This window comes from Pirellulales bacterium (assembly GCA_035533075.1).
Lineage (GTDB): Bacteria > Planctomycetota > Planctomycetia > Pirellulales > JAICIG01 > DASSFG01.
Genome location: DATLUO010000201.1, coordinates 1 through 52,026, shown reverse-complemented (window position 1 = coordinate 52,026; position 52,026 = coordinate 1). Strand labels below are relative to the sequence as shown.

General features: G+C 63.4%; 51 protein-coding genes and 1 pseudogene. 28 read left to right on the top strand and 24 right to left on the bottom strand.

The features are described from left to right. Positions 1-245 precede the first annotated feature (245 nt). From VNH11_26030 to VNH11_25990, 9 genes are all read left to right on the top strand, one after another. Positions 246-1,241, top strand: a complete 996-nt coding sequence (locus VNH11_26030) for a hypothetical protein (protein HVA49853.1) — start codon at positions 246-248, stop codon at positions 1,239-1,241. Further along, complete coding sequence (locus VNH11_26025; GenBank protein HVA49852.1) at positions 1,238-2,470, top strand: mannosyltransferase family protein; 1,233 nt, start codon at positions 1,238-1,240, stop codon at positions 2,468-2,470. Before VNH11_26030 ends, VNH11_26025 begins: the two co-directional genes overlap by 4 nt. 223 nt (positions 2,471-2,693) lie before the next feature. After that, a complete protein-coding gene (locus tag VNH11_26020) occupies positions 2,694-3,434 on the top strand; it encodes a class I SAM-dependent methyltransferase (GenBank protein ID HVA49851.1) in 741 nt (246 codons plus the stop codon). Beyond that, positions 3,431-4,372, top strand: a complete 942-nt coding sequence (locus VNH11_26015; protein HVA49850.1) for a DUF1559 domain-containing protein — start codon at positions 3,431-3,433, stop codon at positions 4,370-4,372. The genes VNH11_26020 and VNH11_26015 overlap by 4 nt, the downstream gene beginning before the upstream one ends. Positions 4,373-4,443: 71 nt before the next feature. After that, the gene (locus VNH11_26010; protein ID HVA49849.1) at positions 4,444-5,142 is read left to right on the top strand and encodes a hypothetical protein; all 699 of its coding nucleotides are present in this window, start codon (positions 4,444-4,446) and stop codon (positions 5,140-5,142) included. Between the two features lie 102 nt (positions 5,143-5,244). After that, positions 5,245-5,487, top strand: coding sequence for a hypothetical protein (locus VNH11_26005; protein ID HVA49848.1), 243 nt, complete (start codon positions 5,245-5,247; stop codon positions 5,485-5,487). 32 nt (positions 5,488-5,519) lie between these two features. Next, positions 5,520-5,810, top strand: coding sequence for a hypothetical protein (locus tag VNH11_26000; protein ID HVA49847.1), 291 nt, complete (start codon positions 5,520-5,522; stop codon positions 5,808-5,810). Continuing rightward, positions 5,807-6,166, top strand: coding sequence for a putative toxin-antitoxin system toxin component, PIN family (locus VNH11_25995; GenBank protein HVA49846.1), 360 nt, complete (start codon positions 5,807-5,809; stop codon positions 6,164-6,166). Before VNH11_26000 ends, VNH11_25995 begins: the two co-directional genes overlap by 4 nt. Before the next feature lie 25 nt (positions 6,167-6,191). Next, positions 6,192-6,542: a hypothetical protein gene (locus VNH11_25990; GenBank protein ID HVA49845.1), complete on the top strand. Its 351-nt coding sequence runs from the start codon at positions 6,192-6,194 to the stop codon at positions 6,540-6,542. 11 nt (positions 6,543-6,553) lie between these two features. Here VNH11_25990 and VNH11_25985 read toward each other — a convergent pair whose 3' ends face one another. Further along, on the bottom strand, positions 6,554-7,864 hold the full coding sequence (locus VNH11_25985; GenBank protein HVA49844.1) for a glycoside hydrolase family 71/99-like protein: 1,311 nt from the start codon (positions 7,862-7,864) through the stop codon (positions 6,554-6,556). Next, positions 7,854-8,384: a CocE/NonD family hydrolase gene (locus VNH11_25980; protein ID HVA49843.1), complete on the bottom strand. Its 531-nt coding sequence runs from the start codon at positions 8,382-8,384 to the stop codon at positions 7,854-7,856. The genes VNH11_25985 and VNH11_25980 overlap by 11 nt, the downstream gene beginning before the upstream one ends. A 232-nt stretch (positions 8,385-8,616) precedes the next feature. On the opposite strand from VNH11_25980, the gene VNH11_25975 reads away from it, so the two are divergent. Both VNH11_25975 and VNH11_25970 read left to right on the top strand, forming a co-directional pair. Next, the gene (locus tag VNH11_25975) at positions 8,617-10,083 is read left to right on the top strand and encodes a hypothetical protein (GenBank protein ID HVA49842.1); all 1,467 of its coding nucleotides are present in this window, start codon (positions 8,617-8,619) and stop codon (positions 10,081-10,083) included. Between the two features lie 39 nt (positions 10,084-10,122). Further along, complete coding sequence (locus tag VNH11_25970; GenBank protein HVA49841.1) at positions 10,123-11,319, top strand: M20 family metallopeptidase; 1,197 nt, start codon at positions 10,123-10,125, stop codon at positions 11,317-11,319. 340 nt (positions 11,320-11,659) lie between these two features. Here the strand turns inward: VNH11_25970 and VNH11_25965 are convergent, their stop codons facing one another. From VNH11_25965 to VNH11_25940, 6 genes are read right to left on the bottom strand one after another with little or no spacing between them, the layout of a single operon-like run. Then, entirely contained in the window at positions 11,660-12,379 is a 720-nt protein-coding gene (locus tag VNH11_25965; GenBank protein ID HVA49840.1) for a response regulator transcription factor, read from the bottom strand. A 21-nt stretch (positions 12,380-12,400) separates the two neighbouring features. After that, entirely contained in the window at positions 12,401-13,333 is a 933-nt protein-coding gene (locus VNH11_25960; protein ID HVA49839.1) for a HAMP domain-containing sensor histidine kinase, read from the bottom strand. A 58-nt stretch (positions 13,334-13,391) separates the two neighbouring features. Further along, positions 13,392-13,592: a hypothetical protein gene (locus VNH11_25955; GenBank protein ID HVA49838.1), complete on the bottom strand. Its 201-nt coding sequence runs from the start codon at positions 13,590-13,592 to the stop codon at positions 13,392-13,394. Between the two features lie 40 nt (positions 13,593-13,632). Next, on the bottom strand, positions 13,633-14,766 hold the full coding sequence (locus VNH11_25950; protein ID HVA49837.1) for a DUF1559 domain-containing protein: 1,134 nt from the start codon (positions 14,764-14,766) through the stop codon (positions 13,633-13,635). Between the two features lie 56 nt (positions 14,767-14,822). Further along, entirely contained in the window at positions 14,823-15,245 is a 423-nt protein-coding gene (locus tag VNH11_25945; GenBank protein HVA49836.1) for a hypothetical protein, read from the bottom strand. Between the two features lie 30 nt (positions 15,246-15,275). Further along, the gene (locus VNH11_25940; GenBank protein HVA49835.1) at positions 15,276-18,116 is read right to left on the bottom strand and encodes an FG-GAP-like repeat-containing protein; all 2,841 of its coding nucleotides are present in this window, start codon (positions 18,114-18,116) and stop codon (positions 15,276-15,278) included. 103 nt (positions 18,117-18,219) lie between these two features. On the opposite strand from VNH11_25940, the gene VNH11_25935 reads away from it, so the two are divergent. From VNH11_25935 to VNH11_25925, 3 genes are all read left to right on the top strand, one after another. Further along, a complete protein-coding gene (locus VNH11_25935) occupies positions 18,220-19,614 on the top strand; it encodes a hypothetical protein (GenBank protein ID HVA49834.1) in 1,395 nt (464 codons plus the stop codon). A gap of 8 nt (positions 19,615-19,622) precedes the next feature. Further along, the gene (locus VNH11_25930; protein HVA49833.1) at positions 19,623-19,805 is read left to right on the top strand and encodes a hypothetical protein; all 183 of its coding nucleotides are present in this window, start codon (positions 19,623-19,625) and stop codon (positions 19,803-19,805) included. A 711-nt stretch (positions 19,806-20,516) separates the two neighbouring features. Then, positions 20,517-20,834, top strand: a complete 318-nt coding sequence (locus VNH11_25925) for a hypothetical protein (GenBank protein ID HVA49832.1) — start codon at positions 20,517-20,519, stop codon at positions 20,832-20,834. A gap of 358 nt (positions 20,835-21,192) precedes the next feature. Here VNH11_25925 and fliG read toward each other — a convergent pair whose 3' ends face one another. After that, positions 21,193-22,191 carry a flagellar motor switch protein FliG gene (gene fliG / locus VNH11_25920; GenBank protein HVA49831.1) on the bottom strand — a complete coding sequence of 333 codons (999 nt, stop codon included), beginning with the start codon at positions 22,189-22,191 and terminating at the stop codon, positions 21,193-21,195. Positions 22,192-22,211: 20 nt separating this feature from the next. On the opposite strand from fliG, the gene VNH11_25915 reads away from it, so the two are divergent. From VNH11_25915 to VNH11_25900, 4 genes and pseudogenes are all read left to right on the top strand, one after another. Further along, entirely contained in the window at positions 22,212-22,508 is a 297-nt protein-coding gene (locus VNH11_25915) for a hypothetical protein (protein HVA49830.1), read from the top strand. Next, positions 22,505-23,248, top strand: a pseudogene (locus VNH11_25910) (nucleotidyltransferase domain-containing protein). The gene VNH11_25915 and the pseudogene VNH11_25910 overlap by 4 nt, the downstream one beginning before the upstream one ends. Before the next feature lie 364 nt (positions 23,249-23,612). Continuing rightward, positions 23,613-24,044: a dual specificity protein phosphatase gene (locus VNH11_25905; protein HVA49829.1), complete on the top strand. Its 432-nt coding sequence runs from the start codon at positions 23,613-23,615 to the stop codon at positions 24,042-24,044. Between the two features lie 77 nt (positions 24,045-24,121). Then, positions 24,122-24,862, top strand: a complete 741-nt coding sequence (locus tag VNH11_25900; GenBank protein ID HVA49828.1) for an RNA ligase family protein — start codon at positions 24,122-24,124, stop codon at positions 24,860-24,862. Between the two features lie 30 nt (positions 24,863-24,892). On the opposite strand, the gene VNH11_25895 is transcribed toward VNH11_25900, so the two are convergent. Then, on the bottom strand, positions 24,893-25,792 hold the full coding sequence (locus tag VNH11_25895) for a hypothetical protein (protein HVA49827.1): 900 nt from the start codon (positions 25,790-25,792) through the stop codon (positions 24,893-24,895). Positions 25,793-25,820: 28 nt separating this feature from the next. Continuing rightward, the gene (locus VNH11_25890) at positions 25,821-26,477 is read right to left on the bottom strand and encodes a Uma2 family endonuclease (GenBank protein HVA49826.1); all 657 of its coding nucleotides are present in this window, start codon (positions 26,475-26,477) and stop codon (positions 25,821-25,823) included. A gap of 193 nt (positions 26,478-26,670) precedes the next feature. Here VNH11_25890 and VNH11_25885 point away from each other — a divergent pair, with 193 nt between their 5' ends. Both VNH11_25885 and VNH11_25880 read left to right on the top strand, forming a co-directional pair. Then, positions 26,671-27,261, top strand: coding sequence for a DNA-3-methyladenine glycosylase I (locus tag VNH11_25885; protein ID HVA49825.1), 591 nt, complete (start codon positions 26,671-26,673; stop codon positions 27,259-27,261). Next, positions 27,221-29,212, top strand: coding sequence for an Nramp family divalent metal transporter (locus tag VNH11_25880; protein HVA49824.1), 1,992 nt, complete (start codon positions 27,221-27,223; stop codon positions 29,210-29,212). Before VNH11_25885 ends, VNH11_25880 begins: the two co-directional genes overlap by 41 nt. A gap of 310 nt (positions 29,213-29,522) precedes the next feature. On the opposite strand, the gene VNH11_25875 is transcribed toward VNH11_25880, so the two are convergent. Beyond that, positions 29,523-29,729, bottom strand: a complete 207-nt coding sequence (locus VNH11_25875) for a hypothetical protein (protein ID HVA49823.1) — start codon at positions 29,727-29,729, stop codon at positions 29,523-29,525. 91 nt (positions 29,730-29,820) lie between these two features. Between VNH11_25875 and VNH11_25870 the strand changes: the two genes are divergently transcribed. From VNH11_25870 to VNH11_25860, 3 genes are all read left to right on the top strand, one after another. Then, on the top strand, positions 29,821-30,600 hold the full coding sequence (locus tag VNH11_25870; GenBank protein HVA49822.1) for a DUF480 domain-containing protein: 780 nt from the start codon (positions 29,821-29,823) through the stop codon (positions 30,598-30,600). Positions 30,601-30,657: 57 nt separating this feature from the next. Continuing rightward, the gene (gene uvrB, locus VNH11_25865; protein HVA49821.1) at positions 30,658-32,715 is read left to right on the top strand and encodes an excinuclease ABC subunit UvrB; all 2,058 of its coding nucleotides are present in this window, start codon (positions 30,658-30,660) and stop codon (positions 32,713-32,715) included. Positions 32,716-32,776: 61 nt separating this feature from the next. Beyond that, positions 32,777-33,895: a DUF6398 domain-containing protein gene (locus tag VNH11_25860; protein HVA49820.1), complete on the top strand. Its 1,119-nt coding sequence runs from the start codon at positions 32,777-32,779 to the stop codon at positions 33,893-33,895. A 27-nt stretch (positions 33,896-33,922) separates the two neighbouring features. Here VNH11_25860 and VNH11_25855 read toward each other — a convergent pair whose 3' ends face one another. Continuing rightward, positions 33,923-34,852, bottom strand: a complete 930-nt coding sequence (locus tag VNH11_25855; GenBank protein ID HVA49819.1) for a fatty acid desaturase — start codon at positions 34,850-34,852, stop codon at positions 33,923-33,925. A 215-nt stretch (positions 34,853-35,067) separates the two neighbouring features. Between VNH11_25855 and VNH11_25850 the strand changes: the two genes are divergently transcribed. Further along, on the top strand, positions 35,068-37,731 hold the full coding sequence (locus tag VNH11_25850) for an amidohydrolase family protein (protein ID HVA49818.1): 2,664 nt from the start codon (positions 35,068-35,070) through the stop codon (positions 37,729-37,731). Here VNH11_25850 and VNH11_25845 read toward each other — a convergent pair. Beyond that, on the bottom strand, positions 37,689-40,538 hold the full coding sequence (locus VNH11_25845; GenBank protein HVA49817.1) for a tetratricopeptide repeat protein: 2,850 nt from the start codon (positions 40,536-40,538) through the stop codon (positions 37,689-37,691). The genes VNH11_25850 and VNH11_25845 overlap by 43 nt on opposite strands. Before the next feature lie 141 nt (positions 40,539-40,679). Between VNH11_25845 and VNH11_25840 the strand changes: the two genes are divergently transcribed. The 4 genes from VNH11_25840 to VNH11_25825 are packed head-to-tail and all read left to right on the top strand — an operon-like array spanning position 40,680 to position 44,333. Continuing rightward, positions 40,680-40,865, top strand: a complete 186-nt coding sequence (locus tag VNH11_25840) for a hypothetical protein (protein HVA49816.1) — start codon at positions 40,680-40,682, stop codon at positions 40,863-40,865. After that, the gene (locus VNH11_25835; protein HVA49815.1) at positions 40,850-41,152 is read left to right on the top strand and encodes a type II toxin-antitoxin system RelE/ParE family toxin; all 303 of its coding nucleotides are present in this window, start codon (positions 40,850-40,852) and stop codon (positions 41,150-41,152) included. Before VNH11_25840 ends, VNH11_25835 begins: the two co-directional genes overlap by 16 nt. 15 nt (positions 41,153-41,167) lie before the next feature. Further along, positions 41,168-42,157: a DUF58 domain-containing protein gene (locus VNH11_25830; protein HVA49814.1), complete on the top strand. Its 990-nt coding sequence runs from the start codon at positions 41,168-41,170 to the stop codon at positions 42,155-42,157. A gap of 13 nt (positions 42,158-42,170) precedes the next feature. Continuing rightward, on the top strand, positions 42,171-44,333 hold the full coding sequence (locus VNH11_25825) for a BatA domain-containing protein (protein ID HVA49813.1): 2,163 nt from the start codon (positions 42,171-42,173) through the stop codon (positions 44,331-44,333). Between the two features lie 41 nt (positions 44,334-44,374). Here the strand turns inward: VNH11_25825 and VNH11_25820 are convergent, their stop codons facing one another. The 10 genes from VNH11_25820 to VNH11_25775 form a co-directional block, all read right to left on the bottom strand. Continuing rightward, entirely contained in the window at positions 44,375-44,932 is a 558-nt protein-coding gene (locus VNH11_25820) for a hypothetical protein (protein HVA49812.1), read from the bottom strand. A gap of 3 nt (positions 44,933-44,935) precedes the next feature. Then, entirely contained in the window at positions 44,936-45,286 is a 351-nt protein-coding gene (locus VNH11_25815; GenBank protein HVA49811.1) for a PadR family transcriptional regulator, read from the bottom strand. Positions 45,287-45,358: 72 nt separating this feature from the next. After that, entirely contained in the window at positions 45,359-48,649 is a 3,291-nt protein-coding gene (locus tag VNH11_25810) for a HEAT repeat domain-containing protein (GenBank protein ID HVA49810.1), read from the bottom strand. Further along, positions 48,646-49,038: a BlaI/MecI/CopY family transcriptional regulator gene (locus VNH11_25805; protein ID HVA49809.1), complete on the bottom strand. Its 393-nt coding sequence runs from the start codon at positions 49,036-49,038 to the stop codon at positions 48,646-48,648. Before VNH11_25805 ends, VNH11_25810 begins: the two co-directional genes overlap by 4 nt. 271 nt (positions 49,039-49,309) lie before the next feature. Beyond that, positions 49,310-49,462: a hypothetical protein gene (locus VNH11_25800; protein ID HVA49808.1), complete on the bottom strand. Its 153-nt coding sequence runs from the start codon at positions 49,460-49,462 to the stop codon at positions 49,310-49,312. Then, entirely contained in the window at positions 49,437-49,661 is a 225-nt protein-coding gene (locus VNH11_25795) for a hypothetical protein (GenBank protein ID HVA49807.1), read from the bottom strand. The genes VNH11_25800 and VNH11_25795 overlap by 26 nt, the downstream gene beginning before the upstream one ends. A gap of 89 nt (positions 49,662-49,750) precedes the next feature. Continuing rightward, positions 49,751-51,124 carry a sulfatase-like hydrolase/transferase gene (locus VNH11_25790; protein ID HVA49806.1) on the bottom strand — a complete coding sequence of 458 codons (1,374 nt, stop codon included), beginning with the start codon at positions 51,122-51,124 and terminating at the stop codon, positions 49,751-49,753. 3 nt (positions 51,125-51,127) lie between these two features. Beyond that, positions 51,128-51,382 (bottom strand): hypothetical protein, encoded by a 255-nt coding sequence (locus VNH11_25785; GenBank protein HVA49805.1) that lies wholly within the window; start codon positions 51,380-51,382, stop codon positions 51,128-51,130. 132 nt (positions 51,383-51,514) lie between these two features. Further along, on the bottom strand, positions 51,515-51,670 hold the full coding sequence (locus VNH11_25780) for a hypothetical protein (GenBank protein HVA49804.1): 156 nt from the start codon (positions 51,668-51,670) through the stop codon (positions 51,515-51,517). A 106-nt stretch (positions 51,671-51,776) separates the two neighbouring features. Further along, positions 51,777-52,026: hypothetical protein (locus VNH11_25775; GenBank protein HVA49803.1), on the bottom strand; the 250-nt coding region annotated here is incomplete at its 5' end.

The window sequence follows — 52,026 nt, the reverse complement described above, 5'->3', positions numbered from 1 at the left end:
CGCAAGTGCTGGTCACGGAACTGACGCCCGTGCAGCGGCAGATCCTCGAGCTGCTCGGCCTCTCGCCCGATTCCTACGGCCAATGATGCCCGCCCTCGGAAACTCGCGGAAATTGCCGGAATGACCTGCGGAAGATAGGGTGGAGCGCCGCGCTCTACGCCGGTTCGATAGATAATATTGCGGAGGTCCGCTGCCGGTACGCGGAAGGGCTGGGGCGAGTTACGTCGCTCGCGTGTGCAGGTGAGTTGGTCGGCTACACGTCGGATGATCAAGAAGGCACGGAACGCAAGTCGCGGCATTTGTTCGCCGCCTGCGGTCAGTGCCGACGCGCCGACTACCAACACCTTCGCAATGGACTTTCCTGGGACGACGACGTTGACTGGACCTGCGTATACATTCGGCCGGCGAAAGTCGTTGTGTACTGGCCGGTGAACGCTTACGCGAAGACGTCCGCGCGGATGGCGGATCCCTCGCTTAACCGGAAACTCGACGACGCTTACTTCAACGTCTACATGCGCTGCATAGGGTGGTGGCCGCCGCTCGGGGGGCCGCTAATCGCAGGTCCAGGGGCATTGGAAAAAGAACCCCTGGTTCCCATCGCCGCGTTCTTGGAGATGCCCGATCTGAAGATCGTCGACGATCACGCCGTGGTCCGCGGGCGCCGCTGCTGCCACATAATGCGCGAAACAACGTCGCACGCGGATGAAGTATGGCTCGACGTGGAGCGTTCATACACGCTCATTGAGCGGCGGCTCAAGTTTGTCGAACCGCCGTTGGAGGTGCGATTTGCGAACCAGGAGTTCGTCGAGGTGCTGAACGGCGCGTGGCTCCCGCGCCGCGTCAGGCAGCAGGTTTGGCGGCGGAATAATGGGGCAGGCGAAAGGAAAATCTTGTCGGACGCCACATTCACCGTGAGCGAAATCAAGGCGAACTCTGGAAAGATCGACGAACTGTTCGTTTTTGAGCCGCCGCCGGGCGCCATCGTTGCCGACTGGGATGCACGGACGCTGTCCTTTATGCCGGGCAGCGCGGAATGCCAGCTAAACCGCCTCGCACATACGGCGCGGCGGCGTTTGGTTGTCTCCCGAAGCGGTAGGTCAACCGGCGTGGCAGCTTGGGCTGTGGTGGGTATTGCCACGATTTGCGGCCTCGCCTGTGTCGGGATTGCCGCGAGCAGGCTGCCCCTCCAGTTGCGCGCGTTCGCGCAGTGGTCGCATCGGCTGCGAACGGGGAAATCATGAAACGGACGCTCATGCTTGGTCTGATTGCGTACGCTGTGACTAGCGCGCCGGTGTTCCTGGCCGCGCGGTTGTCCGGAGAACTCGCCGATTGCCAGCGCCCGCGCGGGTGCCTGGAAGCCTTGACCAGATACGATGGGATGCGCTACGCAGAGATCGCCCGTTGTGGCTACTCGTACCGACCGGGCGCGCTGTCGACAGTTGCCTTTTTTCCCGGATATCCCCTCGCGGCCCGCGCGGTCGCCACGGTAACAGGGCTTTCAACCTGCTGGTCATTGGTTGCGGTCTCGAATGCAGCGCTCGCCGGGGCGTTCGTCGTCATGTCGGCGTACGCGCGGGCGCGGTTCGAATGCCAGGCAGCCGCTGGCTCGGCAGGCGAGGGTTTCGTCGACCGCAGCGAGGTGCGCCGTCGATGTGAGAGGGGGACCGTTTACACTTTGCTGACGTTTGGACTGCTTCCGACCACGTTTTTCTGCCGCATGGCCTACTCGGAATCGACGTTCTTACTGACCGCCTTAGCGGCGCTTTATGCCATCGAGGCCGAGTGGCCCATATTCATTCGGTCAGCGCTCGTCGGTGCCGCTACAGGGACGAGAGCGGTCGGTCTGGTTCTTGTCTTGCCGCTGCTTCTGTCGATTATGCGCACGTCGCCAGATGCGCGATCGCTTTTCTCTCGGCTCGCCTATTCCGCACCGCTGGCGCTCTGGGGAATCGCAGGATTCATGGTTTACCAGCATGCCTCATTTGGCGACGCGCTAGCGTTCGCGAAAGCGCAGAGCGAGTGTCGCGTTCTCGCTCCGACCAGCCCAGGCGAGAAGGTTGCAAGCCTTCTAGCCGCCGCACCGCTTTGGGGAGTGTTCGATCCCACCTCACCGGGCTTCTGGCGCCGCTTCGGCGCGACATCGCCCCTGCTCAGCCTCCAGTTCGCCAATCCGATCTTTTTCGTACTAACGTCGGCCCTGGTCATCTTCGGCGCACGCAGGGGGTGGTTGTCTGCGTACGAAACGCTGACATCGGCGGGCCTACTCGCAATGCCTTATTGTTGCCGCGGTTTCGAGGGGTGCATGGTCGGGCAAGCACGGTTCGCCGTTGCGGTGTTTCCCGCGTACCTCATCATGGGACGACTTGTCGCGCGCCTTCCCGCAATGGCCGCCGCCGCTCTTGCGCTCGCGGGAGCCGCCTTGCTCGGCTTGTATACCCTTCTGTTCTCTCTAAACCGGCCCTTTTACTGACATAGCGCTGGTGTACGCGCATAGACGTTTGTTACAGTTCTTTCGCCAAATCGTTTGAGGATCAATGTTACTCTGTAAGAAACGGTATGACCCGGTACGTGCGTTACGATCTGTGGAGACCGCGCATGACGCAGCCGTCCCGCCCGACGAAACTCGCCTCAGCGTCGTTGGGCCATATGAGATATTCAGCAATTACCTATCGCGGTCTCCTCTTGCGCTCGCTTTGTTCCGCGCGGCCGAGTGCCGCCATCTCGCCTGCCTTCCGCTGCTGCGTCCTGTGCTCGATTTAGGTGTTGGCGACGGCATGTTTGCAAGAGCTGCCTTGCGCATACCGCTCGACATTGGTGTGGATTTGCGACTGCACCAACTGCGTGCCGCGGCGCGCAACGGCGCGCACCGCGCGTTGGCGCAGGGAGACGCGTCGCGGTTGCCGTTTCGTGATGCGTCGATGGGAACCGTTCTAGCCGTTTCCGTATGCGAGCACTTGGCCGAGCCGCGCCGGTCACTTCGCGAGGTATGCCGTGTTCTCCGGCCGGGTGGAATGTTTGTCGCGACGATCGTGTTGCCTTGCCTGGGAAAGTCGATGTTGTATCCGTCGCTCTGCCGGAATTGCGGCGCCGAGTTTATCGGTCGGACCTACGTGCGCCTGCTGGATTACCTCTTTGAACACCACGCGATGCACAGCCGCGCGCACTGGGAAGAAATGACGGAAAGCGCTGGCCTAAGTATCACTGACAGCAAGACCGTGATTTCGCCGGTATTGTCGCGCTGGTTCGATTTCTGGCTGCTGACGGCATGGCCCTACAAGCTGTTCGGCCCCGGGCGACGCAGGCTCCTCGGCTGGCCAAGTTGGTCCACCGCCGCGCTCTGGCGCTGGTTGTCGGCGGTGGAAAGCCGCGACGCCGACGATGGGGGCGTACTCTATTTAATCGCACACAAACCTGATTTGAGGAGGACGGAATGAGGCGATCCGGCATCCGAAGCGCTGTCGCCCTGATGGAGGTGCTTGTGGCCATTTCCATTGTCGGGCTGCTTGTGGCGCTGTGTCTTCCCGCCATAAGTGCGTCGCGCGAGTCGGCGCGCCGCGCTCAGTGTCAGAACAGTATACGGCAGCTTGGCGTCGCGGTGAGCGTGTTTCACTCCGCCAATGCCCGCTTTCCTCGCGGCGTGTTTGGTGGCCCCTACGGCATCGGCAAGAATTCTATCGCGTGGAGTTGGACCGCGCAGATCCTGCCTTTGCTGGAGCGTCGCGACCTGTACGAGGGAGGACACATCCAGCAAGAAACTTTGGCGCAAAGCGTCGCGACGGCCCAGCAAATATCGTTGCTGCTCTGTCCGTCAAGCGGCGCCATTCGCGCAGGGCCGCGCACCGACGCTGGCAACCTTTTCGGCCTCGCTGTCGGACAGTCGACGTACAAGGCAGTTAGCGGGGCGAACTGGGGGACCGACTCGACATGGCCGCCCGGCTCCGCCGCGCCAACGCCGATCCCTACGGAGTGGCCCCACATCGGAACGAACGGCTCGTACGACGGGTTAAGCGAGGGCGACGGGGCGATGTATCGCAGCGACTACAAGGTGCATCGCGGCATTGACGACATTTCCGACGGCACAAGCAACACACTGCTTATCGGGGAGGACGTTCCGTCCGCGAACAGCTCCGTTTCCTGGCCGTATGCAAACAATGCCTACGGAACATGCGCCATTCCACCCAACCTCATGCGCTACGACCCGGCCGATTGGCCAAACACATGGTCGTTCAGAAGTCGCCATCCGGGAGGGCTGAATTTCGCGATTGCCGATGGATCGGCTCGCTGGCTGAGCGATTCCATCGAACTCCCCGTGTACCGCGCCTTGGCGACAATCCGCGGCCACGAAATCCTTGGGGACGACCAATGGCGCTGATGCCCGCGTGTCGCAGATGAACCAGCGTTAGACACTATCTCCCGGTAAACTTAGATTATGAGGAGCCACTAATGCAAACGTCTTCGCAGTGTAAGCCCAGCGCATGGCGTCGCCATGCGATCAAATGGGCACTTGTATTCGCCTCATTCGCCGTCTTTCCCGAAACACAAAAGCTATCCGCTGAGGAGCCGTCGAAGAGCAGGGCGACGCGCGTCGGCGGCGCTGCGCCGCGATTTAATGGAGGCGAGATCCGCATTAAGTTCACTGCCGCAAGTGTTAAGCTGTCCGACTGGGCGCAGGTGCATGAGGCGTTGAAGCTCACCGCGCCGCGCGAACGCAACCGGAAGAACCGCGACGTCATACGGGAGCTGCTCAGTGGGAAGCTGCTGATGGCGGCGCAAACAACAACACTTGGCCTCCCGACCACGGGTAATGCCTATTTGAGTGAAACGCATGACGCTGGCTGGCTAGCTGGCGACGCAGAGACCCAAGGCGGGAGAGAGGTCGACATTAGGCTAATACCGGGCGACGACGCGGCCATAAGGGTCGCATTTACTTATCGCCGCACTAACGGCTCTCGGGAGGCGCAGCGCGCATACGAGGTTAGCGCGATCGCCGACCTTCGTCCGGACGATATCTATGTCATTCCCGCACCGCCAAATCCTAATGCGCCCGACCGGGAATTGATCCTTATTGGTGTAAAGCTCCTGCCGCCGACGACACCGGCGGCAGTCAAGGGAAGCGTCCCCGCTCCGAGACGGAAACGATGAAACGGTCCCCAAGGCTCGCTGACAGCGTGCTGCGCTACACCGCCCGGCTGGTCGCCGCAAGGCGGCAGGGCATAGGGGCACGCCCCGGCAGCCCCGGCCGCCATTCACAAGTATCTCGCCTACGGCGCCAGTCCACGGGCATCGCAGTATCTGGTGCTGGGCGCGAAGGGACGTGCGATCTTGTCGGGCAAGTATCACGTCGACTTCGCCGACATTCAGGCCATGGCCGCGCCGGTGTTGCGACATCGCCTGGTGCTCAACTTCCACGCTCGCGCCGACAATCTCGACGCGGATGCGCTGGTCGAGCGGTTATTGAAGGCGGTTCCGGTAGAGGAAAAGGTATGACGCCTTGTTGGTGATGGGAGTATGATTTCGACATGGACCAACCGTTTTCAAGGCTCGTAAGCGTGAGTGCGATGGATGGCGAAGATCGCCGCTCTGCGGAGCGGATGCTCGGGCATCCGCTTGATAATGATCGGCAGCTCTACATCGTGGCCTTGAAGCCGCGGCCGTCGGACGACGAGGCTTGTCGCCAGGCACGGGCGGACTTGAGCGAAACGTTCGCGGCGACTGAAGAGTACGCCGATAAGCACGGCCTCAGCGACGCCGGAATCGAACAAGCCGTCGCCGAGGTGATGGACCACGTTCGCTACGGCGGACCGCAATGAACGTCGTTGTCGACACCAACATCCTCGTCCGCGCGGCGCCAGGACGGACTGGACCAGCTCGGGAGCTCTTGCAATTGCTGGCCGAACCGCCGCACGTGCTCGTCAGCTCCCCGCCATTGCTTGACGAACTCAGCCGAGCGCTCGGCTATCCGCGGCTACGCGCCATTCACGGCCTTGACGATGCAGGCATCATGCGCTATGCGACCGACATCGAAACGCTCGCGATGCTCGTGCCTCTGACGACACCCACTGTCACCGCAGTTCAGAGCGACCCAGACGACAACGCGGTGGTTGCGGCGGCAATTGCCGGCCAAGCGGAAGTCATCTGCACGCGCGTCGGCGCGAATTGTGCCTGATGGCGGCGCGAACACCTCGGAAGAGATGCGCCTGCTTCCCACGCCGGTCCTCGAATACAGCGATCCGGAAAGCAAAGAATATCTCGGCGCGGTATTCGGCTTTGCCACCAACGGAACCAACCCCGACCTGTTGGTGTTGCTGGAACCTCGCCGGGCCGACGGCGCTCCCATCTGGCATTATGCGGCCGGCCGCATGACGATCGGCCGCGTGACGCTCAAATATCGCGGAGGGCCGGTCTGGCAAGTCGAGTTCTGCCCGCCGCGGCCAGCCGCCTTTCCCAGTTGGACGTTCTTTCTCACGCCGCGCCATGAACCAAGCGACGATGCGGCGGACATCGATTCGAAGCCATCTACCGCGAGAAGTCCGACGGATTGACGGAATGGGTCTCAATGACCACCGGCTGAAGGATCTATCGGTATCGCTTTTTGGTTCTCCCGCTCGCCGCGGATCAGCTTCGCTCCTTCGCCGGCCAGCCGCAGATACCAGTCGGCGGGCAGGCCGTCGTAGGTCACGAAGCGGCCCGGTGCGGGCGGTGTGTTGCTGACCTTGAAAATGGCGGTCCCTTCATCGACCTCGTCGAACATCGCGATGTAGACGCCCGCCACGTCGAGCTTCGCCAGTTCGTGAAACTGCTCCCAGAAGAATTCGCCGCCGCGCCGCGGAATGGTTGAGGTGCCGGGCGGCTTTCGCTTGAGATTGTCCCAGCTAAAGCCCGGATAGACCACGGGCAACCATAGAACTCCGTGCTCTTCGCACGCCCGCTTGTCGGCCTCCCACCAGGCCATCGAGGCGTGCGGCACGCCGCCGGCATCTTTGCCGTAGTTGCCCACGTTCCAGGGAGCGTAAGCGTCGAAACGGAAGACGATCTTTTGCCACTCGGGATCCCGCCGCCACTGCCAATCGCCGCCGCCCAGCAGGTAGGCGGAGTAGCGTCCCTCGGCCTTGAAAAAGTCGATCAGCCGATGGGCCAGCTCGGGTGTCATGGCGCTCACCGGACTGTTGCGGTAAAAGCCCCAGACTTGCACCACCGGCTTGCCGCCGTCGTGGAGGTAGCGAGGCCCCGCGGTGACGCCGGCGTCGACCATCTTTTTCCAATCAGCGGTCAACACGTCGAACATCTTGTCGCCCGGCATGCCGGCGATGTCGTAAGACAAGGCCCACACGCGGCCGGTTTTCTGGGCGGCCTCAATCACGTGCTGCAGGACCTGCCGGCGAGAGGCGTAATGGTCTTGCAACGGCCCGCCCGGCAGATCGACGGCGAAATGCTGTAGAAACACGCCGTCGATCCCATACTGCCGCATCCAGCGAAAGTGCCGGTCGACGGTTTTGGAATTGGCCGAGCTGAAGAGCTGTGCCGGATTGCCGTCCGGGTACGTGAAGCCGGCGGCCGGATACCTTTCGTCGTGGTCATACTCGGAGAGGTCGGGCCACATCTCGAAAGTCAGCGTGTGGGGGCCGATCCGGTTTGCGTCGCGGCTCCAATGTCGCCAACCCTCGCCCGCCGGATCGCCGGGGCAGCGGAACCAGCCCTGATAGCCGCACAGCACCTTGCGCCGCAGCGTCGTGGCGTCGACTTCGGGCGTGTCACTCGCCAAGGGCTCCTTGCCGATGACGGGCGCATCGCCGGGCATGCCCACGAGACCGGCCAGCAGGCCGACGAGGATGAGCAACGCTTTACGGGAGCAGCTAAGGGACATACTTCAGATGCTCATCGTACCAGGCGATCGCCTCCTGCTGTGCCTTGCCGCGGGCTTCCTTGTAAACGCCGTAGTGCGTGACGCCGGGGATGGCGTTCAAGATGTCGGTCGTTTGGTCGATCGGATCGACGACCTCGCGGACCTCTTTCACTTCGGCGACGAACTTTCCGTCTTCTTTGTCGGGCTTCTTGCCGGCCAGCACGAGTCGCGAGTCGCTATTGCCCCAACCGCGATAATCGAAGGCGACGACCTGGTAACCGGCCCGGGCAAAGACGACGGCATCCGGACGCAACGCCGCCACCGTTCCGCCCCAACCGTGGCTCATCACGATGGTCGGCAGTTTCTCCGCGGCCGGCGTTCTCGGCGCGAAGATGTCTGCCGCCATGCGCGTGCCGTCGCTGATGATGTTCTCGCTGCGATACGCGATGTCGTCGGGCGGTTTGAACTCGGGCTGCTTCTCCTGGGCGAACAACTCGGCCGAGACGAACAACAAGATGAGGAAGAATGCGAGACGTGGCATGGTGATCTCCTTCATTCAGGCATTATAGGTAGCCGGAACGGTCATTTGCGAGCGGGTTGCCTCTGACCGGTTTTTGAGCGACGCGCGCGGATGGATAGGGCCTTGCCCCTGCTGTCGTCAAATCGACACCATTCTTTGCAACCGGGGCGCGAGGTGGATATGATCGGCAAGCATCTGACCGCCGGCGATGAGACGCCGACAACCGAGACGAGCTCCCCATTCACAGTGCCTCATGACCGATGCCGCCCCGACCGCCGATCCCCGCCGCGCGCTCCGCCGCAGTGTGTACGCACTGCTGATCGCGGCCAGCGTCGGGGGCATGGCCGGGCGGATCCTGGCCGTGAACTCCGTCGACACGGTCCGCCTGGAAAAATATCTCAAGGACCAGGGCCGCAAGGACTGGCAAAAGCAACGCCCCTTTTTGTCGGGCAACGACCGCAGCCGCTGGGCCACCGTGCGTGCCCTGGTCGAACATGGCACCTACCAGATCGACGAAATCGTGAGCCAGCCGAACTGGGACACGATCGACATGGTCAAGCATGACGACCAGGGCCGCCCGGCTCCCGAAGCCGGCCAAGGCCATCTCTATTCCAGCAAGCCGCCGCTCTTGGCCACGCTGCTGGCGGGACCCTATTGGCTGATCTATAAGACCACCGGAGCAACACTCGGCGCACATCCCTTCGCCATCGGCCGCGGCCTGCTGCTCGCGTTCAACGGCCTGCCGATGATCGTCTACTTCCTGACGGTGAGCAGGCTTGTGGAGCGGTTCGGCGGCAGCGATTGGGGGCGGATGTTTGTGATGACGTGCGCCGCCTTCGGCACCTTCTTGTCGACCTTCGCCGTGACGATCAACAACCATTTGACGGCCGCCGTCGCCGCCGCGATCGCGCTCGATGCGTCGCTGCGCATCTGGTACGACGACGAACGGCGGCTGCGCTGGTTCTTTGTGGCCGGCCTGTTTGCCGCCTTTACCGCCGCCAACGAGCTGCCGGCGCTGGCCTTCGCCGTGGCCGTGACCGTCGGGTTGCTCTACAAAGCGCCTGCCGGCACGTTGAAGGCCTTCTTGCCCGCCGCGCTGATCGTCGCCGCCGCGGCGGAAGGCACGAACTACCTGGCGCACCGTTCGTGGATTCCGGCTTACGCCCATCGCAAGCCGGGCGACAATTGGTACGACTATCAGTTCCTTCGCAACGGCCGGCCGCGCGATAGCTATTGGTCGAAGCCCGAAGCACGAAGTCCCATCGACCAGGGCGAGCCGGAGGCGGGAGTTTACGCGTTTCACGCGCTCGTCGGCCACCACGGCATTTTTTCGTTGACCCCGGTCTGGCTGTTCAGCTTCCTTGGAATGGCCATGCTTTGCTTGCGCCGCTCGCCCGACTGGCGGGCACTGGGGCTATTGGTCGGCTCGGTCTCGCTGGTGTGCATCGCCTTTTATTTGCGGATGCCGCAAGAAGACCGCAACTATGGCGGCATGACCAGCGGCTTTCGCTGGGTGTTTTGGTTCGCGCCGCTGTGGCTGGTGGCAATGCTGCCGGCCGCCGACCTGCTGGCCGCCCGTCGCTGGTCACGCGGTCTGGCGATCATCTTTCTGGGCCTGTCGGTGCTCTCGGCCAGCTACCCGACGTGGAACCCCTGGGTCCACCCCTGGCTGCTCGACTTCCTGGAAAGCCAGCACTGGGTGGGACTGGGAATGCGATAGGGGTACAATGCTTGGCTCCGCTTTACCAAGGCAAACTCCATGGCAATCGACCTCGTCCAGACCCTCAGCGATCTTGTCGCCATTCCCAGCGTGAATCCGATGGGGCGGCCGCTGGATGGCCCCGAATTTTACGAAGAGCGCGTCACCGACTATCTGCAGCGGCTGTTCGAGCGGCTGGGCTTGCCGTGGCAGCGGCAGCTTGTGCAGCCGCGGCGCGAGAATATCGTGGCCCGGCTCGACGGCGCTCGCTCGCCGGAGTCCGGCGGCCCCTTGATTCTGCTGGAAGCGCACCAAGACACCGTGCCCGTCGACGGCATGACGATCGATCCCTGGAAGCCGCAGGTCCGCGACGGCCGGCTCTATGGCCGCGGAGCCTGCGATATCAAGGGAGGCATGACGGCCATGCTCGGCGCCGTGTCGCGTCTGGCCGACGAGCGGCCGCCGGGCAGGCCCACGGTGATCATGGCCTGCACCGTGAACGAGGAGTACGGCTACAGCGGCGCCAGCGAGTTGCCCAAGCTTTGGGCCACGGGCACCGAATCCGTCGTGCCTCGGCGGCCCGATGTCGCGATCGTCGCCGAGCCGACGGACCTCGACGTGGTCGTGGCCCACAAGGGCGCCGTTCGTTGGAAATGCCGCACTCACGGACTGGCCGCCCACAGCTCGAAGCCCGATCGCGGCAAGAACGCCATCTACGGCATGGCCCCGGTTCTTGAGGCCCTCGAGCGTTATGCGGGCGAGTTGGGAAAGATCGTCCCCGAACATCCGCTGTGCGGCCGGGCGACGCTCAGCGTGGGCACGATCCAGGGTGGCCTGAGCGTCAATACGGTGCCCGACGTGTGTTCGATCGAGATCGACCGTCGGCTGCTGCCGGGCGAAGAGGGGCTGGCCGCTTACGAGCACGTGCTGGCTTATCTGTGCGAAACCGCGACCACCAAGGTCGAAGTCGAACACCAGCATCCCTACCTGCTGAGTACGCCGTTGGCCGATCGAGACAACGGCGCCTTGGCCGACCGGTTGGTGGCCGTGTTGCGGCGCGTGCTCGGCCGCGGCGAAAAGATCGGCGTGTCGTTCGGCACCAACGCTTCGCGGATCTCGGTGGCGAACGTGCCGACGGTGGTTTTCGGACCCGGCTCGATCGACCAGGCCCACACGGCCGACGAATGGCTTTCGATCGACGAGCTGACCAAGGCGGCCGACGTGCTCTACGAGTTCCTGGCGAGTGCCGGCGGCTGACGCTTTCGACGAGGTCGGAACAGCTCATCGATCGGTCGGCCGCTGCAGCGTCAGGTAGTGATTCCATATGCCCGCAAGTCAAATAAAAACCTGGCTAGCCTAGCTTCAGAGTTTCCATGAAAGCCTATTGTCTGACAACCAGCGTGGTCTTCGGTCTGATCGTTGCCCTACATGCGGCAAACCTCGCCGACCAGGGCTGGAGGCTGGCCGCCGAGCCGTGGTTCATTGCGACAACGCTTCTCGCGATCGGGCTTTGCGCGTGGGGGCTTTGGCTATTCGCACGACCGATGCGGCCTTGATCTTTTCGACTTCTGCGGCAGAATGCCGGTCTGGTCGCCGGCTAGTCGCTCTGGCCGGACGCGATGAAGCGGTATCCCGCGCCGCGGACACTCAAAAAATGACGCGGCTCGGCGGGGTCCTCCTCGAAATACTTCCGCAGCCGCATCACGAAGTTGTCGACCGTGCGCGTCGATTCGATATAGGGCTGCCGCCAGACGCGCTCGACCAGCTCGTTGCGGCCGATCACGCGCCCTTCGTTGTCGATGAAATACCGCAGCAGGCTCATTTCCATGGGCGTCAGGCGGATCTCCTGCTCGCCCACCAGGGCCTCGTAGGTGTCGAAGTTGACCGTCGCCCGGCCGAAGCGGTAGGTCTCGGCGGCGCGCGGCGCCGCCTGGCCGCGCGGCCGGCGCAGCAGGTTGCGGACCATGGCCAACAACTCGTCGAGCTCGAACGGCTTTGACAAGTATTGGCTGGCCCCCACCTCGTAGCCGCGGATGCGGTCTTCGGACAACGTGCGGGCGCTGAGCATCAAAATCGGCACATCGTTGCGGCTGCGGAGCAGCGCCTCGCAGACGGCATAGCCGCTCATGCCCGGCAGCATCAGGTCGAGCACCACCAGATCGATCCCCCGCGGGTCGCGTTCGAAGGCCCGCAGGGCCGCGGGGCCGTCGGCCGCGACCGTCACGCGATAACCGTCGCCTTCCAGATTGAACTTGATGCCGAAGGCCATGTGGGCTTCGTCTTCGACGATCAGGATGTGTTTGGTTGGTTCCGCCATGGCTGTGTCTCTCGCGGCCGCTTAGGTCACCGGCGCGGCCAACGGCTGGTGGTCGCGGTCTTCCAGGTTCAGCCGTTCGTGGCCCGGCAATTCGACTTCGAACACGGTTCCCCGGTGCGTGCCTCGGCCGCGGACGCTGATTTTGCCTTTCATCCGGTCGACCAGCGTGCGCACAATATACAGCCCCAGCCCGGTGCCGGCCTGCGTCCGCTCCAGCTCGTTGCCCAGCCGCACGAAGCGGCCGAAGATCTTGCGGCGCAGCTTGGCGGGAATGCCCGGCCCGTTGTCGCTGACGCGCGTCAGCACGCTGCCGCGGCCGTTCGACCACGACTCGACTTTGACCCGCGGATCGGGAAGCGAGTACTTCACCGCGTTGTCGATCAGGTTGCGGAACACGATCTCCAGGTCGACCGGCCGGGCCCGCACAATGCTGGGAGCAACGTCGAGCGAGATCGTTTCCAGAGGCAGGCGGTGCCGCGAGCAGACGGTCGAAGCACAGCTTTGCAGGATTTCGGGCAGCGACACGCCGCCCACGTCGCTTTCGGCGGCGACCTGCTCCAGCCGCGCCGCGTCGAGCATGTGATCGATCAGCGCGTCGAGCCGGTCCAGGTCTTCCAGCATGAAACGATAAAAGTCGAGCTGCTGGGCCTCGCTCACGCTGCGACGGCTGAGCGTTTGCAGGTAGAGCTTGAGCGAGGCGATGGGACTTTTCAGTTCGTGCGTGACACTGTCGATGAAGTTCGCCTGCCGCTGATTGAGGCTGATTTGCTTGACGGCGATGGTCAGGTAGAGCGCCACGCCGATCAGGACCAGCACCAGGAAGGTGGTGCCGACCGCCAGCAGCGGCACGTATTCGAGGGCCAGCAGCACCCAGCCGATGATGAGCGCCACCAACAGCACGATCATGATCACGCCCAGCGTGATCGGCCAACCTACGCTTCTGCGCCGCGTCATGATGCTTGCTCGTTGCCTTCGGGTGCCTTAGTGCAGCCTATCCTTCCTGGGTTGCCCGTCAAGCGTCGGCAGCGACGTGTTGGCGATCGTCGGCAGTGTGGCGGCATCTTGGCAGATAGCGGCTGGCGCCCTTCAAGAGCGTGGCGGCCAAGCGATGCCCCGGAATCGTCACCACCGGGGCATCGCTGGCCGACGGCGGTTTGGTGATTGCCACGCCGCGCTCGGCCAGCTTCTGCCCCAGCCACCGCCAATGTCTCATTCCCGGCCGCGTGAAGTAGAACTCTCCCTTACGAGGCGCGTCAGGGAGTGCCCGGCAGGCCCAGGCTTTCGCCGCCCGCCGCCGTGCCCATCGCGCCCCACACGCCGTAGCTGTTGGCGGGCGGCATGCCGTAGCTGCCGCAGTCGATCCCTTCGGTAATGAACCGCACGCTGCCGTCGACCATCGCGCCCAGCACGCCGCCGGGGTGATAGCTGGTGGGCGGGAAAATGCCGTTGGCGTTGCTGGGATTCAGGCCGGTCGCCCCGTAGCAGGTGGGGCTGTTGGGCGGCAGAATCGTCGTGAACAAGGTCCAGTAGGCATGGCCCATCGCCCACTGGTCGCCCACATTGAACGACGAGATGGCGCCGCCGATGTAGTAGCCATTGTTCGCCTGGGCCAGGCAGATGGTCGGGTTCGGGAGCAAGATGGCCGGCGTGAAGGGCTCGACGCCCTGACCAAAGATGCTTTTCGATCCCGTTCCCGGAGGCCCCACCACCTTCTCGCTGATGGCGATCGTGTTGCTGGTGCCGTCGAGAATGTTGTTCATTCCCTTTTGAACGCTGCTGCCGGCGCAGGTGGGCGAGCCCGTGGTGATCTTCATCCAGTAGGCATAGACGCCTGTCGGATCGAGCGCATAGTTATTGTTGTCGTAGCCGTAGATGAATGGTCCCGCACTGAAGTGATAGCTCCGCACGCCCATGCCGGGGTACTTGTTGTCGGTGGCCATCGTGCTCGACGGGCAGAGCATCGAATTGATCTGAGTCATCCAGGGCACGAATTTGGTGTTCCAGGGATTGGCTTGGCCCACCGTGGTTTGGCCGGCGGGAACCAGCGGAGACTGGCCCTGGGTGACAATCATCTCCCACATCGGCTCCTGCTCGATGAAGGGGAGCAAGGTGATGAAGCCGGAATAGTCGCCGCAGCGCCCCCCGCCGATATTGTTCCAGCCGCCGCGCCCATAGGTGAACTTCTTCCAGATATCGTGGTAGTTCTGCGCCGCCAGCGCCAATTGCTTGAGATTGTTGTTGCACTGCGAGCGTCGCGCGGCCTCGCGGGCCGCCTGGATTGCCGGCAGCAATAAGGCGATCAAGATGCCGATGATGGCGATGACCACCAACAGTTCGACCAAGGTAAAAGCGCGGCGCGGCGCGCCGTTCGTCCGATGGGTGCGCATGGAAAGGGCCTTTTCGGTTCGGGTGACTAGGAAGCCTCAATGGCTGGAATCGCCAACTAAAATGCGTTCTGTTTCGGCCCCGCATCCCGGTTCAAGGGCGTTATACCAGCGCGGAAGCTCTCGTCAAGCGTCTTCAGATAAAAAAATTTTACTAAAATAGACGGCGCGCATCGGAGTCCATCGTCGATGGGTTGCGTGGCCAGCTTTGGCACCAACAGGAAACGCGCGGTGCGGTGATCAGCGCCGAGCTCGGCGCCGATCCGCATTTGAGCAGCTTTGTCGCCGCTCGGCGGGGCATGGCCGATCGCATCGCCGTAGCCAACCCCTAATGAGCCGGCTTCAGCCGGGCTTCTCGGTCGTGGCTTTAGCCCTTGCCCGCGACACCGAAGGGCGCGCTGGTCGAGGAGCCCGGCTGAAGTCGGCTCAAAGGAAAAAGGCATGGTAGCCGCGAAACACCAGTTAAAGCTGGTGGCAAACACGGTCCCTCGCGTGGCACTGCGACAACATGGTCATCGCGGTACACCCTCGACGAGAATCAACGACTCGTCGGCGGGCAGGTCGGTATACTCTTGTGCGACCCCGGACGGCCAGGCAATGTGCAGCTTCTCGATGCGTCTGGCAGCCCCCAGGCCAAAAGTCAACTGCCGCTGGTTGCTGGCCTGGAAGCCGTCACCCGCCTTCAGCCATTGCGTCTGCCGGCGCTCGCCAATCTGGATCGTCACCACGGCGCCAACGGCATCGCGAGAGGACCGCACACCCTTAAGCTGCACCGCGAGAAAATGGCCGGCCGGCTCCGTCCGGTTGCACAACAGCGCAAGCGGCGCATCGAGCGACGATACCGCGAAATCGTCGCGGCCGTCGCGGTTGAAGTCCAGGCGCGCCAGGCTTCGGCCGAAGCAGGCTTGCTCGAAATAGGCTCCCAAGCGGTCTGCCGGAAGCTCTTCGAACCGGCCGCCGCCGAGATTGCGAAAATACTGGGGCCGCATCGCGTAGGAGACGCCCGGCGACGAAAACTCGTGGACGTGCCCGTTGGTCACGACCAAGTCCGCGAGTCCGTCCAGCTCGCCGTCGAGGAACTGCGTGCCGAAGCCCAACATCGCGAAACTCGGCCCGCGCAGGCCGGCTGGCCCCGTGGCGTCGGTGAACAAGTCGCCGGCCTCGTGCAAATAAAGGGTACACGACTCCTGGCTGAAGTTGGTGACCAACAGGTCGATTCTTCCGTCGCCGTTGGCGTCGCCGGCGGCCACCCCCATGCACGCCAGCGCCCGGCCCGCGCCGTCGAAGGCGAGTCCTGAGAGCAGTCCGCGTTCTTCGAACCGCGGCCGTGCGCCGGCGGCCGGCGTGCGATTCACGAAGTAAAAGTTGGCGTCCTGATCGTTGGCGACGAAAAGGCTCAGCTTGCCCGTGCCGTCGAAATCGCTCGCCACAATCCCCAGGCCGTTGCCTCCCGCGGCGCGCAGCCCGGCGGCTTCGGTCATTTCTTGAAATCGGCCGTCGCCCAAGTTGAGGTAAAACATGTCGGGGGCCGGCTGGAACGTGCTGGGCCGGCAGGTGCGCGGCTGGCCGTCGACGGGACAGGTCTGCTCGAACACGCCGGGGCCTTGGAGATAGTTCACGTCGTACAGGTCGGGCAGCCCGTCGCCGTTGAGGTCGGCCAACACGCAGCTTGTGGTCCAGCGGTCGGCCCGGATGCCCGCCGCTTCGCCGACGTCGCTGAACGTTCCGTCGCCCTCGTTCACGTACAGCCGGTTGACTCCGATGTTGGCGACGTAAAGATCCGGAAAGCCGTCGTTGTTGAAGTCGCCGACCGTCGCCCCCTGGCTGAACCGCTCGTCGCCGAGGCGGCTGGCGCGTGTGACGTCGGCGAACCGCTCCCTGCCCAGGTTGCGATACAGGGCGTCGAGAAATTCGCTCTGACCCGCCCGCGGCGGCCAGCGGCAGCCTTGCGTGAAATAGAGATCGGGCCAGCCGTCGAGATCGAAATCGACGACCGCGATGCCGCCGCCCAGCGACTCGAACATGCGGGCGCGCGGGTCCGATCCTTCGCGGCCGCAAAAATAGCGGAAAGCGATGCCCGCTTCGCTTGCGACGTTTTCAAACCGGGGGCCGGCGGCAACGAGCGCCGGCGCGGCGCCGCGATCGTAGCGCAAGCGTGCTGGCTGGCGTTCGTCGGGCAGCGGGTAATGCGCTAAATCGAGTCGAACGCCCGGATCGATCTGCGGCAAGGTCGGGGGCAGCGCATCGTCGAGCTGCGGCTCGATGCGGGCCAGCGCTTCGCGCGCCCAGCCGGCATCGCCCGCAGAGAGGGCGAGCTGGTTCCAGCCCCGGGCTTCCCACAACCGGCCCAACGCTTCGGCCTGCCGGGCCACGCGGAACAGTTGCGAAACATCGTCTTGGTGCAAACGCAACGATTCGAGTGCCAGGGAGAGATCGGCCAGCGCCACGGCGCGTTGGCCCAGGTCTTTGGCCAGCGCCGTTTGGCCCAGCGTCTCGAGCAATTGAGACAATTGCAGCGTGGCCGATTGGTGATTGGCGTCGCGCCGCAGGGCCTCCCACAGGCACCGCGCGGCGGCCTCGGTCTCGCCGCGTCGTTTCGCCCAGCCGCCGCGGACGAACCAGATATCCGGATGCCCGTCGGCCTCGCTGGGCAAAGCGGCGGACCAGGTGGCCAGCTCGTCGTCTTCGGGCGATTCCAAGAGAACTCGTCCCAGCAGGGCATGTGCTTCGATCAACTCGGGGGCGTCGGCGATCACCTGTCTCAGCATCTTGGCCGCTTGGGCGTCGTTTTGCTTGCGGATTTCGATGCGGGCCAGACCGATCAAGGGGGCCGGATCGTCGGGCGCCGCGGCGCGGAAGCGGGCCAGGTCGTCGGCCGCTTCCACGGTCTTGGCGTGGTCGCCGGCCAGGAACAGGACATCGTAGGAACAGCGGCGCTGGCGCAGCAGTTCATAGAGGTGCGGCAACGACTCGAAGCGGCGGCCTTCCACGGTCAACAGGTTTGCCAGGCGATCGTGAGCCGGCGCGCTATGCGGGTCGATTTCCAGCGCTTGGCGAAAGCGGGCTTCGGCCTGGGAGGCGTGGCCCAATTGAAGCCAGATTTCCGCGGCGGCGCAGCGGCCCTCGACGGCCTCCTCGCCGGCGGCGGCGTCGATCTGGTCGTAGTAGCGCAATGCGGCGGCGTAGTCTTTCGACTCTCGCGCTTGACGCGCTTGTTCGAGCAGGTGGGCGGGCGAATGGGCGCGTTGCCAAAGTCGCCAGGCCACGACGGCGGCGAATAGCAGCAGAACCACCGGCAGCAGTTTCTCCAACGGACGGCGGTTTCGATGACGGATTTGCCTGTTGGGCGACATTCTTCACTCTCGCGGATTCCTAGCTTATCCTATACTGCACGCGGCGGCCGTGGAGGGGTCAAGCTCGCTAGTCCCACCCTACGCTTTGAGGAAGGTCTCCATCATGCCCATCGGAACTCGTCGAGCAGCGGCGCGAAAGGCGGCGCGGTCCCGCAATTGGCGGAAACGGCCGCTTTATATCAAGCAGATTCTGGCCTGGGCCGATGCGCACCACGAGGAGACTGGGCAGTGGCCGCGGTCCGACAGCGGCCGCGTGCGGGGCACGCTGGAAGAAAAGTGGCAGAGCATCGACAATGCCCTGCACCTTGGGCTGCGGGGCATGCCCGGCGGCGACTCGTTGCCCCGCGTAATGGCCCGCTACCGTGGCGTTCGCAATCGCAAGGCGCTGCCGCGCTACACCATCCCGCAGATTCTTCGCTGGGCCGACGCCCATTTCAAGAAGCACGGTCAATGGCCGCTTTCGCATTCGGGAGGCGTTGAGGAGGCGGCCGGCGAGACCTGGATGGCCGTCCAAGTGGCGCTCAGGAATGGCCAACGCGGCTTGCCCGGCGGCTCCTCGCTGGCCAAGCTGCTGGCCGAGCACCGGGGCAGGCGCAATATGGGCGACTTGCCCCCTTTTAAGATCGGCGAGATCGTGAAGTGGGCCGACGCCCATCAGAAACGGACCGGCATGTGGCCTACGCCGGAGACCGGCCCCGTGACCGAGGCGGTGGGCGAGACCTGGCACGCGGTGGATCAGGCGTTGCGCCACGGGATTCGCGGTATGCGCGGCGGCTCGTCGCTGGCGCGATTGCTGAAGCGGGAGCGCGGCGTTCAGATGAAGCACCGCCGCCAGCCGCCGCTGTCGATCGAGACGCTGCTCGCCCGGGCCGACGAGCATCACCAACGCACCGGCCAGTGGCCCAATGTCAATTCAGGTGCTATCGCTTCGGCGCCGAATGAAACGTGGGGCAAGGTGCAGATCGCGCTGCACGCCGGCAAACGGGGCTTCAAAGGCGGTTCTTCCATAGCCAGGTTGTTAGCCGAGCACCGACAGGTGCGCTACCATCTCGACTTGCCCGACTTCACCGTCAAGCAGATTCTGGCCTGGGCCGATGCGCATTTCGAGCGGCACGGGCGTTGGCCGACGCAAACTTCGGGCAAGATTCCTCAGTCGCCGGGCGATAGCTGGGGCATTATCGACATCGCTTTGCGGAGGGCGGCCCGGGGTCTTCCTGCCGGCTGGTCGCTGGGCAAGCTGTGGGCGCGTTACCGCGGCGCGCGGAACATCCACTCGATCGCCAGGTTTTCGGCCGCGCAACTCTTGCGGTGGGCCGACGCCCATCATCGCCGCACGGGCCAGTGGCCGCAGGTCCGCTCGGGGCCGATTGTCGAATCGCCCGCCGACAATTGGCTTAGCGTCGACAACGCCTTGCGGCTGGGGCTGCGCGGCATGCGGGGCGGTTCGTCGCTCAAGCAGTTTCTCGACCAGCATCGCCGCAAGCGGCGGGCGACCTGAATCAGCTCATGCCACGTTTTCAATTCAAGCTTCGCACGATGTTCTGGCTGACGGCGGTCGCGGCGGCGCTGTGCCTGGTGATCCCGCTCGCGGTGCGCGAGTATCGCGAGCACCAGCGTCAAGAGCGGATTCGTATCCAGCGCGAGCAGACCGACAAAATCTTCGACGCCTCGCCGTCCCGCCTGCGCTGAGTATCTGAAGACCGGGCTAAATTGCACCGGCCGCGTGCCCCGGTTAGGTTAAGGTCATGCCGAATGATGTGCCACAACAAGCCACATTCAGGACGACGAGAGTGGGCCTTGGGCTCTCTATGCGAAGTTCTCCTGGCCGTTCATCTGGCGACGGCCTTGTGCTTCGCGCCGTTGTTCCAAGTCGGCAAGGTCACCGCAGTGAACTGTGTTTTCGCGCTGCTGGTTGGCGGCGAGGCGTGTCTTTTGGGGCTATGGGCCGGACTGGCCTGGCGATTTGAGGCGCGGCGAGTCTTGACCTGTCTCGCCGGACTCGCGTTTGGCTCTGTTTGGCTCTGGGCGCTCATTCTCACGACGACCCAGACCTGGCACCGGGGCCGGATTCGTTGGTTCGCTGCCCAACTCTGCGCCACCGTGGTCGTTACGACCTTCCTGGCGATCGCGGCGCTATGTCGCCGCCACTTTGAATTAGCACGACACCCCCTCGTCTCGCCACCGCGGCCTCCGAAACCCTTTCAATTCTCCTTGCGGCAATTGATGCTGCTCGTCTTCGCCGCCTGTGTGACCTTGGGCGTTGGACGCGCACGTAATGGGCTGTTTCCACCCACGGGAGATGACCACGTGGTGGCCGTGAGGGCCAGCCTGTTCTTATGGCTCGCTTCGACGGTTGCTGTCGTTGGCAGCTTTGTGCCGAAACGATTGGGAATCTAACGGATGGGCGTGCCATTGGTGGTCTTCGGGCTCGGCTATTTCGTGGATCCTACGTTCCACAAGCTGCCGACTGCCCTGTTCGCAAGCGGCTCGTCCCTCGTCATCACGGCGACGCTGTTGGTCTTTCGCCTGGCGGGTTATCGGCTGGTGCCAAAAAAACGAACGCACCGGCTGCCTTCGGTCGGCCGAGGCAGAATCGAGCGCCGGCCCGTCGAGGACTGCGGTGCGAAGATCGCGGAGTGGTTACTCCGTCAAAGTGAAAGCACCGCTGCGGAGGAATCGCAGAATGATTGCGAAACGATTTCGCAGCCTCTGACGTAACACCGTGACCGAAAAGCACTTAGAGCGGTTTCGTTTTACATCCAATGGGGAGGTGTGGTAAACGGTCGCGCAGCGCGCTGCGCAAATAGCTCAGCCTGGGCGGCGTCCGACGCGCAGCGCGCTGCGCCAAGTGTGGACCGTGCCCGACGGCAGCACGCTGGGCCACTCGAACCGATCGAATCCGGCCGACTGTGACGCGCAGCGCGCTGCGCCACTCGAAGGGATCGAAGCCGCCCATGACGCGCAGCGCGCTGCGCGAGGAAGGCGGGTGGCGACTTGTCATCTTCAGTCAAGTCGCATCGCCGCCTGCAGGCGGGTTCCTCGACGGCCGTGCCTACGCCTCTGTGCGGTAGCGCCGCTATTGGATGAATTCCTCGGCTTCTTCGCCGGCGCTGACGGTGATGTCGCCGGCGTCTTCCAGGCGGCGGACCACGTCGACGATCTGCTGCTGCACCTGCTCGACGGCCGACAACCGCACCGGGCCGAGGTATTGCATCTCTTCCTTCAGCAGGTCGGCGGCGCGCACCGACATGTTGCCCAAAATCTTCTGCTTCAACTCTTCGCTGGCGCCCTTCAGGGCCATGGCAAGCTGCGAGTTCTCGATGTTCTTGAGCAGCGTTTGCACGTCCTTCGCCGAGAACTTGGCGATGTCTTCGAACACGAACATCAAGCGGCGGATTTCTTCGACCAGGTCGGGATCTTCCTGGGCCAGGTTTTCCAGCAGGCTCCGCTCGGTGGCGCGGTCGGTGACGTTGAGGATCTCGGCCACCGCCTCCACGCCGCCCGCGTTCTCGAACTCCTGGCTCATCACGCTCGACATGCGGTGTTCGAGTCCCTTTTCGACCTCGTGGATGATCTCCGGGTTGGTTTGGCCCATGGTGGCGATGCGCCGCACCACGGCCAACTGCCGGTCGCTGGGCAGGCCGCCGATGATGTCGGCCGCTTGCTGCGCGTTGAGGTGCGAGAGGATCAGAGCGATGGTTTGCGGGTGCTCGTCCATGAGGAAGGTCAGCAGGTTCTGGCTGTCGACCTTCTGCAGGAAGCCGAAGGGCATGGCTTCGATCTGCTGCCGCACGCTCTCGATGGTGCTGCCGGCGTTTTTGCCCAGCGCGCGTTCGACGAGGTTCTTGGCCAGGTCGAGTCCGCCGCTGCCCGCCCCGATCGAGCCGGGCGAGGCGTCGGCAAAGTCCTTGATGGCGTTTTCCTGCTCCTCGCGGCTCACCAGGCCGACTTTGGCGATCTCGACGGAGACCATCTCAAGCTGCTTGGGCGGGAGTTTTGCCAGGACTTTGCCCGCATCCTCTTCCGGCAAGCTCATCAACAGCACGGCGGCTTTGCGCAGCTCGGTGGTCGCCACAATGGCCCTTCTTTCGCCCGGTGGACTGGTTCTCCAGCCCGACGTTGGTTCCGGTCGCGCAAAGTCTACGGCGCAGACCCACTGGCGGTATCGGCAATTCGGGGGCGAAAACTGAAGCCGCCGCGCGAACCATTTTGGCCGGTACCGCGCCTTACATTGCCGATGTGGCGGATACTTGCTCACCGGTTCGGGACCTGCACCGGCAGTTCGACCAGGCGCTCAGCGCGACCAAGTTGCCCGAACGGCCCGACTACGAGCGAGCCAACGAGTTCCTCGTCAACGCCCGCAGGCGAGCGCTGGCGGAGGAGTTGCCATGACGATTGACTTTCGGCTCCAAAAGCAAGTTGAAGACCATCCGTACCCACTGCTGTTCGCAACGATCAGCGGCGCGCACCTTTACGGCTTCCCTTCGCCCGATTCCGACTATGATCTGCGCGGCGTCCACCTGCTTCCGCTGGAAGAAATCGTGAGCCTGAAACCCGGCCAGGAGACCATCGAGAAATCGGGTGTTCACGACGGCCTGGAGATCGACCTCGTGACGCACGACGCCGCGAAGTTCTTCAGGCTGATGCTCAAGAAGAACGGCTATGTGCTGGAACAGGTGCTTTCGCCGCTGGTGGTCCATGCGACGCCTGAGTATTACGAGCTCGCGGCGATTGCCGCCGGCTGCGTCACGAGGTACCACGCCCACCATTACCTGGGCTTTGCCGAGAGCCAGTGGAAGCTCTTTCAAAAGGCCGACCCGCCGCACGTGAAGCCGTTGCTCTACGTATATCGCGTATTGCTGACGGGCATCCACCTGATGCGAACTGGCGAGGTTGAGGCCAACCTCGTGCGGCTGAACGAGACGGCCAAACTCCCCTACATCCCCGAACTGATCGAGCGCAAGACCTGCGGCCCAGAAAAAGGGCGGCTTGAGCGGGCCGACATAGGATTTTATGAGCGGGAGTACGAACGGCTGCAAGCGGACTTACAGCGGGCTTTCGACGAAAGCAAACTGCCGGAGACGCCGAGCGGCACCGCGGAGTTAAGCGACCTGCTGGTCCGGCTGCGGCTTAAGGAGCGCCCGCCGGATCCGTGCCGCGCGGCCTTAATTCAAAAATACGCGGAAACCATTGCCTACATCGAGAAAAGACCGACGATGTACGTGGAGGATCCGAATGCGCTGGAGAGCCTGTTATGGATGATGCATTGGACCTGGGCCGAGGCGGCGGGCGAACAAGTTCGGCTTAGGAAAGCGCTTGACGATGTTGGTGAGCGTGAGCGATGTGGTTCCCCCAGTTTTCAGCGGCGGTTTCGTGAGCGCCAGCCCGAGGCAAGTGACGAAGACGTGATGGCTTATGCGATTGCGTGTTGGAAGCGGGTTTCGGCTGCGCTGGGAATTTACGAGTCGGAGACGACTGAGTGATTGGAGCGACATAATGCGAGAAGTTCTTCCTGGCTTGCTCTGGATCGGCAATGCGTTCGATGCGCGTGATTTCAAAAGCGTGTTCGATCACCGAATCCAGGCCGTCATCGACCTGGCAATGGAGGAGTCGCCCGTTTCGGCCCCAAGGGAGCTAATCTATTGCCGTTTTCCGCTGGTTGACGGACAAGGGAATTCACCGGTAACAATCGAGGCGGCGATCAACACCGCGGTCATCTTCGTCAGGGCAATGGCGCCGACGCTGATAAGCTGCAGCGGAGGCATGAGTCGCTCGCCCGCCATTGCAGCGGCGGTAACGGCACGGATCGAGGGCATCGAGCCGGAAGAAGCCATCAAGCGAATTGCGGCAAGTGGCCCTCATGATGTCTCACCGCTTTTGTGGTACGAGGTTACGCAGGCGCTGAACAGGTCGCGCCCGAGTTTATGAACCAACAAACGCGGGTCTCCATTCACGCCGAGCTTCCGGTCGACTGCTCGGCATCGGGGAAGAAGGTGTGACCGGTCATGGGTAGTTCACGAGACGATTTCATTAAATACCCGAGGACACCTCACCTCTTTGGCTCCGAGGGGACCGATGACGACAAGCATCTCGACGAAGCCGAGTCGGAGCAGTTCATCGCAAATGAGTCGCTCGTCGTCGAAGAAAAGATCGACGGCACCAATGTCGGCATCCATTTCAACTCGGCCGGTGAGATGGTGCTCCAGTGTCGGGGCCACCTCATCACCGAGGGAATGCACCCGCAATACGACCTTTTCAAGCAATGGGCGGCCGTCAGGCGGTTCGTGCTGGAAGAGAGGCTCGAAGACCGGTTCATCTTGTTCGGCGAGTGGCTCTATGCGCGGCATTCCATCCACTATCGCCAACTTCCGCACTACTTCTTCGAGTTCGACATCTACGACAAGAATGAGGAGGCGTTTCTCAGCCTTGAACGACGATCGTCGTTGCTCGAAGGCATGGGCATCGAGACGGTGCCCGTGCTCCACACCGGTGTGCTCCGCAGAGTAGAGCTGCGCCGGTTGATCGGCCCGTCCCTCTTTGACAGCCAGTTCCAGAACCCGGCGACCAAGCGGACCGACAACCTCATGGAAGGTCTTTATCTAAGGACTGAGGCCGGCGGCGTTGTGTCGGGCCGGGCCAAATTCGTGCGGCCGGAGTTTGTCGAGAAAGTGAAGCAGAGCACGCATTGGCAGCAGCAGGCGCTGGTGGCCAATCTGCTCAAAGAGGGAGCCGACATCTGGCAATGAACCGGGACGAGCTATCAGCGGCTTGACGGCCTAGAGATATTGCTGGTCGACGACGAAAAACTCGTAGCCTCGATCGGCGGGCCGCACGCCGAAGCGTGTCTTGCGGATGGTCGAGGCGTCGCGGCCGCGGAAGTCGTGCTCGGCGCGCAGCAGGAGTTGCTCGGTCTCGGCGGGATAGAATTGCAACAGGATTCTTCCCGCCGGCACGCCGGCCTTGGCCGCCAGCTTGCGGTCGGCCTCTTGGAGCGTGCCCCTGCGCCACGACATGTAGAGCCGCTTCTCCGCTCCGGCCGCTCCGACGCGGACATCGGGCGCGGGGCGAGACAGGTTTTTGATATAGGTCAATTGGCCCGGTCCGCGCACGCCGAACGTCGCCAGCTCGATGCCGAAGCCGTCGAGTTTGCGAGCGTAAGTGTCGAGTGTATCCGCGCTGCCGAAGTCGATCTCCCAGCGCAGGTGCGGAGGGATGCCCGGTTTGCCGCTGTCGTCGCCCGGTCCGGCTGCCGTGCCCGTGCCGCTCGGCCCGCTGCCGCTCAGCGCCTCATCGAACGACGTGGCGTCGCCGAATGCAGCCTCGTGCATGGCCGCGGCGTCGATGACCGTGGTCAGCGTCGACTGGAACTCAGGGTCGGTCAAATCGGTTTCGGCGGCCAGATCGTTGGCGACGGGCGACGCCAGCAACAGTTCGTCGCCGAGATCACTCTCGCCGCCGCCACTCACTTGCATGGGCTTAACGGACACGGACTTGAAAATCGAAAACGGTCCGCGCATGCCGAGCCAGACGACCAGCAAGCAGAAGGTCACGGCGCCGACCAGCAGCAAGCAGGCGAGCAGCCAGCTCGCCACGCACTCGAAGGTCGACGTTCGCAGCGGCCGGAGCGGTTCCGCGGAGCGTCTGCCGATGTTCGATATTCGCAATGCGGTCATCATGTTGAACCTCGCGACATGGAGTGTAGAATTACGCGCGGCGGTCAAGTTCTGCGAACACCTCGGCCAACGGTAAGGTGAAGCCCGGCAAGACCGTTCCGCCTTCGAGCCGGCCGTCTTTCTCTAGCGTTTCGAAGTCGGCCGGCGAACGATAGGCCGTCGCCGAGCGCCGCAGAAGATTAATCTCCCAGACGAGATCGACACCGGCCTCAAAGTAAAGCCGCCGTTTTTCCGCCATCTCTGCCGGCGTGTTGCCTTCGCTCAGGATTTCAACCACGATGTTCGGCGCCAGACGCGGCACGCGCTCGGTTGGCCGCCGGCCACCGGGCAGTCGCTCCCAACTGGTATAGGCCACGTCCGGAATCCGAACGAGGTCGGGCATCAACTGCATCGTTCCGGCTTCGCCCGTCACGTGGCCAAGATTTCGCGAGCGTACAAACGCGTTGAGCAACTCGATAATCACGCTCGCCAGCAGCGACTCTGAATATCCCACGTGCTTCTCCACCAACACCCCCGCCACCAGCTCGCAAAGCACTCCCTCTCGGTCTTGAATGTCGATCACGTCTTGCACGGTGGCACGGCCCGGCGCTGGATGGACGCGGATGCGGCCGAGCGGCACGCCGACCACAGGTGCCAGCACATCGGCGAGCGTCCTGGCGGAACCAGTTTTAGGGGGAGCAGTTGCCATCGGACGATCTCAAGCCGTGTTCGTAATCCGGGTCCGCGTGTTCAATTAAATTGAGATGCTTCATCCGGACCCATCAATATTCTACCACGCTTCGGGCATCGGGCGACAGCGCATGGTAGTCGATTCTGGTTGACCGAAGCCGCCTTGTCGCCGCATGATGTCGGTTTGCGACGCGAGACGAGTGCGAAAAGCGATGGCGCCAAAACGAACGACAACCGAACTGGTGCGGTGCGCGTGGGCGAAGGGCGACCAATACGTCGCATACCACGATCTCGAATGGGGCGTGCCGGTCCACGACGATCGGCTGCTGTTCGAGTTCCTGATTCTCGAAGGAGCGCAGGCGGGGCTGAGTTGGGCCACGATCCTCAAGAAACGCGAAAACTACCGGCAAGCCTTCGATCGGTTTGACCCGGCCGTGGTCGCCAAATACAGCGGGAAGAAGCAAGCGGGCCTGCTGGCGAACGAGGGAATCGTTCGCAACCGGCTCAAGATCGCATCGGCGATCGACAACGCCAAGGCGTTCTTGGCCGTGCAGGCGGAATTTGGCACATTCGAGAGCTATATTTGGGGCTTCGTCGACGGGCAACCCAAGCAGAACGCCTGGCCCTCGCTCAAGGGAGTTCCCGCACGAACGACGGAATCCGACGCCATGAGCAAAGACCTGAAGCGGCGCGGCTTTCGCTTCGTCGGCAGCACGATCTGCTATGCCTTCATGCAGGCCGTGGGCATGGTGAACGATCATCTTGTCGTCTGTTACCGGCACGCCGAGCTGCGGCCGCGGTGAAAAACTCCTTGCGGATCCGGCCGATTGTTGGCATTATCAAAAGGTCCGCATCGTCCTGCCCGCCGACACCCTTTTGCCCACCCCGTCGGGAACCTGCATGGAAATCGCTTCTCTGCCCGCCACCGCCACGCAAACCGAACCGCCCGACCTGCTGACCCAAGCGGCCTTTGTCGCCCCGCACCCCGGTTCCTCCAACATGCCGCGCTGGACGACGGGCGAACTGGTCGATGCGCCGCGGTTCACCTGGCGGAACTGGTTCGCCATGATCGGGCCGGGACTGCTCATGGGCGGGGCGGCCATCGGCGGGGGCGAATGGCTCACCGGCCCGCTCGTCACCGCCCGCTTCGGCGGAGCGCTGCTGTGGCTGGCCACGCTGAGCATCGTGTTCCAGGTGTTTTACAATCTCGAAATCAGCCGCTACGCGCTCTATTGCGGCGAGCCGATTTTCACGGGCAAGTTCCGCACGCTGCCCGGCCCACGGTGGTGGCTGGCGGTGTATTTGCTGCTGGATATCGGGGCCATTTTTCCGTATCTCTCGGCCAGCGCGGCCACGCCGGTGTTTGCGCTGGCGGCGGGACGCATGCCCGACCCGAAATCGACGGCAGCGATCGCTCACGTGTTCGGCTTGGGGCTCACCGATACGACCATGCTCAACATCCTGGGCTGCGTCATTTTCCTGCTCTGCATGCTGCCGCTGATATTCGGCGGCAAGATTTATAACTCGCTCAAGGCGGTGATGTCGTTCAAGATCGTCACGGTCTTTGGCTTTCTGCTGCTGTTGGCTTTCTGTTTTTCGCAGCGGAGCACGTGGGCGGAGATTTTCAGCGGCTTCGTGAAGTTCGGGAACGTGCCGGTCATCCGCGGCGAAGACCGCAACGGCAACGGTGTGCTCGATGCGGGCGAAGACTGGGACGGCGACGGCCATCTCGACGTGGCGGAGAAGCGGCTCGAGCCGACCATCGATACCGACCACGACGGCAAACCGGACGCCTATGCCGACATCGACGGCGACGGCAAGCCCGACAAGTTTCGCGACGTCGATGGCGACGGAATCTGCGACGGCGACAATATCGACAACCTTTTCCTCTCGCTCTGGCAGGGCCGCGGCTTTCCGCTGATCAACCTGAGCATGGTCAGCCTGCTGTGCGCGATGGTGGCGATTTCGGGCCAAGGTGGCCTCTCGAACACGCCGCTGAGCAACTACACCCGCGATCAAGGCTGGGGCATGGGCCATCATGTGGGCGCCATTCCCAGTGTCGTGGGCGGGCACCACCTGCAGCTTTCGCACGTGGGCTGTGTGTTTGCGGTGAATGCCGAAACGCTGCGGCGTTGGAAACGCTGGTATCGCCACGTGATGCGCGATCAACTCGCGGTCTGGCTGCCGGCCTGCTTTATCGGGCTTGGGTTGCCGAGCATGCTCTCGGTGCAGTTTCTGCGGCGTGGAACCGAGGCCGACACCTGGACGGCCGCCGGCATGACGGCCAACAGCGTCGGCGAGCACGTGGGGACCGCCTGGGGACCGTCGCTCGGTCACGCCTTCACGCTGATGACGCTCTTCTGCGGGTTTTTGGTGCTTTCGCCGACGGTTTCCAGCACGGCCGACGGGGTGATTCGTCGCTGGCTCGACGTCTTTTGGACATCGAGCGCCCGGTTGCGGCGGGTCGATCCGCGGCACATCGGCAAGCTCTATTTTACGGTGCTCTGCTGTTACTCGGTTTTCAGCTTGCTGATGTTGCTCTTCGTGCCGGGCGGGTTGCTGCTCAAGGTCGCGACCAACATCTTCAACTACGCCTTGGGCTTTAGCTGTTGGCATGCCTTGGCGGTGAACCTGACGCTCTTGCCGCGCGAGTTGCAACCAGGCTGGTTTGTGCGCATCGCCCTGTTTTCGGCCGGGGCGTTCTTCTTGCTGATCGCGGGACTCACGACGTATACGGCGCTGGCGGTGGGATAATCTAGTCGAGTCGGCTGGTGACGTCCGGCCGAGCATCGCGAAGCCTATAGTCGCCCAAGCAACTTGTCGTAATCCGCATGTGAGCCGATCCAGAACCAGGTCGCGACGTCACCGCTAACGGTTGCCAGGGCTCGATAGCCGATGCCAACCCGAGCCGAATAGATCACCGGATCCGCATACACCTTCTTGAAGCGAAGACTTGGATGCGAAGGGTCTTGCCGAAACAGTCGGTACGCGTCGCGCGACTGCCGTTGCACGTGAGCGGGCAAGACCGCGAACAACTCGCGGAATTGCCGAGTTGTACTTGATTTCACAGCTTGTCGGGGTCGAGGTCTTGCAACTCGTCGTTGAGAGCATCGGCGGCCATCCCCGCCAGCCGATCAGCAGAGCCAGCAATGGCCCGATCGAAATCGTCTTCGGCGGCGAGTTCCGCAAGCAGACGGCCCGCCAGCAAGTCCTGCTCCGAGGGAGACAGCTTGGCGGCCTCAGCGAAGGCTCTCTCAAGTAATTTCGTCATTGTTACCTCTCTTGAGTATGGTAGCCTAGAACGAGCAATTTGAAAACCGAGTATCGAAGACACCACGACCCCCGAAGCCTCGCTAACACGCATGTCGGTCGTCGAACAACCATTGACAAACAAGCCCGCGCCGCGGTGGCAGCCGCTGGCGGCCATCGATCGCCGGGTGCTGGGCGTGTTGGCCGAAAAGGCCAAGACCACGCCCGACGTCTATCCCATGTCGGTCAACGCCATCTGCACGGGGGCCAATCAGAAGAACAATCGCCACCCGTTGACGAACTTGCAGCCCGGCGACGTCGAGGCCTCGCTGGAGCGGCTGCGGGCCGTGGGAGCCGTGGCCGAGGTGCAAGGCGGGGGGCGGGTGCTGAAGTACCGGCACTATCTCTACGATTGGCTGGGCGTCGATAAGGTCGAGCTGGCGGTGATGACCGAGCTGCTCTTGCGGGGCGCCCAGACCGTCGGCGAACTGCGGGGCCGCGCCGCCCGAATGGAGCCGATCGCCGATTTGGCGGCTTTGAAGCCGCTCCTGGATTCTTTGAAGGCCAAGGGACTGGTGATCGCCCTCAGCCCGGAAGGGCGCGGCCAGGTCGTGTCGCACGCGCTTTACCAGCCGCAGGAGATGGAAAAAGTTCGGCGGGAAGTGCTGGCGGTTCCCGCACCGCACGAACAAGGCGAGGGGGCCGCGTCGCAGGCCGCAACGCCGGGAGCCGAAATCCGGCAGTCGCCGCACACCGGCGGCATCGGCTCCACGGAACTTTCGGAGTTGCGTGCGGAGCTCGGCGCGCTGCGGCGCGAAGTAGCCGAATTGGCCGCCGAACTGCACCGCCAGCGCGACGAGTTCGAGCGATTCCGTGCCTCGCTGGGAGGTTAGCCGGCTCGCTGGTCCCACCCTGTCCTGGCACAACACAACACCCCGCGGAGCAATTGAGTGCAGTTCCAACTCGAAAGTCCCTTTCAGCCCGCCGGCGACCAGCCCCAGGCCATCGAGGCCCTGGTCAACGGCATCCGCTCCGGCCAGAGGCAGCAGGTGCTGATGGGCGTGACCGGTTCGGGCAAGACTTTCACCATGGCCAACATCGTGCAGGCCATCCAGCGGCCCACGCTCGTGCTCTCGCACAACAAGACGCTGGCGGCGCAACTCTACAGCGAGTTCAAGTCGTTTTTCCCCCACAACGCCGTCCACTACTTCGTCAGCTATTACGACTATTACCAGCCCGAAGCCTACATCCCCCAGCGCGACATCTACATCGAGAAAGACGCCTCGATCAACCAGGAGATCGACCGGCTGCGCCTGGCATCCACCAGCGCGCTCGTCAGCCGCCGCGACGTGCTGATCGTGGCCAGCGTGTCGTGCATCTACGGCCTGGGTTCGCCCGAAGATTACAAGGCGATGACGGTCGGGCTGAGGCGGGGCGAACAGGTCGATCGCGACGAGGTGCTGCTGCGGCTGGTCGACGTGCAATACGAGCGGAACGACTTCGAGTTTGCCCGCGGCAAGTTCCGCGTCCGCGGCGACTCGGTCGAGCTTTGGCCCTCCTATGAAGAGTACGCCTGGCGGATCGAGTTTTGGGGCGACGAGATCGAGCAGCTTTCGCTGATCAATCCGACCAGCGGCGAGGTGGTGGAGCGGGTCGAAGAGCTGTTCATCTATCCGGCCAAGCACTTCGTGATGCCCGAAGAACGCATCGCCGCCGCGGTCGACCGCATCAAGCAAGAACTGGAAGAGCGGCTGGAAGTGCTCAAGTCGGCCAACAAGCTCCTGGAAGCGCAGCGGCTGAACGCCCGCACGCGGTTCGATATCGAGATGATGCTGGAAGTGGGCTATTGTCCGGGCATCGAGAACTACAGCCGGCCCTTGAGCGGCCGTCCGCCGGGCGCCGAGCCGCAAACGCTCTACGACTACTTTCCCAAAGACTACTTGCTGTTCGTCGACGAATCGCACGTCACGCTTCCGCAGGTGCGGGGCATGTTCGCCGGCGATTTCAGCCGAAAATCGACGCTAGTCGAGCACGGTTTCCGCCTGCCCAGCGCGCTCGACAATCGGCCACTGAAATTCGACGAGTGGGAGCGGCGCATTCAGCAGGTGGTCTACGTTTCGGCCACGCCGGGGCCTTTCGAATTGAAGCAGACCGGCGGCGAGGTGGTGGAGCAGGTGATCCGGCCGACCGGGTTGCTCGACCCGGAGATCGAGGTCGTGTCGGCCCGCGGGCAGGTGCCGCACCTGCTGGAGCAAATTCGTGCCCGTGCGGCGGTCGGCGAACGCACGCTCGTCACCACGCTCACCAAGCGGCTGGCGGAAGACCTTTCGTATTATCTGGCGGACAAGGGAGTGCGCTGCAAATGGCTGCACAGCGAGCTCGACGCCTTCGAGCGCGTGGAGCTGCTGCGCGACCTGCGCGAAGGGCGGTTCGAGGCGTTGGTCGGCGTCAACCTGCTGCGCGAGGGACTCGACTTGCCGGAGGTGTCGCTGGTGGCGATTCTCGACGCCGACAAGGAGGGCTTTTTGCGGAGCGAGACTTCGCTGATGCAAACCATCGGCCGCGCGGCGCGCAACGTGAATGCCCGTGTGATTCTCTATGCAGACAGGGTCACAGACTCGATGCAACGGGCGATCGAAGAGACCCGCCGCCGCCGCAAGCTGCAGGAAGAGTACAACCGCGAGCACGGCATCACGCCCGAAACGGTACGCAAGAGCATCAAGGCGGGCATCGAATCGGAGGCGGCCGCCCACGCGCGGGCCAACGCCGCGGTGGGCCGCACCAACGACGAGGTCTATATTACGGAAGAGTACATCGGCGAGCTGGAAGCCGAGATGCTCGACGCGGCGGCGGCGTTGGAGTTCGAGCGGGCGGCGGCGTTGCGCGACCGCATCGAGAAGATGCGCGCCAGCCTGGGCAAGAAGGTGGCCGAAGTCGATGCACCCAGCAAGAACGGCCGCGGCCGTCGCAAGGGCGGCGGCCGCGTTCCGCGGCCCAAGCGGTCGTAGGGCACCTCTACGGGTATTTTCTATCGGACGATCGAGACCGTCAAAAAATGGTTGGTTTCCAATGTTGCTCCCTCTGAACGAAGTCGAGCTGTTTTTTCGGCTGCACCGCGCGCTGATGTTCTATGTGAACGAGCGCCTCAACGTGATTCCTGACAAAATCGCCACGCCCGACGGATTTGCCGCCCTGTCGCCGGAACTTCGCCTCAAAGTCCGTGAGGCCCTGAACAGCCACGTCGATCTGATCGGCTCTTTTGTCGCCGAGAACCCGGCCCACCTGGCGGACGACGAACTCGACATCGTTCGTTCTTGGCGGCATCTCGTCACGGGTCGGTTCTACGTCTTCCGTGAACTGAAGAAGTACACGGTGTTCCTCACGTCAACCTCGCCCGCCGTAGCGTACGGCGTCGTGGCGCTTTCGCAACCGTTTGAGGAATTGATCGGGCCGTATCTGCCGGTCCTCACGCAGACGGTGCTGCTGCCGTTCAAGGGTATGATCGTCTACGACGGCTTGATGAGCAGCTACAACATTTCGTTTGGCGGCGGTGTTCGGCGCTCGCTTAACGAGAGCTTCAAGGAGGCAAAGGCACGATACGGGATCGTGACTTCACTGCCTATGTCGAATGAGCCGCGGCCTGCGAAAGCGCCGAAGCCCAAGCCAATGCCCAAGCCGCAATCCAAGTGGCAAAAGGATGAAACGCTGGCTGTCGTCATCCGATTGGTCGACCAGTTTTGCCAAGAGCATCTGAATGAAGAGTATGCCGTTCTTTGCCGCAAACTGGCCGAGAAGCTGGGCCGCAAACGTCCCTCGCCTCTTCTCAGCGGCAGCCCGTACACCTGGGCCAGCGGCATCGTGCGCACCATTGGCTGGGTCAACTTCCTGCACGACAAGAGCCAAAAGCCGCACATGCGTTTGAGCGACATCGACGCCGCGTTCGGCATCAGCGAGAGCAGCGGGGCGGCGAAGCTGGCGGCCATCCGAAAAATGTTGAGGATTCACCAGCTCGACCCGAACTGGAGCTTGCCGAGCCGTCTGAATGACAACCCGCTGGTCTGGATGCTGGCGGTCAACGGCCTGATCATGGACATTCGCCAATGCCCCAGGGAAGCACAGGAAATTGCCTTCGAGAAGGGCTTGATTCCGTATATCCCGGCGGACCGGCAGAAAGAACAAGGAGGCTGAACTGACATCTCCCGACGACGACACCGCTCACGCGGCCGTCTCCGCCAGGCGCTTCGCTCGGAGGTGCTTCAGCGGCACGACGTCCTTCGCCAGACCCAGCCATTCAAGGCACTTGATGATGTAGAAGTTCAGGTCGAGCTCCCACCAGCGGTGCTGCACCGATGCGCTCGTCGGATCGTGGTGATGATTGTTGTGCCAGCCTTCACCGCCCGTAATGAAGGCGACGAACCAGTTGTTGCGGCTTTCGTCGTCGGTGGCGTAGTTGCGATAGCCGAAGATGTGACTGAGCGAATTGACGGCCCAAGTGATGTGCCACACGTACACCGTTCGCAGAATCACTCCCCACACGAGCAAGCTCAGGCCGAACTGCAGGCCAGGCAACGCCCGACCGGAACTGCCCCAGCCGACGGCCAGCCCGATGAGGAAAAATGCCAAGGCGTGGCCGAGGTAGATGAACGCGGACGCGGACCGTCGCTTTTCAAGATACATGTAAAACGGATCGTCGAGGATGTCGCGCGCGTATTTGTAATACGAGGCGACGCTGTGCGTGCCGCCCTGCTCGAACAGCAGCCAGCCGATGTGCGACCAAAAGAAGGCCACCAACGGACTGTGCGGGTCGTTCAGTCCATCGGAGTGTTGGTGGTGCATGCGGTGCCACGTCACCCAACGCGCCGGAGTGTTCTGTCCGCAGCACAACGCAATGGTCACGAACGAGCGTTCCAGCCATTTTGGAACGCGAAAACTGCGGTGCGTCAATAGACGATGGTAGCCGATCGGCACGCCCAGTTGGCCGAACACATTCACGCCGAGCACGAAGGCAATCAGGCCGGTCCAACTGAAAAGCCAAGGCACGAACACCAGCAACGCCAGCAAGTGCAGGGCAAGAATCGGCGCCAGATAATCCCAGCGCACTTGGCCCCGGTCGATTGAGAATCCTGTATGTGTGATGGCCTTCATGGCGCCTGTGAGGCGATACGGCAAGGGAACGAGCATTTGCGCAGAGATGCAATGTAACGCGCCGCACGCGCGTCGCAATACGCCTTGCAACTTTTTTTCGCGGGTGCCTCTGAACAGATTGCCCAGTCTACCCAGCTACCCACTGCACGGGCCGCCATGCCGGGCTATACTTGGTTGCATCAACCCTATGTTGCATCTTGAAATGGAGTCTTTGAATGATATGCCCAGCGCGAGGCCGCTCGATGGCCGCGGCCCTGCTTCTTTCGGTTTGCGTTGCGTCCCTTGAAACTGCTCATGCGGCCAGGCCGACCGTATTCACCGGGGCAACCATCCATACGGCAGGCGGCCAGACCTACAAACCCGGCGCGCTCGTCGTTCAGGATGGCAAGATTCTCGATGTCGGCCTCGCCGAGCAGGTGGACGTGCCCGATGATGCGGAACGCATCGATATGCGTGGAAAAGTGATCATTCCCGGACTGGTCGATTCGCACTCGCACCTGGGCGTCTACTCGCGGCCCGAAGTGTCGGCCAACAGCGACGGCAATGAAACGACCGGTCCCGTGCAAAGCGCCGTCCGGGCACTCGACGCCATCAACCCCTTCGATCCCGGAATTCGCATGGCCACGGCGGGCGGCATCACGACGGCTAACATCATGCCCGGCAGCGCCAATGTGATCGGCGGTCAGACGCTCTACGTCAAGCTCCGCGGACACACGGTGGAACAGATGTCGATGGTCTCGCCGGGCATGCCTGGCGGCCTGAAGATGGCCAACGGTGAGAACCCCAAGCGCGTCTACGGCTCTCGCAAGCAGGCGCCGGCCACGCGGATGAAAGTCGCCGCTCTGCAGCGGGCAGAGTTCATCAAGGCCCGCGACTATCAGCGCAAGTGGGACGCTTATCGCAAGAAGCTGGCGGCCGGCGAAGAGGCGACGCCGCCGGATGTCGATCTCGCCTTGGAACCGCTGGCCGAGGCGATGGCCCGCAAACGCACGGTCCATTTCCATAGCCACCGCTCCGACGACATTCTCAGCGTGTTGCGGCTGGCCGAGGAGTTCGGCTTCGAGGTCGTGCTGCAGCACGGCACCGAGTCGTACAAAGTGATCGACGAACTGGCCCGGCGCAAAGTGCCGGTGTCGCTCACCCTGCCCGACAGTCCCGGCGGAAAGGCCGAGGTGATCGAGTATCTCGAATCGACGGCCGCCCGGCTGACGAAAGCGGGAGTCAAGATCCATGTCAACACCGACGACCCGGTGACCGAGAGCCGCTTCCTGCTGCGAACGGCCGCCATCACGGTGCGGGGCGGCCTGGACGAGCAGACGGCACTCAAGGCGATCACGCTCTATCCCGCTCAAGCATTGCACCTCGACGACCGCGTTGGCTCGCTGGAGAAAGGCAAAGACGCCGACTTTGTGGTGCTCAGCGGCGGGCCGTTCAGTGTATACACGCGCGTATTGCAGACGTATATCGATGGCCGGCGCGTGTTCGATCTCGACGACGCGAAGGAGCGGCTGTATCAGACCGGCGGCTTTGCCGTGGCCGAGCGCTCGCAAGTGCCGACCGCGAAACCAATCGTTGAGCCGCAACCGAAATCGGACGCGCCGGCGATGCCCGAAAACGCCAAGCAGGCCGACGCCGCCGCCAAAGAGTTCGTGGTGCTGGCCGGCCGGCTGCACACGGTGGCCAAGGAGCCGATCGATGGCGGAGCAGTCCACGTCCGCGACGGAACGATTGTTTACGCCGGGCCGCGCGACGGTTTCGATCTGCCGGCCGACGTGCCGGTGAAGAGTGCGGCGGTGGTCACGCCCGGCTTGATCGATGCCTTCAGCGTCGTGCCGCTCAGCGGGGCCTACAACATTTCGGCCGATCAGGACGCCGACGAGACGACCGACCCGAACCAAGCCGAGCTACGAGTGCTTGACGCTTTTCATCCCGCCGAGCCGCTGCTGCGGTTTTTGTTGCAGCAGGGTATCACGGTAATTCACGCCTGCCCCGGCCGCGACAACGTGATCGCCGGGCAAACCGGCGTTTTCCGCACGCACGGCGGCAGCGCCGAAGCGATGGCCGTCCGCTTTCCGCAAATGATGCTCTTCAATCTGGGCGACGTGCCTAAGGACGCGTATCCCGATAAAAAGCCGAGCACGCGGATGGGGACGGCTTCGATCGTCCGCACGGCGCTCAGTGAGGCGGCCAACCATGCGCGAAAACGAAAAGCGGCCAAGGACGAGTCGTCGCAGCCCGACCGGAATTTGAAGCACGAGGCGCTGGGCCAGGTGCTGGAGCGGAAGTTGCCGGCGCTGTTCGCCGCCCACCGCGCCGACGATCTGGTGACGGCGCTGCGGCTCACCGACGAGTTCAAGCTGAAGAGCCGGCTGGCGCTGGGGACAGAGGGCTACTTGCTGGGCGACCGGCTTGCGGCGGCGAAGCTGCCGGTGATCGTCCATCCGACGATGCAACGGGTGGGCGGCATGGAAACCTACCACAGCTTTCTGGGCAACGCGGCCGCGCTGGCCGATCGCGGGTTGTCGATCGCCATTTCCAGCGGGGTGGAGGGCTACGTGCCCAAGACGCGGGTGGCCCGTTATGAAGCGGCCATGGCGATGGTGTACGGCCTCGGTTTCGACCGGGCCTTGCGGGCCATCACGCTCGATGCGGCGAAAATCCTGGAAATCGACGACCGCTTCGGCACGCTCGAAGCCGGCAAGACGGCCGACCTGGTGCTTTACGACGCCGACCCGTTCGAATACGCCACGCACGTGACGGGCGTGGTCGTCGATGGTCGCCTTGTGTACCAGCGCGGCGAGGGGCCGGAAGCGCCGATCGACCAGCAGACGCTGTTTTATTCCAGCGGCCCCGAACCGGCCTGCTGCTTGGGTTGGTAGGGGTAATCCCGCAACGGTTTTCGCGACTTGATCCGATCGAGATGGTCGGCCAGCCGCTCGCGCAGCGCCCCGGCCTCGTCCGGCGTCATGCGCTCGATTGCCGCCCGGAGCGTTTGCTCGGCTGCGGCAAAGTCGCCGGCTTCGGCATACGCCGCGGCCAGAGTATCTTCGACCAGCGGATCCTCGTGCTCCGTCAGTTGCGAGGCGCGACGCGCCAACTCGACGGCTTGTTGCGCATTGCGATAGCGCGCCTCCGGATGCGTCGCGTAGATCGAGGCCAAGACGCCCAAGGCCGGCGTGTACTGCGGATTGAATTCGACGGCGATTCGGTAATGCTCGATGGCCCGCTCTTGTTCGCCAAGTTGCGCAAAAGCCTCGCCCAGAACCAAGTGCAGGAGCGGATCGTGCGGCGCCACGCGCAGCCCGGCGAGTGCGACTTCGCGGGCCGTTTCAACATGGCTTTGCCTCAGGTTCAGCAAGGCGAGTTGGCGGTAGGCGTCGCCGTAGTCCGGGGCAAGGCGGAGCGAGTTTTCCAATAAGGGAACCGACTCTTCGTCCCGGCCGAGCGCGATCAGCACCTCGGCCAACCAGACCTGTGCCTCGACGTTCGTCGGATCCGTTTGAACGACGGCGGCCATCGCGCCGCGCGCTTCCTCATACCGCTGACCCCACGCCAAGACCCGGCCCTCCATCAGGCGCAAGCGGAGGTCGTCGGGGCGCTGGCGAATTGCTTTCTTGATCTTTGCCCAGGCCTGGTCCAGGTTTCCTTGCAACGTGAACTGCCGGGCAACCCAGACGTTCGTTTGCGGCGACGACGGACCGACGGAAAAGCTCGCCAACGCCGCCAGCCCCCAGGCACCGAGCGCCGTTGCGATCGCCGCTTGCCGCGCCGGACTTTTGCCGGACAAGACAACGTAACCCTCCGCCGTCAACACGCAGAGCGAGGCGATGCTGGGCAGCGCATAATGCGCCTTGATGGCGCCATACATCGGATGAAGAAGATAGAAGTAGGCGAGACCGCAAAACGAGGCCACGCCGGCTCCTAGCAGCAGTAGTTTTTCAGGTTGCCAACGCCGCAACACCTGCCACACGAGCGAGCCGCTTCCCACAAACAGCAGAAGCGTCGGCACGATCGCCAGAAGATAGTTGCCCGCCATCAGATCGTAGTTCCACGGCGGCCGCGTCTCCAGCAGAATCTTGCCGCCCCAATCCCCGTCGCCCCACAGCGTGGAGTAGATTCCGTCGGGCAGTCCCGCAAACGCGCTATAGAACGGTTCGGCCAGCGACTGCCCGAAGCGAACGAATTGCGGCAACATCGCGTAGCCGGGATCTTGCCCATAAGTCCAGCCGGCCTGATCGGGAGGCAGCGGCCGGCCGAAGTTCCGGTAATTGCGCAGGAAGTACCAGCCGCAAACGAAGAGGCACACGCAAACAGGCACGCCGAGTCGCACGATCCATTCGCGCGCTGCCCGGCGCTCGGCGGCAAGCTGCCAGACGAGCACCAGCATGATCACCAGCACGACGGGCCACGTGGTGAGCTTGGTGAGGACCGCCGTCCCCAGGCAGACTCCTAGAACCATCGCCGGGCTGATTCGCGCTCGCGGCAGTTGGATCACCGCGATAGCTGTGTAGAGCGCGGCCGTCGAGAGAGCTGCCGCCAAGACGTCGTTGGAATTGTAGTGCATCATGTAAAGCTGCACGGGCAGGCAGCCGGCAAACAGCAGTCCGACGGAGCGGGGCCCGGACGGGCCGGGAAAGAGACGCCGCAAGCAGCCCGCCAGCAGGAGAAGTTGGGTCAAAGACACGACGTAGGCGAACGCTCGCTCGACAAGGATGCCCAGTTCGCTGTTGGCCGCCGCCCCGGCGAGCGAGGTCAGTAGTGAGACACTCAGGTAATAGAGGGGCGGTTGCCACATTTCGGCGCCTTCGACGCCGGTGGGAAGCGTCCCCTTGTGCTGGATGTGCTCGACGTACTCGAGATGGAAGGGGCTGTCGAAGCCGAGCAGGAACGTTAACGATCTCGCATTCCAAATCAGCAGAGCAAGCCACGTCAGGGCAATCGCCGCCAAGACGAGCCACTCGCTGTTCGCCGAGACGCGTGTCCCCATCATCCGCTCGCCATACCGCTGCCCCAGCCCGACGGCCACGGCCGCCAGCACGCCGAAAATAAGGAACCTGGGCCAGGTGCGAACCAACGAGTCGATCGGCCGCTCCGCGCCGGCCGGTGCCGTGCCCTTGCCAAACGCGGGCACGGCAGCCGCCAACCGGGCCGGCTGGACCATGGCGCCCAGCAGCGACGCCTGCCAGCGATCGTCGGAGGCAATGATCTCCGAGCCCACGTCGAGCGCCAGGCAGAGCGCCGGTGGCCCGCGCTGGCAAGTTACGGTGACCTCTAACTCGTTTTCGCCGACTTGCAGCAGATCGCCGCCAACGACCGTGGTTTGGGGCGTCTTCCATGATTGTGAGGCGTCCGACTTGGCCACTTCAACGCCATTGACGGTGACGGCAAATTCATTCAACGCCTGCACGGTCAGTCGAGACGCGGCCGGCAGTTTGGCGACCGAGAATTGGCGGTGAAACACCGTGCGTCGTGGTCCGTCGGGCTGTGCGGCCAGATCCGGTACGGCACGATAGACGATCCAGTGGGCGGGCGGACGGTCCGTCAGGAAATTCACGTCCGGCCGCCGGCTGAGAGACCAGAACATCGCGGCGGCCATCGCCACGGCGCACGCCGCCGGCAACCAGACACGCAACATTTGGCCCCGCTCGACGCCCCATTTTTCCAGAATTTGGATTCGATTGACCATTCCGCACTCGCACCACGCCAGCCTGCCACACACAAATGTCGCAAATCCGCCACAAAGCGTCCAGACGCCTTGCGTCGGACCGGCGGATGGCAGCGTGATGCGTCGGATGTATCCTCGCTCAAAATCGGATATACTGCTGGCATGACTGACAAACAGCTTGTTATCGACGCCGTTAGCCGCTTGCCGGAGGCAACAACCATTGAGGCGATCCGCGAAGAGATCGAAATCCTGGCAGCCGTTAAACGTGGCCAGGAAGCCGCCGCGGCCGGAAGAGTTATCCCGCACGAAGAAGTGAAGAAATTGGTTGCCGAATGGAGTTCAAAATAGTTTGGACCGCGCCGGCGCTGGAACAGCTCCGTGATGCTTGCACGTACATCTCCCAGGCAAATCCATCTGCTGCGGAAAGCGTTGGTGATGAGATTATCAGGCATGTCGAGGTTCTCGCCAAGTTTCCATTCATTGGTCCGGTCTATTCACGTGGCGGAGGCGGTCGCGTTCGCGAGATTCTCTGTGGGAGTTATCGCGTCTTCTATGAAATCACGGAGCAGCAGAGAGTCGTTGAAATCCTTTCGGTATGGCATGCCGCAAGAGGCTCGCCGCCTCTTGAAGAGTGAAACCACAGAGTCCCGATGCGAACCAGCCGGTCCAAGTTCCGACAGGTCACATACGGCCGCCCCGCTCTGCGGGAAGCGGCGCCGGGCGCCTCGTTCATCGACCCGGCGGCGTTGATGCGGATCAAGAACCTGCAGCTTCGGGCCAAGGTGGTCGTCGAAGGCTTCTTTAGCGGCCTGCATCGCAGCCCCTATCACGGCTTTTCGGTCGAGTTCAGCGAGTATCGGCAATATACCGACGGCGACGACCTGCGTTATCTCGATTGGCGGCTGTTTGCCCGTAGCGACCGCTATTACATCAAGCGATTCGAAGACGAAACCAATCTTCGCTGCTACCTGCTGGTCGACCTGAGCCGCTCGATGGGTTTTGGCTCGCTGGCCTACAGCAAGGCCGATTATGCCAAAACGGTCGCCGCCACGTTCGCGTATTTCCTGTCGGTGCAGCGTGACGCGGTCGGGCTGGTGACGTTCGACGAGCGGATTCAGGACTATCTGCCTGCCCGCTTCCGGCCCGGTCATTTGCACCGCGTGATGCTCGCCTTGGAACGCGCCTTGGCCGGCGCCGCCACCGATCTGGCGGCGCCGCTGGAGCAGATCGCCAAGACGGCCTCCAAACGCGGCCTGGTCGTGCTGTTGTCCGATCTGCTGGCTCCGATCGAAACGCTGGAAAAGCAGTTGGGCTATCTCCGCTCTCGCGGGCACGAAGTCGTGGTGATGCGCGTGCTCGATCCGGCCGAGACCGATTTCCGCTTCGACGAGTCGGCCATCTTCCACGACCTGGAGTCGGGCCGGCAGCTTTACGTCGATCCGCAGACGGTCCGCCAGCGTTACCTGGAGCGGTTCAGCCAGCACGCCGAGGCGGTCAGCCGAACTTGCAGCCGATTAGGCATCGATTTTTATCCGCTGGCCACCGATCGCCCGTTGGAGCTGGCGCTGTTCGATTTTTTGAACTCCCGTTTGCGCCGCGGCCGGCAGACGGTGCGGCGCCGGCGGCCCGTAAAACGATGATGGGAATGTGCTCATGGGCTTGCTGACGCCGCTTTATCTGGCCGGGCTGGCGGCACTTTCGCTGCCGCTGGTGTTGCACCTGATTCGCCGCACGCCGCGCGGCCGGCAGGCGTTCAGTTCGCTGATGTTTCTCACAGCGTCGCCGCCGCGGCTGACGCGCCGCAGCCGGCTCGATCATCTGTTGCTGCTGGTCTTGCGGCTGACCGCGCTGGCGCTGTTGGCGATGGCGTTTGCCCGGCCCTTCTTGCGCCAAGCGGCGATGCTGCCCCTCGACAACCAAACCGGCCGGCGCGTGGCGATCTTGCTCGACAGCAGTGCCAGCATGCGGCGCGGCGACCTGTGGCAACAGGCGGTGGGCAAGGTCGAGGGAGTACTCAAGGAGCTTGGGCCGAAAGACGACGTGGCGCTCTCGCATTTCGATGACCGCCTGCATCGACTGATCGACTTCGTCGAGGACGCCAGCGGGCCGACGGCGGGCAAAGCGGATCTCGTCCGACAGCGGTTGCGGGCGCTCGGTCCCTCCTGGCGTTCGACCGATCTTGGCAAGGCGATGACCGAGTTGGCCGGCGAACTTGACGCGGCCTCCGACGAGCGGCCGATTGCCTCGGAAACACAGCTCGTGCTGATTACCGATCTGGCGCGCGGCTCGCGCACCGACGCGCTGCAAGCCTATCGTTGGCCCGACAACTTGCCGGTGGTGGTCCACGTGCTCGCTTGCAAGCAGCCCACCAATGCGGCCGTGCAGTTGCTCGCCGACGACGAGCAAGCGGCGTCGGCCGAGCCGCGCGTGCGCGTGAGCAACTCGCCCGACTCGACGCGCGACCAGTTCTTCATCGGCTGGCAGCGGCCGGCGGACCGCGTTGCCGGCGACGGACCGCTGGCCAGCTACGTTCCAGCCGGTCAGAGCCGCGTGATTCGTTTGCCGCGGCCCGACGATATGGCGACCGACCGCATCGTGCTGCGGGGAGACGACGCGGAGTTCGATAACACGTATTACGTCGTGCCGCCCGTGGCCCAGCAGGTCAAGGTTGCCTGGATCGGCGACGAGGCCGCGGAGGACACCGCCTCGCTGCGCTACTATTTCGATCTGGCCGTGGCCGACGATCCGCTGCGCAAAGTCGATGTGGAAACACACAAGGCGGACGAGCCGAGACAGTTTGACGCGGCCGGCCGTCCCGCCTTGATTGTGGCAACGTCGGCGGTGCCGGCTCATGCGGCCGAGGCTCTCAAGGCGTTTGTAAATGGCGGAGGCACGCTGCTGGTGGTGCTGAAGGACGCGGCGAGCGCGTCGTCGCTGAAGGCACTTTTGGACGATGTGGAACTCGTGGAAAAAGAGACACTCGTAGACAGCGACGGCACACGGAGTATGCCTGCTACATTGCGGCAATACGCGCTGCTGGGTGAGATGGATTTCACGCACCCGCTGTTTGCCGCCTTCGCGAATCCGCGGTACAGCGATTTCACCAAGATCCACTTCTGGCGACATCGGGCAGTATCGATCGCAGAGCCGGCCGCGACGCGCGTCGTGGCGCGGTTCGACAACGGCGACGCCGCCATTCTGGAACGGGCAATGGGTGCCGGCCGGGTCGTGGCGTGTACCAGCGGCTGGCAGCCCGACGAAAGCCAGCTCGCCCTGTCCAGCAAGTTCGTGCCCTTGGTCCAGGCCCTGCTCGACCTGGCATGTGGCGGCCCCGCCCGCACGGCCAGTTTAATGGTCGGCCAGGCCGTTCCGCTGCCTGCTCGCACGGCGTCGCAAGCCGTCAGCATCGAGAAGCCCGACGGTACGCGGGCCGCCGTGGCCGCCGATGTGACTCAATTCGACGGCGCCGATCAGCCGGGCATTTATCGCCTGCGCGTCGGCGACGGCGACGATCTTTTCGCCGTCAACCTGGCGGCGGCAGAAAGCAACACGGCGCCGATGGAGCTGGAGCGGCTGGAGCAGTTGGGCGTCCGTTTTGCCAGCCAGCTTACCCGCGCTCAACGTGCCGAGCAGTTGCGGCAGCAGCGCGACACCGAACTGGAGGGTCGCCAGCAGCTTTGGCGGTGGTTGATCGTCGGAGCGATTGGACTGTTGATCCTGGAAACGTGGCTGGCGGGACGGGCAGGGCGGAAACTTGAGGCCCGGACGATGGCGCCGCCGGCACCTATGCCATTTTCCGCAATACGTCGGCTTTGAACACCTGCCCCCGGCACACCGATTTGTGCCGCACGCAACGTTTAATTCCCGTCGGCAACTTCCTTGCTCGATACCTCGAAGACGTCGCCTGTCTCCGGAATGGCAACCGCCTGTTGCTCCCAGTCCTTGCCCGGCAAAGCGAGATAGATCTCGGCCTTGTCGCCGCGCCGAAACACAACCACACGCACGCGCCCTGCGTCGTCGGCGACGAGCTCGATAGGCTTGGCCGCCTGAAAATAAACGCCGTGCTGCTCGCCGCCGGCTGCCTGCCGGCTGAAAGGAATCACGCGGGCCTTCGCGGCCGCGCGGCCCTGCGCGTCGCGGACCGTGAGCGTCAAGGGCACGGCGTCGTCGAGCTGCAGCTTGAGGGCGTCGCTGTCGAAGCTTTCGCCGGCCTTTTTCAACTCGTACATCGACGTCAAAGCATAGCCGTCTTTCACGGCGGCCAACTGAATGGCTCGCTGGCCGGCGGCCGACATTCCTTGGGAAAGGTTTTCATCGACCAGCGAGCGGAAATGAAACATCAACTCGTCGTCGATGCTGGATACCGCCGGCACGGGCCGGTGACGCCAGATGTGCCAAAGTTCGTTCCATGACATGATTCAAGCCTCCGCGGGACGATAATTCAAAACGCGCTCGATGGCCTCGCTCATTTTTCGCCAGGCGACCGTCTCTTTCTGAAGCTGCTTGCGGCCAAGCGCGGTGAGCCGGTAGAACTTGGCGCGGCGATTGGCTTCCGACGGCCCCCACTGCGACTCGACCCAGCCGCGATGCTCCAAGCGGTGCAGCGCCGGATAGAGCGAGCCTTCCTCGACCTGCAAGAAGGCTTCGCTCACCTGGTGCAGGTGTTTGGCGATGGAATAGCCGTGATGCGGCCCCGCCACGAGCGTCCGCAAGATGAGCAGATCGAGGCTCCCTTGCAGCAGGTTTTGTTTCGGCGTGGCGGGTCGCATCAGGCTCTCCCTAGAATGTCTAGGGATAAGTCTAACAACGTCCCCTAGGCTGTCAAGGGGTGCGGACGGACGTTATTTGTCGTCGCCGTGTTTGATCTTCTCAAGCGCCTTGAACGCATGCTTTTCGATGCGTTCCCAATCGCGGTTCGGGTTCGTGGGCGGAGTCGCGGTCCAGGCTTTCAGCGCCGGCACGGCATCGCGTGCGGCGGAGCCGATTGCGCCCAAGGTATCCATGGCCGCTATGATTCCCGCGTCGTTCAGAGGAGAGTTTTGGCGGTCGACTAGTCGCGTCAGCGTGGGCACGGCGGCGGCGGCTTTCGGTCCCAGCCGCCGCAGTTTGTCGAGCAGCATGTCCAGCATCTGCGTAAGTCCGGCGGCGTGCAACAGCGGAACCGACAAGGCCTCAACAAGCACGGGGCTCATCGCTTCGAGGTTCATCTCCTCGTTCTGCGCCAAGGCCATCGAAAAGCTTCCGCCATTGCCGTTGTCCTCGTCGTGGAGGAGTCGCTTCAGGCCCTCGGTCACCTTGCGAGTCGGGGGTCCCTTGCGCATCAGCACCTGTCCGGCGGTCAGCCGGATTTGCCAATGCTCGTCATCGAGCGCTCGAACGACAAGCGGCACCAGTCCGGTCGGAAGGCCGCTTCCTTCCGACAGGGCCGAAACGATAGACAGTCTAAGGCTGAAGTCGTCACTGGTGGCAAGTCGCTCGAAGAGCGTTCGGAGTTCTTCCTTGGCGCCACCAACCAACACCAACGCACGCACGGCGTTGCTCCGAACATCACGATTTTTGTCGCTGGTGGCCTGCTTGAGCGCGTCGATCGCCGATTCGGCCGCCGGACCAACTTCGCCGATGGCCTTCGCTGCAGGAACGCGCATCGCCGGATCAGGACTTTTTAGCGAGTCGAGCAACACGGGCACGGAAACGACACCAATCTTGGACAGTGCGCCGAATGCGCATTCCTTGACCTCCCAGTCGTCTGATTTTAGCGCCCGGGCAATGGCCGTCAAGGCTTCGTGCTCGTAGCCCTTCATGCCGAACGCTTGGAGGGCCGTGATCGCTTCGACCTGCCTCTTTGGCTCAAGGTCGTTGAGCAACTGCTGCTCCCAATCGGTGAAACGCTTCCCGCCATAGAGCAATTGGTTCTTCGGCGGATTCCATTCGGACGCGTCTCCCGGCTTGATTGCTTGATTGGCCTCGGCCGCGGGTGCAATCACATCGCGGTCCAGTTCTTTCAACAGCGCCGTGGGAAGGCCATTCGGATACTCGGCGCCCGTGGTGAATTGCCGGTAGGGATAGCGGCTGAGATCGACGATCCGCTCGCCGTTCGCGTTGACATCGTCGCCGCTCTTGGGCCGTGTGTCGTGTACGTGCGTTCCCGAGGGGACCGGCCCGATCACGAACTCGTCGTGCGGTTTCTGGTTGACGCGCTCGACCATCTCAAAGTCGATGAACTTGACACCCGAATCATTGTAATGAAAGGGAAAGAGAATCCCGTCCGCAACCTCGCGGAAATCGCTGGCGGAAAAGTACCTTTGAACCGTTCCGAACCGGTCGACGTACTCGATTCTCGGCAAGGCCGCGCCGAGTTGGTCCGCCACATACAAGCGAAGCGTGCCGCCGCTTTTGAGCATGTCGTTGACGAAATCAAAAGGCCGCAGGTCGGTTGGCCCGACTTCCCATTCCAATATGCGCGTGTCGACGTCATCGACTTTTGCCGCACCGCTGGCGCGCACGCGATCGGCGTTCGCTCGTACGAAGTCGCGGGCCGCCGCAGTCGCGATCGTGCCGACGGACACGGGGAAGTCAAACTGCTTCTTCGTCCATGTGGTGGCGGGCTCGATTGTCAACCGCGGTCCGTCATCAATCCTCAGCCCCCGTGCGTCAGGATCTTGCTCAAAATCCATGTACCGGCCGTCGTGGTTGACGATCTGGGTCTTTGGCGGAATGCGTATCGCCCAACTCTCGCCGGACAAACTGCATTGCCAGATTGGCTCCGGCGTCTGTGCGGGGGTCGCAAAGGGCGACGCGGGGTCGCTCGCGCCGCCGCCCGGAACGTCGAATCTCTCTGTGAAAACGAGCGTTCCGCTTTTGATCGCCGTGGCCCGCGCCAGCACGGCCTCGACCAAGCGGCGCGTGTCCGCGTCGGGTTGTGGCGGCGAAGCGTCGGGCGACGGCTCTTGGTTCTTGGGCGCGACTTTCGCCGTCTTGCTCGCCGCGGCCGAGGGCGACTCCGGCGCCTTTTGCGCAGGCGGTTTGGGCGGCTCGCCGTGCGTGGCGGCGGCGGTGACGATCGATAACACGCCGGCTACGGCGGCCCAGCGCCAGCGGCGAGGACAATGCGTTTCCAGCGGACGACGGCGTTCGACAAGCATGACGATCCTCCGATAAAGTTCTGACGTTCGGCCGCCGATGCCCAGCCCGACCGCGGGCGGTCGGCCGCCATGTGCGGCAACCCAGGTGGTAAGAAACTCCGCATAATCTTCCGGGCTTGGCGTCTGGCCGGCCGCCTGCGCGTCGGCCACATAATCCTGCGCCAGACGCAACTGCCCACGCAGCCACCACACCAGCGGCTGATAGAAAAAGACGATTCGCACCAGCCCGGCCAGGCTCCAACCAAGCGAGTCGTGCCGGCGGACGTGGGCCCACTCGTGCGCCAAGGCCCAACGCAGCGGCCGCGGGTCGTCGCGGTCACAGAGTTCCCGTGGCAGCACGATGACTGCCCGATGCCAGGTAAAAGTGAACGGCTGTTCGATGTGCGAGCCGACCAGCAGCCTTACCCGCGGACCGGCTTTGCCCGCGACCTCGTCAAATTCCTTGCGGCACCGCTCGCCGGCCGTTTCGGCCGATCGCAACAATCGCAGCAGCCCGACCATGCCAAACAACCACCACGCGGTCATGACGCTCACGCCGACCAGGTACGCAATCACAATCCAGCGGCGGAGGTCGAAGGCCACAACGGGCGGTTGCGGCGAGCGCGTTGCGCCGGCCAGTGGTTGTTTCGCCGCGCGCAAATCGTCTGCCGGCGCTCGCGCACGCGAAAACGACGGTCGCTTGGCGTCGTCGCGCGGTGCTTCACGGTCAGAGTGTCGGGCCGCGTTTCGATGGTCCGTCGTGACGTTCGGGCTAACTGGCGTTTGTGCCGGCAGTCGTCGCGCGATCGCCGCGGCCGACCAGTGGGGCACGACCGGCAACCACCCCAGCCACGGAGCGGCCAGGCAAGCAAGAAACGTCAACTCAATCAGCCGCACGCGCCGCACGGGCTGCCGAGAGGCGGCTACGACCGCGGCCGAGACGACCAACAGCGGCAGCGTGGCGGCAAATCCTCGCGCGACAAACTCGTACATCGCCGCGTCCCAGGTCATGGCTGTGCTCCCTTCTGGCCGGCCTGCTTTCGCCGTCGGGCGTCGGCGATCAGCTTTTCCAGCCGCTTTAGCTCTTCCGCGCTGCTATCGGCGGCATTCAGCAGACTGACGACGCACTGCTCGACGGCGCCGTCGAACAACCGCCGCAGCAACCGAGAAGCTTCGTCGTCGCGGCTGCGACGGGCGGCGTAAACAAAAGTCCGGCCGCGAGTGCGGTGCGCGACCAGTCCTTTCTCGTCCATAATCCGCAGCAGCGTCTGCACTGTGTTATAGGCCAGCTCGCCGCCGGGGCACATTCGCTCATGCACCTCGCGCACGCTGGCCGGGCCGATGTCCCACAGAACCTTGAGAATCTCCAGCTCGCGGCCGCTGGGCGTTGCTTCGGACAAGTGGCACCTCCTCGAACACCTAAATCATTAGGTGATTGTAGCCGGGCCGCGACGGTTGGGCAAGGGTGGAAGCGCTTAAGCTGGTAGGGTGGGACCAGCGAGCTTGCGAGCGCCGGCCCACCGTAATGGAGGCCTTAGGCGATGGGCGTTAGGCTTTAGGTGCGGTCCTCTAATAATGCCCTAACGCCCAACGCCTATTGCCTAAGTTCCTATGGTCTTGAGGATGGTGGGCCGGCGCTCGCAAGCTCGCTGGTCCCACCCTACGAGACCGCTAGCCGCGGCGTTTGAAGAACTGAATCTCGCGTTCGTGCTGGACCGCCTTTTCGCGCGAGTCGAAAGTGCCCAGATTGCGGCGATGGCCGGTGCCCGGATCGATCTTCCGCGAATAGAGCCGATATTCACCTGATTTGAGCTTGCGTATCATGCCATCCTCCTTTTCCCAAAACTTCGAAAGCGAGCGGCACTGTGCTGATTGCGCCCACCAGGAACAGCGTCCAGCCGACCGCCTTCCGCTGCTCGTGCGTCAAACAATCGGCCAGCAGCAGACCGACGCCCGCCCCCAATGCCCCGCGTGTGCCGGCAATCAAGCCGAGTTCCGGTAAGGTAATGCGTGCTTCTCTCATGGCAATGTCTCCCTTCGAATTGAGGCCCCGCCGGGAAAATAGGGCAATTGGCGTGCCCACGCTCCGCGGAACGCCACAGCGGCCGTTTGCTACAGACCGGCTGCGGACTTGCCCAGGTGTTCGTCGTGCAGCCTTTTTAGCCGGCTGACGACGTCGGCATGCGTTTCGGCGAGATTGGTCGTCTCGCTGGGATCGGTCCTCACGTTCGCCAGAAAGATCGTAACGACCTGGGCACCTTTGTCGGCCCGAGTGGTGTCGCGCGTCCGGCCGATCAGCTTCCAATCGCCCTCGCGCACGGCCCAGTCGGCGCTCGGTCCTTCACCCACCTGCCAGTGCAGCGCCCGCTCGACGTGCGGAGTGGCGGCCGACGAATCACGCAACACGGCGGCCAGGCTGCGGCCGTCGAGATGCACGTTGGGCGTCGGCACGCCGGCCAGCTCGGCCAACGTGGGCAGCAGGTCGCAGGCATGGGCAAGCTGGTCGCGCGACTCATCGCGCGGCAGCTTGCCGGGCCACGAGACGATGCACGGCAAGCGGATTCCCCCTTCGAACATGCTGAACTTGGCGCCGCGGTATTTGCCCGCACTGCCGCCGCCGAAATGCGCCCGCTCCTCGGTCGAGTGCCCGTTGTCGCTTTGCATGGCGATGATCGTCCGCTGGCTCAGCCCCAGCGATTCGAGCTTGGCGAGGAGCTGTCCCAGCCGCTCGTCGAGCGCCGCCACGAAGGCCGCGTACAAGTTGCGGGGATAGGGCAGGTCGCGAAACCGCTTCAGCCACTTCTCGTCGCCTTGATATGGATAGTGCGGCACGTTCATCGCGTAGTACATGAAGAACGGCCCGTCGCGGTGCTCGTCGATGAAGCGGCCTGCCTCCTCGACCATCAGGTCGGGAAAGAAGCGGCCGTTGTAGAACACCTCGGCTTCGTTCCGCCACAGGTCGTGGACGTTGGGGCCGTTCCAGTAGAAGAAGTGCGAGTAGTTGTCGATGCAGCCGCCCATGTGGCCGAAGCTGTGTAAAAAGCCCTGGGCGCGGGGCGATGTTTCGGGCGTATAACCGACGTGCCACTTGCCGATGTGCGCGGTGGCATAGCCGGCGGCGCGGAACATTTCGCCCATCGTGACTTCGCCGGGCGGCAGCGCCCCTTTGCCACCCTTTTGCGAGGCGCAGTTACTCGGCACGCCCGCCCGCACCGGCCAGCGGCCCGTGAGCGTGCCGGCCCGCGAAGGCGAGCAGACCGGAGCGGCCGAATAGAACTGCGTGAAGCGCACTCCCCGTGCGGCCAGGGCATCGGCGTTGGGCGTGTGCAGATCGGCGGCGCCGTAGCAACCCAGATCAACGCTGCCGAGGTCGTCGAGCATGATCAGGATCACGTTGGGGCGATCGTCGGCGCGGGCGGTGAGCGTGGCGGCAAACCAGAGCAGGATGGTCAGCGAGATTCTTGTGGTTCGGGGGATGAAAGACATAGGTTAGTGCTCGCGTGGCTTGCGTTGGAACTCGGTCCGTCTCAATCGCTTCTCGAGCGCGGCCACGAACCGCACGTGCGCCGCGGAGGCCAGACCGCTCTCGGCGACGGCCTTGACCTGCCGTTTGTCGCCGCGAAGCATGGCCATGTAGCGGCGCTCGAACTCGGCGCGCGTCAGATGATCGCCGTTCTCCAGCGGCAGAACCACGGGCGACGGTTCCACGGAAACAAACCGGTTTGTAGAAAGCGGCACAGCCATAGAAAAGATCCTCGATCAAGCGAACTTATTATAACATGTCGTCCGCCACACGCTTGGCACGTCGACGTGGAAATGCCAGATTACGGGCTGAATAGTTCATCGGTGGGATCCTGGCCGCGTTGGCCGGCGGATTCATTGCATCAGGCTTTCCCAGAAAGCGACGTCGCTCTGTGTCGCGGTCCGATGAAAGACCTCCTCGATCGCGCTCTCGACCCAGAGGGCGCGGTTGCTTTGCCCGCGGGTCGCGCTCGCGTCGTATTCCGGCGAACCGAGGAAGCCGCCGACCACGGTTTCATTTTGGGCGCCGTGGTTGACGAACTGGTCGCCCCAGTAAGTCTGGCCCCCGGCGTCGAGCAGGAAAAGCCGATCACGCGAATTGCACGACTACGCCGGCCTATTGAGCGGCATCGATTCGGACCCGCGACAAATCCGGCCGCGCGTTGGCCTCGCGCGCTTGAGCCACCGCGTTGTGGAGAACATTGTGGATGGTGCCGATGAACAGCGAGGTGTCGAACACGTCGCCGAGCAGATCCTGAATGCCACGGAACGAACTATGGCAGTGCAGGGCCAGGCCCAGAACGAGCTGCCTCAACCAGGGCCTTGTGACGGGCAGGTGGAAGATCACCTTATCGGCGGGCTCGTCG

Excerpts from the sequence above, each read along its gene's own strand:
- VNH11_25885 (HVA49825.1), top strand. The coding sequence starts at position 26,671 with ATGGCGCCAAAACGAACGACAACCGAACTGGTGCGGTGCGCGTGGGCG.
- VNH11_25990 (HVA49845.1), top strand. The coding sequence starts at position 6,192 with ATGCGCCTGCTTCCCACGCCGGTCCTCGAATACAGCGATCCGGAAAGC.
- VNH11_25820 (HVA49812.1), bottom strand. The coding sequence starts at position 44,932 with ATGTCATGGAACGAACTTTGGCACATCTGGCGTCACCGGCCCGTGCCG.
- VNH11_25840 (HVA49816.1), top strand. The coding sequence starts at position 40,680 with ATGACTGACAAACAGCTTGTTATCGACGCCGTTAGCCGCTTGCCGGAG.
- VNH11_25785 (HVA49805.1), bottom strand. The coding sequence starts at position 51,382 with ATGGCTGTGCCGCTTTCTACAAACCGGTTTGTTTCCGTGGAACCGTCG.
- VNH11_26025 (HVA49852.1), top strand. The coding sequence starts at position 1,238 with ATGAAACGGACGCTCATGCTTGGTCTGATTGCGTACGCTGTGACTAGC.
- VNH11_25985 (HVA49844.1), bottom strand. The coding sequence starts at position 7,864 with ATGTCCCTTAGCTGCTCCCGTAAAGCGTTGCTCATCCTCGTCGGCCTG.
- VNH11_25955 (HVA49838.1), bottom strand. The coding sequence starts at position 13,592 with ATGAGACATTGGCGGTGGCTGGGGCAGAAGCTGGCCGAGCGCGGCGTG.
- VNH11_25995 (HVA49846.1), top strand. The coding sequence starts at position 5,807 with ATGAACGTCGTTGTCGACACCAACATCCTCGTCCGCGCGGCGCCAGGA.
- VNH11_25925 (HVA49832.1), top strand. The coding sequence starts at position 20,517 with ATGGGCGTGCCATTGGTGGTCTTCGGGCTCGGCTATTTCGTGGATCCT.
- VNH11_25890 (HVA49826.1), bottom strand. The coding sequence starts at position 26,477 with ATGGCAACTGCTCCCCCTAAAACTGGTTCCGCCAGGACGCTCGCCGAT.
- VNH11_25800 (HVA49808.1), bottom strand. The coding sequence starts at position 49,462 with ATGATACGCAAGCTCAAATCAGGTGAATATCGGCTCTATTCGCGGAAG.
- VNH11_25905 (HVA49829.1), top strand. The coding sequence starts at position 23,613 with ATGCGAGAAGTTCTTCCTGGCTTGCTCTGGATCGGCAATGCGTTCGAT.
- VNH11_25980 (HVA49843.1), bottom strand. The coding sequence starts at position 8,384 with ATGCCACGTCTCGCATTCTTCCTCATCTTGTTGTTCGTCTCGGCCGAG.
- VNH11_25830 (HVA49814.1), top strand. The coding sequence starts at position 41,168 with ATGCGAACCAGCCGGTCCAAGTTCCGACAGGTCACATACGGCCGCCCC.
- VNH11_25960 (HVA49839.1), bottom strand. The coding sequence starts at position 13,333 with ATGACGCGGCGCAGAAGCGTAGGTTGGCCGATCACGCTGGGCGTGATC.
- VNH11_25940 (HVA49835.1), bottom strand. The coding sequence starts at position 18,116 with ATGTCGCCCAACAGGCAAATCCGTCATCGAAACCGCCGTCCGTTGGAG.
- VNH11_25790 (HVA49806.1), bottom strand. The coding sequence starts at position 51,124 with ATGTCTTTCATCCCCCGAACCACAAGAATCTCGCTGACCATCCTGCTC.
- VNH11_25815 (HVA49811.1), bottom strand. The coding sequence starts at position 45,286 with ATGCGACCCGCCACGCCGAAACAAAACCTGCTGCAAGGGAGCCTCGAT.
- VNH11_25875 (HVA49823.1), bottom strand. The coding sequence starts at position 29,729 with ATGACGAAATTACTTGAGAGAGCCTTCGCTGAGGCCGCCAAGCTGTCT.
- VNH11_26015 (HVA49850.1), top strand. The coding sequence starts at position 3,431 with ATGAGGCGATCCGGCATCCGAAGCGCTGTCGCCCTGATGGAGGTGCTT.
- VNH11_25795 (HVA49807.1), bottom strand. The coding sequence starts at position 49,661 with ATGAGAGAAGCACGCATTACCTTACCGGAACTCGGCTTGATTGCCGGC.
- VNH11_25860 (HVA49820.1), top strand. The coding sequence starts at position 32,777 with ATGTTGCTCCCTCTGAACGAAGTCGAGCTGTTTTTTCGGCTGCACCGC.
- VNH11_25810 (HVA49810.1), bottom strand. The coding sequence starts at position 48,649 with ATGACCTGGGACGCGGCGATGTACGAGTTTGTCGCGCGAGGATTTGCC.
- VNH11_25965 (HVA49840.1), bottom strand. The coding sequence starts at position 12,379 with ATGGCGGAACCAACCAAACACATCCTGATCGTCGAAGACGAAGCCCAC.
- VNH11_25935 (HVA49834.1), top strand. The coding sequence starts at position 18,220 with ATGCCCATCGGAACTCGTCGAGCAGCGGCGCGAAAGGCGGCGCGGTCC.
- VNH11_25930 (HVA49833.1), top strand. The coding sequence starts at position 19,623 with ATGCCACGTTTTCAATTCAAGCTTCGCACGATGTTCTGGCTGACGGCG.
- VNH11_25845 (HVA49817.1), bottom strand. The coding sequence starts at position 40,538 with ATGGTCAATCGAATCCAAATTCTGGAAAAATGGGGCGTCGAGCGGGGC.
- VNH11_25835 (HVA49815.1), top strand. The coding sequence starts at position 40,850 with ATGGAGTTCAAAATAGTTTGGACCGCGCCGGCGCTGGAACAGCTCCGT.
- VNH11_25900 (HVA49828.1), top strand. The coding sequence starts at position 24,122 with ATGGGTAGTTCACGAGACGATTTCATTAAATACCCGAGGACACCTCAC.
- VNH11_25870 (HVA49822.1), top strand. The coding sequence starts at position 29,821 with ATGTCGGTCGTCGAACAACCATTGACAAACAAGCCCGCGCCGCGGTGG.
- VNH11_25950 (HVA49837.1), bottom strand. The coding sequence starts at position 14,766 with ATGCGCACCCATCGGACGAACGGCGCGCCGCGCCGCGCTTTTACCTTG.
- VNH11_25975 (HVA49842.1), top strand. The coding sequence starts at position 8,617 with ATGACCGATGCCGCCCCGACCGCCGATCCCCGCCGCGCGCTCCGCCGC.
- VNH11_25825 (HVA49813.1), top strand. The coding sequence starts at position 42,171 with ATGGGCTTGCTGACGCCGCTTTATCTGGCCGGGCTGGCGGCACTTTCG.
- VNH11_25855 (HVA49819.1), bottom strand. The coding sequence starts at position 34,852 with ATGAAGGCCATCACACATACAGGATTCTCAATCGACCGGGGCCAAGTG.
- VNH11_25895 (HVA49827.1), bottom strand. The coding sequence starts at position 25,792 with ATGATGACCGCATTGCGAATATCGAACATCGGCAGACGCTCCGCGGAA.
- VNH11_26010 (HVA49849.1), top strand. The coding sequence starts at position 4,444 with ATGCAAACGTCTTCGCAGTGTAAGCCCAGCGCATGGCGTCGCCATGCG.
- VNH11_25850 (HVA49818.1), top strand. The coding sequence starts at position 35,068 with ATGATATGCCCAGCGCGAGGCCGCTCGATGGCCGCGGCCCTGCTTCTT.
- VNH11_25970 (HVA49841.1), top strand. The coding sequence starts at position 10,123 with ATGGCAATCGACCTCGTCCAGACCCTCAGCGATCTTGTCGCCATTCCC.
- VNH11_26000 (HVA49847.1), top strand. The coding sequence starts at position 5,520 with ATGGACCAACCGTTTTCAAGGCTCGTAAGCGTGAGTGCGATGGATGGC.